At 72.8% G+C, this 57,483-nt stretch carries 48 protein-coding genes and 1 pseudogene (1 of these 49 only partly in view); 28 read left to right on the forward strand and 21 right to left on the reverse strand.

Going from position 1 to position 57,483, the window contains the following annotated elements:
* A partial coding sequence (locus ABVB68_RS18215; RefSeq protein WP_353602102.1) for a cbb3-type cytochrome c oxidase subunit I occupies window positions 1-351 on the reverse strand: 351 nt, incomplete at its 3' end.
* Window positions 348-1,310, reverse strand: coding sequence for an aa3-type cytochrome oxidase subunit II (ctaC, locus tag ABVB68_RS18220; RefSeq protein WP_353602103.1), 963 nt, complete (start codon window positions 1,308-1,310; stop codon window positions 348-350). The genes ABVB68_RS18215 and ctaC, both read right to left, overlap by 4 nt.
* 300 nt (window positions 1,311-1,610) lie before the next feature.
* Here ctaC and ABVB68_RS18225 point away from each other — a divergent pair, with 300 nt between their 5' ends.
* Window positions 1,611-2,987 (forward strand): cysteine desulfurase/sulfurtransferase TusA family protein, encoded by a 1,377-nt coding sequence (locus tag ABVB68_RS18225; RefSeq protein WP_353602104.1) that lies wholly within the window; start codon window positions 1,611-1,613, stop codon window positions 2,985-2,987.
* Between the two features lie 434 nt (window positions 2,988-3,421).
* Here the strand turns inward: ABVB68_RS18225 and ABVB68_RS18230 are convergent, their stop codons facing one another.
* Window positions 3,422-4,396 (reverse strand): carbohydrate kinase family protein, encoded by a 975-nt coding sequence (locus ABVB68_RS18230; protein WP_353602105.1) that lies wholly within the window; start codon window positions 4,394-4,396, stop codon window positions 3,422-3,424.
* A 129-nt stretch (window positions 4,397-4,525) separates the two neighbouring features.
* On the opposite strand from ABVB68_RS18230, the gene ABVB68_RS18235 reads away from it, so the two are divergent.
* Together ABVB68_RS18235 and ABVB68_RS18240 are read left to right on the forward strand one after the other, a co-directional pair.
* Entirely contained in the window at window positions 4,526-4,735 is a 210-nt protein-coding gene (locus tag ABVB68_RS18235; protein ID WP_353602106.1) for a hypothetical protein, read from the forward strand.
* A gap of 100 nt (window positions 4,736-4,835) precedes the next feature.
* Window positions 4,836-6,347 carry a hypothetical protein gene (locus tag ABVB68_RS18240; RefSeq protein ID WP_353602107.1) on the forward strand — a complete coding sequence of 504 codons (1,512 nt, stop codon included), beginning with the start codon at window positions 4,836-4,838 and terminating at the stop codon, window positions 6,345-6,347.
* A gap of 94 nt (window positions 6,348-6,441) precedes the next feature.
* On the opposite strand, the gene ABVB68_RS18245 is transcribed toward ABVB68_RS18240, so the two are convergent.
* Entirely contained in the window at window positions 6,442-6,798 is a 357-nt protein-coding gene (locus ABVB68_RS18245; protein ID WP_030582488.1) for an iron-sulfur cluster assembly accessory protein, read from the reverse strand.
* A 263-nt stretch (window positions 6,799-7,061) separates the two neighbouring features.
* On the opposite strand from ABVB68_RS18245, the gene nadA reads away from it, so the two are divergent.
* Window positions 7,062-8,258: a quinolinate synthase NadA gene (gene nadA / locus ABVB68_RS18250; RefSeq protein ID WP_353602108.1), complete on the forward strand. Its 1,197-nt coding sequence runs from the start codon at window positions 7,062-7,064 to the stop codon at window positions 8,256-8,258.
* 210 nt (window positions 8,259-8,468) lie between these two features.
* On the opposite strand, the gene ABVB68_RS18255 is transcribed toward nadA, so the two are convergent.
* The 5 genes from ABVB68_RS18255 to ABVB68_RS18275 form a co-directional block, all read right to left on the reverse strand.
* Window positions 8,469-11,570 (reverse strand): efflux RND transporter permease subunit, encoded by a 3,102-nt coding sequence (locus ABVB68_RS18255; RefSeq protein ID WP_353602109.1) that lies wholly within the window; start codon window positions 11,568-11,570, stop codon window positions 8,469-8,471.
* Between the two features lie 216 nt (window positions 11,571-11,786).
* On the reverse strand, window positions 11,787-12,464 hold the full coding sequence (locus ABVB68_RS18260) for a response regulator (protein WP_353602110.1): 678 nt from the start codon (window positions 12,462-12,464) through the stop codon (window positions 11,787-11,789).
* Window positions 12,461-13,678 (reverse strand): sensor histidine kinase, encoded by a 1,218-nt coding sequence (locus ABVB68_RS18265; protein ID WP_353602111.1) that lies wholly within the window; start codon window positions 13,676-13,678, stop codon window positions 12,461-12,463. Before ABVB68_RS18265 ends, ABVB68_RS18260 begins: the two co-directional genes overlap by 4 nt.
* Before the next feature lie 157 nt (window positions 13,679-13,835).
* A complete protein-coding gene (gene pspAA, locus ABVB68_RS18270; protein WP_353602112.1) occupies window positions 13,836-14,114 on the reverse strand; it encodes a PspA-associated protein PspAA in 279 nt (92 codons plus the stop codon).
* A gap of 32 nt (window positions 14,115-14,146) precedes the next feature.
* Entirely contained in the window at window positions 14,147-14,944 is a 798-nt protein-coding gene (locus tag ABVB68_RS18275) for a PspA/IM30 family protein (protein ID WP_353602113.1), read from the reverse strand.
* Window positions 14,945-15,308: 364 nt separating this feature from the next.
* Between ABVB68_RS18275 and ABVB68_RS18280 the strand changes: the two genes are divergently transcribed.
* The 3 genes from ABVB68_RS18280 (at window position 15,309) to ABVB68_RS18290 (ending at window position 17,838) form a co-directional block, all read left to right on the forward strand.
* Complete coding sequence (locus ABVB68_RS18280; protein ID WP_353602114.1) at window positions 15,309-15,908, forward strand: DUF3043 domain-containing protein; 600 nt, start codon at window positions 15,309-15,311, stop codon at window positions 15,906-15,908.
* Between the two features lie 74 nt (window positions 15,909-15,982).
* Window positions 15,983-16,684: a class I SAM-dependent methyltransferase gene (locus ABVB68_RS18285; protein ID WP_353602115.1), complete on the forward strand. Its 702-nt coding sequence runs from the start codon at window positions 15,983-15,985 to the stop codon at window positions 16,682-16,684.
* A gap of 56 nt (window positions 16,685-16,740) precedes the next feature.
* Window positions 16,741-17,838, forward strand: coding sequence for a S1C family serine protease (locus tag ABVB68_RS18290; protein ID WP_353602116.1), 1,098 nt, complete (start codon window positions 16,741-16,743; stop codon window positions 17,836-17,838).
* Window positions 17,839-18,107: 269 nt separating this feature from the next.
* On the opposite strand, the gene ABVB68_RS18295 is transcribed toward ABVB68_RS18290, so the two are convergent.
* A complete protein-coding gene (locus ABVB68_RS18295) occupies window positions 18,108-18,317 on the reverse strand; it encodes a hypothetical protein (protein WP_353602117.1) in 210 nt (69 codons plus the stop codon).
* 598 nt (window positions 18,318-18,915) lie between these two features.
* Here ABVB68_RS18295 and ABVB68_RS18300 point away from each other — a divergent pair.
* The gene (locus tag ABVB68_RS18300) at window positions 18,916-20,118 is read left to right on the forward strand and encodes a bifunctional adenosylcobinamide kinase/adenosylcobinamide-phosphate guanylyltransferase (protein ID WP_353602118.1); all 1,203 of its coding nucleotides are present in this window, start codon (window positions 18,916-18,918) and stop codon (window positions 20,116-20,118) included.
* A gap of 20 nt (window positions 20,119-20,138) precedes the next feature.
* Here ABVB68_RS18300 and ABVB68_RS18305 read toward each other — a convergent pair whose 3' ends face one another.
* Window positions 20,139-21,116, reverse strand: coding sequence for a class I SAM-dependent methyltransferase (locus ABVB68_RS18305; protein ID WP_353602223.1), 978 nt, complete (start codon window positions 21,114-21,116; stop codon window positions 20,139-20,141).
* Between the two features lie 142 nt (window positions 21,117-21,258).
* Here ABVB68_RS18305 and cobT point away from each other — a divergent pair, with 142 nt between their 5' ends.
* The 3 genes and pseudogenes from cobT to ABVB68_RS18320 all read left to right on the forward strand — a co-directional run.
* The gene (gene cobT / locus ABVB68_RS18310) at window positions 21,259-22,359 is read left to right on the forward strand and encodes a nicotinate-nucleotide--dimethylbenzimidazole phosphoribosyltransferase (protein ID WP_353602119.1); all 1,101 of its coding nucleotides are present in this window, start codon (window positions 21,259-21,261) and stop codon (window positions 22,357-22,359) included.
* A 540-nt stretch (window positions 22,360-22,899) separates the two neighbouring features.
* Complete coding sequence (locus ABVB68_RS18315) at window positions 22,900-24,693, forward strand: phosphatidylglycerol lysyltransferase domain-containing protein (protein WP_353602120.1); 1,794 nt, start codon at window positions 22,900-22,902, stop codon at window positions 24,691-24,693.
* 36 nt (window positions 24,694-24,729) lie between these two features.
* A pseudogene (locus ABVB68_RS18320) lies at window positions 24,730-25,395 on the forward strand (hypothetical protein); the annotation flags it as partial.
* A gap of 122 nt (window positions 25,396-25,517) precedes the next feature.
* Here the strand turns inward: ABVB68_RS18320 and ABVB68_RS18325 are convergent.
* The gene (locus tag ABVB68_RS18325) at window positions 25,518-26,282 is read right to left on the reverse strand and encodes a hypothetical protein (protein WP_353602121.1); all 765 of its coding nucleotides are present in this window, start codon (window positions 26,280-26,282) and stop codon (window positions 25,518-25,520) included.
* Between the two features lie 60 nt (window positions 26,283-26,342).
* On the opposite strand from ABVB68_RS18325, the gene ABVB68_RS18330 reads away from it, so the two are divergent.
* Entirely contained in the window at window positions 26,343-27,128 is a 786-nt protein-coding gene (locus ABVB68_RS18330) for an adenosylcobinamide-GDP ribazoletransferase (protein ID WP_353602122.1), read from the forward strand.
* Window positions 27,129-27,230: 102 nt separating this feature from the next.
* On the opposite strand, the gene ABVB68_RS18335 is transcribed toward ABVB68_RS18330, so the two are convergent.
* Window positions 27,231-29,267: a hypothetical protein gene (locus ABVB68_RS18335; protein ID WP_353602123.1), complete on the reverse strand. Its 2,037-nt coding sequence runs from the start codon at window positions 29,265-29,267 to the stop codon at window positions 27,231-27,233.
* A 357-nt stretch (window positions 29,268-29,624) separates the two neighbouring features.
* On the opposite strand from ABVB68_RS18335, the gene ABVB68_RS18340 reads away from it, so the two are divergent.
* From ABVB68_RS18340 to ABVB68_RS18370, 7 genes are all read left to right on the forward strand, one after another.
* The gene (locus ABVB68_RS18340) at window positions 29,625-31,181 is read left to right on the forward strand and encodes a leucyl aminopeptidase (protein ID WP_353602124.1); all 1,557 of its coding nucleotides are present in this window, start codon (window positions 29,625-29,627) and stop codon (window positions 31,179-31,181) included.
* 318 nt (window positions 31,182-31,499) lie between these two features.
* A complete protein-coding gene (gene lpdA, locus ABVB68_RS18345; protein WP_353602125.1) occupies window positions 31,500-32,888 on the forward strand; it encodes a dihydrolipoyl dehydrogenase in 1,389 nt (462 codons plus the stop codon).
* Window positions 32,889-32,949: 61 nt separating this feature from the next.
* On the forward strand, window positions 32,950-34,767 hold the full coding sequence (gene sucB, locus ABVB68_RS18350) for a 2-oxoglutarate dehydrogenase, E2 component, dihydrolipoamide succinyltransferase (protein ID WP_353602126.1): 1,818 nt from the start codon (window positions 32,950-32,952) through the stop codon (window positions 34,765-34,767).
* A gap of 405 nt (window positions 34,768-35,172) precedes the next feature.
* The gene (locus tag ABVB68_RS18355; RefSeq protein ID WP_353602127.1) at window positions 35,173-35,796 is read left to right on the forward strand and encodes a GntR family transcriptional regulator; all 624 of its coding nucleotides are present in this window, start codon (window positions 35,173-35,175) and stop codon (window positions 35,794-35,796) included.
* Window positions 35,797-36,312: 516 nt separating this feature from the next.
* Window positions 36,313-39,024, forward strand: a complete 2,712-nt coding sequence (aceE, locus tag ABVB68_RS18360; protein WP_353602128.1) for a pyruvate dehydrogenase (acetyl-transferring), homodimeric type — start codon at window positions 36,313-36,315, stop codon at window positions 39,022-39,024.
* Between the two features lie 133 nt (window positions 39,025-39,157).
* Entirely contained in the window at window positions 39,158-40,144 is a 987-nt protein-coding gene (locus ABVB68_RS18365) for a helix-turn-helix transcriptional regulator (RefSeq protein ID WP_353602129.1), read from the forward strand.
* 128 nt (window positions 40,145-40,272) lie between these two features.
* A complete protein-coding gene (locus tag ABVB68_RS18370; RefSeq protein ID WP_353602224.1) occupies window positions 40,273-40,791 on the forward strand; it encodes a DUF4240 domain-containing protein in 519 nt (172 codons plus the stop codon).
* A 119-nt stretch (window positions 40,792-40,910) separates the two neighbouring features.
* On the opposite strand, the gene ABVB68_RS18375 is transcribed toward ABVB68_RS18370, so the two are convergent.
* Window positions 40,911-41,735, reverse strand: coding sequence for a peptidoglycan recognition protein family protein (locus ABVB68_RS18375; RefSeq protein ID WP_503006172.1), 825 nt, complete (start codon window positions 41,733-41,735; stop codon window positions 40,911-40,913).
* 197 nt (window positions 41,736-41,932) lie between these two features.
* Between ABVB68_RS18375 and ABVB68_RS18380 the strand changes: the two genes are divergently transcribed.
* Window positions 41,933-43,117 carry a MarP family serine protease gene (locus ABVB68_RS18380; protein WP_353602130.1) on the forward strand — a complete coding sequence of 395 codons (1,185 nt, stop codon included), beginning with the start codon at window positions 41,933-41,935 and terminating at the stop codon, window positions 43,115-43,117.
* 49 nt (window positions 43,118-43,166) lie between these two features.
* On the opposite strand, the gene ABVB68_RS18385 is transcribed toward ABVB68_RS18380, so the two are convergent.
* Window positions 43,167-43,655 carry a GNAT family N-acetyltransferase gene (locus ABVB68_RS18385; protein ID WP_353602131.1) on the reverse strand — a complete coding sequence of 163 codons (489 nt, stop codon included), beginning with the start codon at window positions 43,653-43,655 and terminating at the stop codon, window positions 43,167-43,169.
* 352 nt (window positions 43,656-44,007) lie between these two features.
* Between ABVB68_RS18385 and ABVB68_RS18390 the strand changes: the two genes are divergently transcribed.
* Window positions 44,008-44,901, forward strand: a complete 894-nt coding sequence (locus ABVB68_RS18390) for a TIGR01777 family oxidoreductase (RefSeq protein WP_353602132.1) — start codon at window positions 44,008-44,010, stop codon at window positions 44,899-44,901.
* A gap of 182 nt (window positions 44,902-45,083) precedes the next feature.
* Window positions 45,084-46,448 (forward strand): NAD(P)/FAD-dependent oxidoreductase, encoded by a 1,365-nt coding sequence (locus tag ABVB68_RS18395; protein ID WP_353602133.1) that lies wholly within the window; start codon window positions 45,084-45,086, stop codon window positions 46,446-46,448.
* A 273-nt stretch (window positions 46,449-46,721) separates the two neighbouring features.
* On the opposite strand, the gene ABVB68_RS18400 is transcribed toward ABVB68_RS18395, so the two are convergent.
* Window positions 46,722-48,179 (reverse strand): NsdA family TPR-like regulatory protein, encoded by a 1,458-nt coding sequence (locus tag ABVB68_RS18400; RefSeq protein ID WP_353602134.1) that lies wholly within the window; start codon window positions 48,177-48,179, stop codon window positions 46,722-46,724.
* Between the two features lie 240 nt (window positions 48,180-48,419).
* On the opposite strand from ABVB68_RS18400, the gene lipB reads away from it, so the two are divergent.
* The 6 genes from lipB to ABVB68_RS18430 all read left to right on the forward strand — a co-directional run bounded on the left by lipB (window position 48,420) and on the right by ABVB68_RS18430 (window position 53,847).
* Window positions 48,420-49,217 (forward strand): lipoyl(octanoyl) transferase LipB, encoded by a 798-nt coding sequence (lipB, locus tag ABVB68_RS18405; RefSeq protein ID WP_353602135.1) that lies wholly within the window; start codon window positions 48,420-48,422, stop codon window positions 49,215-49,217.
* 117 nt (window positions 49,218-49,334) lie between these two features.
* Window positions 49,335-50,300 carry a lipoyl synthase gene (gene lipA / locus ABVB68_RS18410; RefSeq protein ID WP_353602136.1) on the forward strand — a complete coding sequence of 322 codons (966 nt, stop codon included), beginning with the start codon at window positions 49,335-49,337 and terminating at the stop codon, window positions 50,298-50,300.
* A gap of 228 nt (window positions 50,301-50,528) precedes the next feature.
* Complete coding sequence (locus ABVB68_RS18415) at window positions 50,529-50,726, forward strand: SCO2195 family GlnR-regulated protein (protein ID WP_353602137.1); 198 nt, start codon at window positions 50,529-50,531, stop codon at window positions 50,724-50,726.
* 59 nt (window positions 50,727-50,785) lie between these two features.
* Window positions 50,786-51,475, forward strand: coding sequence for a DUF4191 domain-containing protein (locus ABVB68_RS18420; protein WP_353602138.1), 690 nt, complete (start codon window positions 50,786-50,788; stop codon window positions 51,473-51,475).
* A gap of 154 nt (window positions 51,476-51,629) precedes the next feature.
* Window positions 51,630-52,742: a right-handed parallel beta-helix repeat-containing protein gene (locus ABVB68_RS18425; RefSeq protein WP_353602139.1), complete on the forward strand. Its 1,113-nt coding sequence runs from the start codon at window positions 51,630-51,632 to the stop codon at window positions 52,740-52,742.
* 109 nt (window positions 52,743-52,851) lie between these two features.
* Window positions 52,852-53,847 (forward strand): methyltransferase, encoded by a 996-nt coding sequence (locus tag ABVB68_RS18430; protein WP_353602226.1) that lies wholly within the window; start codon window positions 52,852-52,854, stop codon window positions 53,845-53,847.
* 74 nt (window positions 53,848-53,921) lie between these two features.
* Here the strand turns inward: ABVB68_RS18430 and ABVB68_RS18435 are convergent, their stop codons facing one another.
* The 5 genes in view from ABVB68_RS18435 to ABVB68_RS18455 are tightly spaced (at most 22 nt apart) and all read right to left on the reverse strand, a layout consistent with a single transcriptional unit that may run on beyond the window.
* Window positions 53,922-54,254: a TcmI family type II polyketide cyclase gene (locus ABVB68_RS18435; protein ID WP_353602140.1), complete on the reverse strand. Its 333-nt coding sequence runs from the start codon at window positions 54,252-54,254 to the stop codon at window positions 53,922-53,924.
* Between the two features lie 21 nt (window positions 54,255-54,275).
* Window positions 54,276-54,755: an SRPBCC family protein gene (locus tag ABVB68_RS18440; RefSeq protein ID WP_353602141.1), complete on the reverse strand. Its 480-nt coding sequence runs from the start codon at window positions 54,753-54,755 to the stop codon at window positions 54,276-54,278.
* 1 nt (window position 54,756) lies between these two features.
* Window positions 54,757-55,011: an acyl carrier protein gene (locus ABVB68_RS18445; protein ID WP_353602142.1), complete on the reverse strand. Its 255-nt coding sequence runs from the start codon at window positions 55,009-55,011 to the stop codon at window positions 54,757-54,759.
* A gap of 22 nt (window positions 55,012-55,033) precedes the next feature.
* Window positions 55,034-56,278 carry a ketosynthase chain-length factor gene (locus tag ABVB68_RS18450; protein WP_353602143.1) on the reverse strand — a complete coding sequence of 415 codons (1,245 nt, stop codon included), beginning with the start codon at window positions 56,276-56,278 and terminating at the stop codon, window positions 55,034-55,036.
* 7 nt (window positions 56,279-56,285) lie between these two features.
* Window positions 56,286-57,483, reverse strand: the 3' portion of a protein-coding gene (locus ABVB68_RS18455; RefSeq protein ID WP_353602144.1) for a beta-ketoacyl-[acyl-carrier-protein] synthase family protein. The gene runs 62 nt beyond the window's last position; 1,198 of the gene's 1,260 nt are visible here — the last part of the coding sequence; its start codon lies beyond the right edge, outside the window — the gene reads right to left on this strand; it ends in the stop codon at window positions 56,286-56,288.

The following is a 57,483-nucleotide window of genomic DNA, read 5'->3' on the forward strand; positions in this document are numbered from 1 at the left end:
CGCACCGATCTGCAGCGGCATGATCCAGTTCGTGAAGCCGGCGAACAGCGGCGTCGCGAACATCAGCAGCATGATCGTGCCGTGCATCGTGAACGCCTGGTTGAACTGCTCGTTCGACATGAACTGCAGCCCCGGCCGGGCCAGCTCGGCGCGCATCAGCAGCGCCATCACGCCACCGATCAGGAAGAACGCGAACGACGTGACCAGATAGAGCGTCCCGATCGTCTTGTGGTCGGTGGTCGTCAGCCACTTCACCACGACGTTGCCGGGCTGCTTGCGCCTGACCGGCAGCTCGTTCTCGTACGAGTCCTCAGCTGCCGCGGCACCCTGGGGTTCATTGAGGATGCTCACAGGTTGTTCGTCTCCCGGTTCTTCTCGTGGCTCGTCTGCGCGATGCCGGCGGGAATGTAACCGGTCTGCCCCTTCTTGGCGAGGTCCTTGAGGTGCTGCTGGTAGCGCTCGGGGGAGACGACCTTCACGTTGAACAGCATCCTTGAGTGGTCGACGCCGCAGAGCTCTGCGCACTTGCCGAGGAAGGTGCCCTCCTGGTTGGGGGTCACCTGGAAGGCGTTGGTGTGGCCCGGGATGACGTCCTGCTTCATCAGGAACGGCACCACCCAGAAGGAGTGGATGACGTCACGAGAGGTCAGGACGAAGCGGACCGTCTTGCCCTTGGGGAGCCAGAGCGTCGGACCGGGGTTGCCCGTCTGCGGGTTCCGCGTGCCGGGCGTACCGACGTCGTAGACACCGCCGGCGTTCGCCGGGAAGGCGTCCTTGTACCGGTTCGGGATCGCGTCCAGGTTCTTGTCGGTCTTGGCGTCACCGGTGGAGCCGGGGACGTTCTCGACGTAGTTGAAGCCCCAGCTCCACTGGAAGCCGACCACGTTGACCGTGACCTCGGGCTTCTTGTCGGTGAGGCTGAGCAGCTTGGACTCGTCCCGGGCGGTGAAGTAGAAGAGCACCGAGATGATGATGATCGGGACCACCGTGTACAGGGCCTCGATCGGCATGTTGTACCGAGTCTGCGGAGGTACCTCGACCTTGGTGCGGCTGCGCCGGTGGAACATGGCGCTCCACAGGATCAGGCCCCACACCAGCACGCCGACGGCGAGCGCGGCAGCCCAGGAGCCCTGCCAGAGGGAGAGGATCCGCGGAGCCTCTTCCGTGGTCGGGGTGGGCATACCAAGGCGGGGGAAGTCCTTGTATGTGCAACCGGTAGCGGTCGCCAGGACCAGGCCCGCGGTCAGTGCCTGCAGCAGCTTCCGCCGCATCGGGCGCCGCGGCGAGCGGTCGGAGCCGTTGGGACTCACGTAGCGCCTTCCCGAGAGTCTCGCCCGCGCGGTCGGCGCGGCCTTCTCGCTGGTCGGTCGCCGCCCTGCGTCGGGCAGGGGTTTGGATGTTTATGCGGACCAAACCCTAGCCGACGCTCTCGGAGGGTTCGCGGGGAGGGGGGCATACGCGCCGCCGGTCACTCCGAAGGGGTTGGATTGGGCGCCCAATAGCTGGGGTTGTCATGGTTCGGCGTGCGGATGCGGGGTGCGTCGTGGCTGGTCGCGCCGTTCCCCGCGCCCCGGGCGCGGTCGCGTTCACCGAAGTCTTACGGTTGCCCTGTGTCCTACTTCGATGCCGCCTCGGCCGCTCCCCTCCACCCCGTGGCCCGTCAGGCGCTGTTGGCCTCGCTGGACGAGGGATGGGCCGACCCCGCCCGGCTCTACCGGGAGGGGCGCAAGGCCCGCATGCTGCTGGACGCCGCACGGGAGGCCGCCGCGGAGGCCGTCGGGTGCCGGGCGGACGAGGTGGTGTTCACCCCGTCCGGGAGCCGGGCCGTCCATACGGGGGTCGCCGGGGCGTTGGCCGGGCGGCGGCGGGTGGGACGCCACCTGATCGTGTCCGCCGTCGAACACTCCTCCGTACTCCATTCGGCCGAGGTGTTCGAGGCGGCGGGCGGGACGGTCACCCGGGTGGCGGTGGACCGGACGGGAGCCGTCGCGGCGGCGGACTACGCGGCCGCGCTCCGCGAGGACACGGCGCTGGCCGTTCTGCAGTCCGCCAACCACGAGGTGGGCACCGTCCAGCCGGTGGCCGCGGTGGCCGAGATCTGCCGGGCGGCCGGGGTGCCGTTGCTGGTGGACGCGGCGCAGTCGCTGGGCTGGGGGCCGGTCGGGGGCGACTGGTCGCTGCTCGCGGCGAGTGCGCACAAATGGGGCGGGCCGTCGGGGGTCGGGCTGCTCGTCGTCCGCAAGGGGGTGCGGTTCGCCGCCCAAGGCCCGGTGGACGAGCGGGAGTCGGGGCGGGCCCCGGGGTTCGAGAACATCCCGGCGATCGTGGCGGCCGTGGCCTCCCTGCGCGCGGTGCGGGCCGAGGCGGCCCGGGAGGCGGTACGGCTGCGGGAGCTGACGGAGCGGATCCGCACGCGGGTGCCGCGGGTCGTGGCCGACGTGGAGGTGGTCGGCGATCCCGAGCGCCGGCTGCCCGGGATCGTCACCTTCTCCTGTCTGTACGTCGACGGGGAGGCGTTGCTGCACGAGCTGGACCGGGCGGGTTTCTCCGTCTCCTCCGGGTCCTCCTGCACCAGCAGCACGCTGACGCCCAGCCATGTGCTGCGGGCGATGGGTGTGCTGAGCGAGGGCAACGTGCGCGTCTCGCTGCCGATGGGGGCGGCGGAGGCGGACGTGGAGCGGTTCCTGGAGGTGCTGCCGGGGGCGGTGGCGGCCGTCCGGGAGAAGCTGGGGGCGCCGGCACCGGCCGTCCGGACGCGCCCCGCGGAACTCGTCGTCGACTCCCTGGGCAAGCGCTGCCCCATCCCGGTCATCGAGCTGGCGAAGGTGATCGGGGACGTACCGGTGGGCGGCACGGTCCGCATCCTCTCGGACGACGAGGCCGCCCGCCTGGACATCCCGGCATGGTGCGAGATGCGGAACCAGCAGTACATCGGCGAGGAACCGGCCGACCGGGGCACGGCCTACCTGGTCCGCCGAACAACCTGACACGCCCACGCAGGGGGGCGCAGCCCCGCCAGGGGCCCGGGGCGCAGCCCCGTCAGGGGCGCGGGGAACTGCGCGACCGGCCCCCACACACCCGCACCCGAACAACGCCCCGCCCCCAACCCGAGGCACACCCCCGCCGTGGGCTCGAGGCGCAGCCCCATCAGGGGCGCGGGGAACTGCGCGACCAGCCCCCACACACCCGCACCCGAACAACGACCCGCCCCCAACCCGAGGCACACCCCCGTCAGGGGTCCGGGGCGCAGCCCCATCAGGGGTCCGGGGCGCAGCCCCATCAGGGGTCCGGGGCGCAGCCCCATCAGGGGCGCGGGGAACTGCGCGACCAGCCCCCACTCACCTGCACCCGAACAACGGCGCCCCAAGACACCGCACCCGAACAGCGGCGCCCCGGAGACAGCCGCACGCCCCCGCCGGCCTCAGCGCAGATGCCCCCGCACCTCATCGGCCGCCGACTCCCCGTACGCCTTGGTGAACCGCTCCATGAAGTGCCCCCGGCGCAGCTGGTACTCCTGCGTGCCCACCGTCTCGATGACCAGCGTCGCCAGCATGCAGCCGACCTGCGCGGCCCGCTCCAGGGAGACACCCCACACCAGGCCGGACAGGAACCCGGCACGGAAGGCGTCGCCGACGCCGGTGGGGTCCGCCTTGCGCTCCTCCTCCGCACAGCCGACCTCGATCGGGTCCTCGCCGACGCCCTCGATGCGCACGCCCTGCGAGCCGAGCGTGGTGACGCGGTGGCCGACCCTGGACAGGATCTCGGCGTCGCTCCAGCCGGTCTTGGACTCGATGAGCCCCTTCTCGTACTCGTTCGAGAAGAGGTACGTCGCGCCGTCCAGCAGTATCCGGATCTCCTCGCCCTCCATGCGGGCGATCTGCTGGGAGAAGTCGGCGGCGAACGGGATGTTCCGGGAGCGGCACTCCTCCGTGTGGCGGAGCATCGCCTCCGGGTCGTCCGCGCCGATCAGGACCAGGTCGAGGCCGTCGACGCGGTCGGCGACGGTCTTCAGCTCGATCTGGCGCGCCTCGCTCATGGCACCGGTGTAGAAGGAGCCGATCTGGTTGTGGTCGGCGTCCGTGGTGCACACGAAGCGGGCGGTGTGCAGGGTCTCGGAGATGCGGACGGACTCGGTGTCCACGCCGTGCCGGTCGAGCCAGGCCCGGTACTCGTCGAAGTCGAAGCCGGCGGCACCGACCAGGATCGGCGCCGTGCCGAGCTGGCCCATGCCGAAGGCGATGTTCGCGCCCACACCGCCCCGGCGCACGTCCAGATTGTCGACCAGGAACGAGAGCGAGACCGTGTGCAGCTGGTCCGCGACGAACTGCTCGGCGAATCGGCCGGGGAAGGTCATGAGGTGGTCGGTGGCGATGGAGCCGGTGACTGCGATGCGCACGACGGCATTCTCCTGCGGGAGGCGGGATTGACAGTTCACGCTACCCGTTCGCGCGGCGCCACTGAAGCTGGCAAAACTACCCGATAGTAGCTCTTTCTTCGCGGCCCCGAGCGTGCCTACGGTGCGCTCATGATGAATCCCGAGGCCGACTCCAGCCGACCCGCCGAGTACGACGGCGACCTCGCCGCGCTGCGCGGTGACTGTGCCCGGATGGCTCCGCACTGGGCGGTTCCCGAGCGGGCCGCGGCGCGTCCGGTGCCCCCGTCCCTGATCCACGGGGTGCGGGTGCCGGCCCGCTCCGCCCGGCTGCTGGACGCGATGTCGGACTACGGCGACTGACCCGTACGGCGCAGTCCCGGGAACCGCACGCTCGCCTCCCGCGTCCCATCGCCGTCCCCCGCCGAGGGGACCGGGACACGATCCAGCGAGGAGCGATGCGGTGAACACCGAGCGGCCTGAGAACTCCGGTGACGCGGAGGTGCCGGAGACTTCCGGGGAAGTCGCGGCGCGGGAACCGCGAGTCGGCGACGCGGACCCCGGTGAGCGGTCCGGCCGGCGCCGCTCACCGATGGTCGTCGCCTCGGTGGCGGCCGCGGTGCTGCTGGTCGGCGGCGGCGCGTTCCTGGCCACGGGCGGCGGCGCGGACGCCGGCGCGCCCGCGGGGCCCTCCGGAGGGCGCGGCACTCCCCCGCCGCTGGCGCTGGACGGCGGCTCGGCGGGCACCGAGGGCATCGCGCCCGGGGAACCCGACCCGAACGGCACGCGGTACGTGGCGCCGGGCGAACTGCCCGACGGGCCCGGATCGGCGCCGGTGTACACACCGGGGGGCGAGGTCGGCAAGGACGCCGTGGCCCGGCTGGCGAAGGCGCTCGGCATGGCCGCGACTCCGGTGGCCGAGGGACGGAACTGGCGGGTCGGCGGCAAGGACGGCTCCGGCCCGGTCCTGCGGGTGAACCGGGACGCGCCGGGCGACTGGACCTACAGCAGGTACGCGCCGGGCACCGACGACTGCGGGAAGGGGCCCCTGTGCGCGCACGACCCGATGGGCCCCACCGGCGGCGCGATCGGCGTGCGGGAGGCGGTGCGGGCGGCGGCGCCGGTGCTGAAGGCGGCCGGGCTGGACGACGCGAAGACCGATGCCGGCCAGGTGCTGGGCACCCAGCGCGTGGTCAACGCCGATCCGGTGGTCGGCGGGCTGCCGACGTATGGCTGGACCACCGGGCTGACGATCGGCAGGCAGGGTGAACCGGTCGGCGGCCACGGGCTGCTCGCCGCGCCCGCGAAGGGGGCCACGTACCCCGTGCTGAGCGCGGCGAGGACGCTGCGGCTGATGAACGGGGCGGCGGGGAGCGGCCACCGGATGGGGATCGGGGGCTGCGCCACCGCGGTGCCGGCGAAGGACCGGCTGGAGCAGCCGTGCGGCGCGTCCACGGGGGCGCCCAAGCGGTCGGCGGACCCGGTCACGGTCGAGAAGGCGGTGTTCGGCCTGGCCGCTCACTCGGTCGGCGGGCGGCAGACGCTGGTGCCGTCCTGGCTGTTCCGGGTGCGTGGGCCGGGGGCGGCGGACGCCTTCACCGTGACGCATCCGGCGGTCGACCCGAAGTACCTGGCGGCGCCCGGCCGGTCCGGGCCCTCGACGGAGCCGACCGCCGCCCCGAAGAGCCGGGACGTGAAGGTGAGCGGCTACGCGGCGGACGGCCGGAGGCTGACCGTGAGCTTCTTCGGCGGGGTGTGCGCCGACTACACGGTGTCGGCCGCGGAGAGCGGCGCCCGGGTGACGGTCACCGTCACCGAGAAGCCCTGGCCGGACAAGGTGTGCGTGCTGATGGCCAAGGAGTACGTGAAGACCGTACGGCTGGAGGCGCCGCTGGACGGGCGGGCGGTGGTCGGCGCCGACGGCGCGCGGATCGCCCGGTCCCGTCCGGGGGCGCTGCGGCCGCAGGCCCGCTGAAACCGCCCGGACACACGAAGGCGGCGGCCCCCGTGCCGGGGACCGCCGCCTTCTTGCCGGGCCGTGTGGACCGGTCCGTCATGACCCGTGGGGCTCAGCTGAAGGAGTCGCCGCAGGCGCAGGAGCCGGTCGCGTTCGGGTTGTCGATCGTGAAGCCCTGCTTCTCGATGGTGTCCACGAAGTCGATGGACGCGCCACCCAGGTACGGGGCGCTCATGCGGTCGGTGACGACCTTGACGCCGCCGAAGTCCTTGACGACATCGCCGTCGAGGGAACGCTCGTCGAAGAAGAGCTGGTAGCGCAGGCCGGAGCAGCCGCCGGGCTGAACGGCGACGCGCAGGGCCAGGTCGTCACGGCCTTCCTGGTCGAGCAGGGCCTTGACCTTCGCCGCGGCGGCGTCGGACAGGATGATGCCGTCGGTGACGGTGCTGGTCTCGTCCGATACGGACATCTACATCTCTCCCGGGTTGTACGGAGACTGCTTGCCGACGAGTGCAACCGGCACATGCGCGGATTCATTCCGGCCGGGCATTCGCATGGACGCGTTTTTCGTTCTTTCTTCATGCTCGCACACGCCCGGCGGCATCGGCAGCGGCCGGAAGAGGGCGCCGGGCGGGATTCACGTCACAGGGACGCTATGGCCGTCGTCAAAGTGACGTGAAGCGGATATGATAGATAGCGTCAGTTAGACGAAAAGTAGAAAGGGTGTGTGTCGTGACCACCGCCCAGACCCCGGAGCTCGACGTGCAGCCGTCTCCGCTCGCCCTGTTGCTGCTCGGCCGCGAGGCCGACCCGAAGAGCGAGCGGGGCGTCGAGTGTCCCGGTGACCTGCCGTCACCGTCGGACCCCGACCTGGTGATGCGCGCCCGCGCGGCCAAGGAGAAGCTCGGCGACAAGGTCTTCGTGCTCGGCCACCACTACCAGCGCGACGAGGTCATCCAGTTCGCCGACGTCACGGGCGACTCCTTCAAGCTTGCCCGGGACGCGGCCGCCCGCCCGGAGGCCGAGTACATCGTCTTCTGCGGCGTGCACTTCATGGCCGAGTCGGCGGACATCCTGACGTCCGACGACCAGAAGGTGGTCCTGCCCGACCTCGCCGCCGGCTGCTCCATGGCCGACATGGCGACGGCCGAGCAGGTCGCCGAGTGCTGGGACGTCCTGACCGAGGCCGGGATCGCCGAGCAGGTGGTGCCGGTGTCGTACATGAACTCCTCCGCCGACATCAAGGCCTTCACCGGCAAGCACGGCGGCACGATCTGCACCTCGTCGAACGCCAAGCGCGCCCTCGACTGGGCCTTCGAGCAGGGCGATCCCTCGACCACCAAGGTCCTCTTCCTGCCCGACCAGCACCTGGGGCGCAACACCGCCGTCCGGGACATGGGCATGTCGCTGGACGACTGCGTGGTCTACAACCCGCACAAGCCGAACGGCGGGCTGACGGCCGAGGAGCTGCGCGCCGCGAAGATGATCCTGTGGCGCGGGCACTGCTCGGTCCACGGCCGGTTCAGCCTGGACTCGGTGAACGACGTGCGCGAGCGCATCCCCGGCGTGAACGTGCTCGTCCACCCCGAGTGCCGGCACGAGGTCGTGGCCGCGGCGGACTACGTCGGCTCGACCGAGTACATCATCAAGGCCCTGGAAGCGGCCCCGGCCGGCTCCAAGTGGGCCATCGGCACGGAGCTGAACCTGGTCCGCCGACTGGCGAATCGTTTCGCGCCCGAGGGCAAGGAGATCGTCTTCCTCGACCGGACGGTCTGCTTCTGCTCGACCATGAACCGCATCGACCTGCCCCACCTGGTCTGGGCCCTGGAGTCCCTGGCCGAGGGCAACCTGGTCAACCGGATCGAGGTCGACAAGGAGACCGAGGCGTTCGCGAAGCTGGCGCTGGAGCGGATGCTGGCGCTGCCGTAGCACTCCGGTCAATGGCCGAGGCCCGGCCCCCTGGTGAGGGGGCCGGGCCTCGGTGCGTTCGACACCCCGCCGGGCCTCCGCCGGTCAAGACCCGCCGGGCCTCGGTGCGTTCGGACGCCCGTCGGGTCTTGTGCCGGGCGAGGGTGTCGCGGTGTGTTCGGACACCCCCGGGTCTCGACGCGTTCGGACGCCCGCCGGTTCGCGGTGTGGTCAGACGCCCGCCGGTTCGCGCGTCTCCGGCTGGACGCCCTCCCGCTTGGCCGCCCGCTTCCGGACGCGGCGCTCCTTGCGCAGCTCCAGCATCGCGTAGAGGGTCGGCACCAGCAGCAGCGTCAGCAGGGTGGACGTGATCAGACCGCCGATGACGACCACGGCCAGCGGCTGGGCGATGAAACCGCCCTCGCCGGTGACGCCCAGGGCCATCGGGAGCAGGGCGAAGATCGTCGCCAGGGCCGTCATGAGGATCGGGCGCAGCCGGTGCCGGCCGCCCTCGATCACGGCCTCGACGACGCCGTGCCCCTGCCTGCGGTACTGGTTGATCAGGTCGATCAGCACGATCGCGTTGGTCACCACGATGCCGATCAGCATCAGCATGCCGATCATCGCCGGGACGCCCATCGGGGTGCCGGTGGCGACCAGCAGACCGATCGCGCCCGTGGCCGCGAACGGGATGGAGACCAGCAGGATCAGCGGCTGGGCCAGCGAGCGGAACGTCGCCACCAGGAGCATGAAGACGATCGCGATCGCCGCCAGCATGGCCAGGCCCAGGTTCTTGAACGCGTCGTCCTGGTCGGAGGAGACGCCGCCGATCTCGGCCTCGGCGCCCGCCGGCAGATGGAGGGCCTTGATCCGCGACTGCAGCGCGGCGCTGACCGCGCCGGTGTTGTCCCCGGTCGGCTTGGCCGTGATCGTCGCCGCGCGCTGCCCGTCGATCCGGGTCATCGACACCGGGCCGTCCACCAGCTTCACCGTGGCGATGTCGGCGAGCTTCACCGGGCCGAGGCGCAGCTTCCTCAGCTGGGCCAGCGTGGTCGCGGGCTGGGCCGACTTCACGACGACGTCGCGCTCGGTGTCGTCGAGGACCGCTTTGGAGGCCGTCGTACCGCGTACCGCCTGGGCGACCGCGGCGCCCAGCTTCTGGTCGTCGAACCCGGCCGCGGCCGCCTTGGCGTCGGCCCTGACCGAGATCCGCGGCACGCTCGTCGCGAGGTCGCTGCTGACGTCCGTGACGTGGTCGAGTCCGGCGACCGCGGAGCGGACCTGTTCGGCGGCCGTGCGCAGCGCCCGGGGGTCGGCGGCCTTCACCACGACGCGCAGGTCCTGGCTGCCGAAGCCGTCACCGGCGGACACGGTGGTCGTCCCGGCGCCCTCGATCTTCTTCAGGCCGTCCTCGATGCGCCGCTGGACGTCCTCGTACGACGCCGCGTCCTTCAGCATCACCTGGTACGACGCCTGGTTGGTGTCCGTGCCGCCGCCGAAGGCCGCCATGAAGCCGGAGGAGCCGACGGTGACCTGGTAGTCCTTGACGCCCTCGGTGGAGGCGAGCAGCTTCTCCACCTTCTTCGCCCGGGCGTCCGTCGCCGCGAGGCTGGTGCCCGGCCGCAGCTTCTGCCTGACCGTGAGGACCTCCTGATCGCCCTGGTCGAAGAAGTTGGTCTTCAGCAGTCCGGCCATGCCGAACGTGACCACCAGGACGACGATCGCGATCAGCACGCTGGTGAGGCGGCGGCGCGTCGCGAAGCGCAGGACGGGGACGTAGGCGCGCTGCAGACGGCTGTCCGCCTCCTTCCGCTCGGCCTTGCGGCGGGCCTCCTCGGCGTCCCCCGGGGTGCCCTTCGGGGCCCGCAGGAACCAGTACGACAGGACCGGGACGACCGTCAGCGAGACGAGCAGGGAGGCCAGCAGGGCCGCCGTCACGGTGATGCTGAACGAGCCGAACAGGGCGCCCACCATGCCGCCGACGAGGCCGATCGGCAGGAACACGGCGACCGTGGTCAGGGTGGAGGAGGTGACGGCGCCGGCCACCTCGCGCACGGCGGTCAGGATCGCCTCCCTGCGCTCCTCGCCGTAGCCGAGGTGCCGCTTGATGTTCTCCAGGACCACGATCGAGTCGTCGACGACCCGGCCGATGGCGATCGTCAGCGCGCCGAGCGTGAGCATGTTGAGCGACAGGCCGCGCGTCCACAGCACGATCAGCGCGAGCACGATGGACAGCGGGATGGACACCGCGGTGACCAGCGTGGAGCGGATCGAGGCCAGGAAGACCAGGATGATCAGGACCGCGAAGAGCAGGCCGAGGGCGCCCTCGGTGGTCAGGCCCTTGATGGACTTGGACACGGCCGGGCCCTGGTCGCTGACGACCGTCAGCTCCGAGCCCGCGCCGAGGTCCTTGCGCAGCCCGGGCAGCTTGTCCTCGACGGCGTTCGAGATGGAGACCGCGCTGCCGTCGTGGTCCATGGTGACGTTGACGGCGAGGCTGGGCCGGCCGTCGGTGCGGGTGATGGAGTCGGCCGGGGCGGGCCGCTCCTCGACGGTGGCCACGGCCCCGAGGCGCACGGGCTTGCCGCCGGCCCCGCCGGTGACCATCAGGTCCCGGATCTGCCCCAGGGAGGTGAAGCCGCCGCCGACCTGGACGGTGCGGTTGGCGCCGTTCTCGTCGAAGGAACCGGCCGGGACGATCGCGCCGCCCGCCTGCAGGGCCTGGCCGAGGGCGGCGGGGGTCAGACCCGCCCGCGCCAGCTTCGCGTCGTCCGGGGTGACGGTGACCTGGAGGTCGCGTACGCCCATGACCTGGACCCGGCCGACGCCGTCGATGTCCTTCAGGGTCGGGACGACCGTCCTGTCCAGCTGGTCGGCGAGGGCCTGCTGGTCCTTGCCGGAGGTGACGGCGAGGACCACGGTCGGCATGTCGTCGGTGGAACCGGAGACGATCTGCGGGTCGACGCCGTCGGGGAGCCGGTTGCGGGCCCGGTTGACGGCCTGCTGGACGTCGGAGACGAGCCGCTTGGTGTCGTTGCCGTAGTCGAAGGACGCCATGATGACGGCGTTGCCCTCACTGGCGGTGGAGGTGACCCCGGTGACGCCGTCGACGGCCTGCAGGTTGTCCTCGATGGGCTCGACGACCTGCTTCTCGACCACGTCGGGCGAGGCGCCCTGGTACGGCGCGATCACCGACACCATGGGAAGTTCGATGGTGGGCAGCAGCTGCTGCTTGATCTGGGGTATCGCGATCAGCCCGAAGACGAGCGCGATGAGCGACACGAGCCCGACGAGGGCGCGTTGCGCGAGGCTGAATCTCGACAGCCAGGACATGGATCGGGGTCTCTCTTCTGTGAGCGGCACAAGCGCTGCCCGGTGGGGAGCGAACGGGCGCGGGGAACGGGCTCCGTACCCGGGAAAGGCGACGACGGGACGCACAGGTCAGCGCCCACGGCACCACCCTGAGCCATGCCGGAGGGCCGATCTGTAGGCCCCAGGTCCAGTTCCTCGTACCGCCCCTACTCCGCGCGCAGTACGCGCGGGTGGAGATCAGTCCGTCCTCGGACGTACCAGCCCCGACTCGTACGCGATCACCACGAGCTGCGCCCGGTCCCGGGCGCCGAGCTTCGACATGGCCCGGTTGACGTGCGTCTTCACGGTCAGCGGGCTGACCTCCAGGCGCTCGGCGATCTCGTCGTTGGAGTGGCCGCCGGCGACCTGCACCAGCACCTCCCGCTCCCGGCCGGTGAGCGCGTTCAGGCGCTCGGAGCGGGCCGGGTCGAGGCCGTCGTCGTCGCCCTGTGCGAGGAAGCGGGCGATCAGCCCCTTGGTGGCCGCCGGGGAGAGCAGGGCCTCCCCGCCCGCGGCGATCCGGATGGCGTTCAGCAGTTCCTCCGGCTCGCTGCCCTTGCCGAGGAATCCGGAGGCGCCCGCGCGCAGCGACCGTACGACGTAGTCGTCGACCTCGAAGGTGGTCAGGATGACCACGCGGACGTGCGCGAGGGAGGGGTCGGCGCTGATCATGCGGGTGGCGGCGAGGCCGTCGGTGCCGGGCATGCGGATGTCCATGAGGACGACGTGGGGGGCCGTCTCCTTGGCCAGCCGGACCGCCTGGGCGCCGTCGGAGGCCTCCCCCACCACTTCCATGTCGGGCTCGGAGTCGACCAGCACGCGGAACGCGCTGCGCAGCAGTGCCTGGTCGTCGGCGAGCAGGACACGGATGGTCATGCGGGCTCCCCCTGGGCCGTCGTACGGGTCTCGACGGGCAGGATCGCATGCACGCGGAAGCCGCCGCCGTAGCGGGGTCCGGTGGTCAGGGTGCCGCCGATGGCGGTGACCCGCTCGCGCATGCCGAGCAGGCCGTGGCCGCCCCCGGTGCCGGGTGCCGCGGTCTCGCCCGCGCCGTCGTCGAGGACGGTGACCTCGAGGTTCGGTCCGACGCGTACGACGCTGACCTCGGCCTCGGTCTCGCCTGCGTGCTTCTGCACGTTCGTCAGGGCCTCCTGGACGATCCGGTAGGCGGCCAGGTCGACGGCGGCCGGCAGGGAGGTGCCCTGGTCGCCGCGGGCCACCCGCACCGGCAGTCCCGCGCTGCGGAAGGTGCCGGCCAGCTCCTCCAGCCGGCTGAGCCCGGGGGCGGGTTCGGTGGGGGCCTCGGGGTCGCCGGACTGGCGGAGCAGGCCGACGGTGGCCCGCAGTTCGTTCAGGGCGCTGCGGCTGGCCTCGCGGACGTGGCCGAGGGCCTCCTTGGCCTGGTCGGGCCGTTTGTCCATGACGTGCGCGGCGACGCCCGCCTGCACGTTGACCAGCGCGATGTGATGGGCCACGACGTCGTGCAGGTCGCGGGCGATGCGCAGCCGCTCCTCGGCGACCCGGCGGCGGGCCTCCTCCTCCCGGGTGCGTTCGGCGCGCTCGGCGCGTTCCCGGATGGCCTGCACGACCGCCCGGCGGCTGCGGACGGCGTCCCCGGCGGTGGCGCCGATGCCGGTCCAGGCGAGCACGCCGAGGTTCTCCTGCGCGTACCAGGGCAGGGGGCCGCCGAGCATGGCGGCCGCCGTCAGCACGGTCATGGTGAGCAGGCCGACCCGCCAGGTCGTGGTGCGGTCGGTGGCCGAGGCGACGGTGTAGAGCGCGATGACGGCGGACATCGCGACGGGCGCGCGGGGGTCGCGGGTGACGGACTCGATCACGGAGAGCGCGCCGGTGACGGCGAGGACCGTCTTGGGTACGCGGCGCCGGAAGACGAGCGCCACCGCGGCGAGCGTCATCAGCAGCAGGCTGACGGGGTCGGGGCTGCGGACGCCCCAGGAGACACCGTGCCCGTCCTTCGGCACGACGAAGGAGCCGACGACCATGCACACCAGCACCCCGGCGGCGATGGCCGCGTCCAGCGCGAGCGGGTGCGCCTTCAGACCACACCGGGCACGTTCGAGAGTGCTCACGGTAGTGAACAGTACGGGTGTTTTGTCAGCGCCCGTACCACCGGTGCCGGGCGGCCGACGACAACGGCGATCCGTACGCCCCGTACTCCCGGGACGGCGACGCCGGGTACCGGCCCGTCGAGGTGCTGTTCACCCTGGACCGACCCGCGGGACCGGGTCAGCCGGGGATCAGGCCCTCGTCGCTGAGCAGGGCGCGGACCTCCGCCAGCGAGGCGTCGGCCGCCGGAAGGATCAGCTCGGAGGGCTCCAGCGCGTCGTCGGGCAGGGGGGTGCCGAGCCGGCGGACGGCGTCCAGGAGAGCGCTGAGCGTGCGCCGGAAGCCGGGCTCGTCGCCGTTCTCCACCTCCGCCAGCAGGTCGTCGTCCAGCTTGTTCAGCTCGGCGAAGTGGGAGTCGTCCAGTTTCACCTGGCCCTCCCCCATGATCCGTACGATCACGTCGGCCTCCTCGGCTCGGGCCCGGCGCCGGGCTACTGCTTGTCGAAGCGCGGGGTGTCCTGCGGCTGCTGCTGGGACTGCGCCTGGCCGGTGCCGGTGCCGCCCTCGATCGCCTGCTGCGGCGAGCCTCCGGCCAGCTCGGCCTTCATGCGCTGCAGTTCCAGCTCTACATCCGTACCACCGGAGAGGCGGTCCAGCTCGGCCGCGATGTCGTCCTTGGCCATGCCGGAGGGGTCGTCGAGGGCACCGGAGGCGAGCAGTTCGTCGATGGCGCCGGCGCGGGCCTGGAGCTGCTGCGTCTTGTCCTCGGCGCGCTGGATGGCCAGGCCGACGTCGCCCATCTCCTCGGAGATGCCGGAGAAGGCCTCGCCGATGCGGGTCTGGGCCTGGGCGGCGGTGTACGTCGCCTTGATGGTCTCCTTCTTCGTGCGGAAGGCGTCCACCTTGGCCTGGAGGCGCTGGGCCGCCAGGGTGAGCTTCTCCTCCTCGCCCTGGAGGGTCGTGTGCTGCGTCTCCAGGTCCGTCACCTGCTGCTGCAGGGCGGCGCGCCGGGACAGGGCCTCGCGGGCCAGGTCCTCACGGCCGAGCGCGAGCGCCTTGCGGCCCTGGTCCTCCAGCTTGGTGGACTGCTGCTGCAACTGGTTGAGCTGGAGTTCCAGGCGCTTGCGGCTGGTCGCCACGTCGGCGACGCCGCGGCGCACCTTCTGCAGCAGCTCGAGCTGCTTCTGGTACGAGTAATCGAGGGTCTCGCGCGGGTCCTCGGCCCGGTCAAGGGCCTTGTTCGCCTTCGCGCGGAAGATCATCCCCATACGCTTCATGACACCGCTCATGGGCTTCGCGCGCCCCCTTCTGACGGACTCCAGCTCACAGATCCTGCGACAGAACCCACAGTACGGGCCCTGCAACCATTACCGCACTGTTCGGGGAGTGATGCGCTCATCCCCAAGGACGACTGCGGTCGGTTCCGCTCCGGCCCAGGGAGTAGGCGGCCCCTCACGGGAACCCGGCCGGACCCCTCGCGGACCCCGCCCGGCACTCGGGCGGACCTCGCCCGGACCCCGGCGCACCTCCCTCGGACCTTCTCCGGAACCTCCCCGGAACATCCCCTCTGTCCCCCTACAGACGTCCGGCGTTGCGGGATCGTTCCCGTCCGGGCTGGGGTGCACGCCGGTGCAGCGCTTACCCTTGGGTTTTGTGTTCCGTAGCCGTGCCAAGGAAGAGAAGGCCCAGACCGCCGACAAGGCGCAGGTGACCCTCTCCAAGCAGACCCGCCACCCGCAGGCCCCGAAGGGCAGGCCCACGCCCAAGCGCAGTGAGGCCCAGTCCCAGCGCCGCAGCGTGGCCCACACCCCGACGAACCGCAAGGAGGCCTCGAAGCGCCAGCGCGAGGACCGGCGCGAGGCGCTGGCCCGCCAGCGCGCGGCGCTGGCCAGCGGCGACGAGCGCTACCTCCCGGCCCGGGACAAGGGCCCGGTCCGCAAGTTCGCCCGTGCCTGGGTGGACTCGCGGTTCAACGTGGCGGAGTTCTTCCTGCCGCTCGCCGTGGTGATCCTCGTGCTGAGCGTGGTGCGGGTGCCGTCGATCCAGAGCATCGCGCTGCTGCTGTGGCTGATCGTGATCGTGCTGATCGTCCTGGACTCGGCGGTCAGCGGCTTCCGTCTGCGCAAGCGGCTCAAGGAGCGCTTCCCGGACCAGAACACGCGCGGCGCGGTCGCCTACGCCCTGATGCGTTCCCTGCAGATGCGCCGGCTCCGGCTGCCGAAGCCGCAGGTCAAGCGCGGAGAGCGGCCCTGAGCGCAGACGCCTTCACCGAGGGCGCGGCCGGTGCCTGGCTGGGCGGGCTGCGTGACGTCGTACGCCAGGAGCTGGTGGCCCGGCAGCTCGACGAGCAGATAGCCGGGTGGTTCCCGGTCGGGCAGCGGCTGCGGGTGCTCGACGTCGGCATGGGCCAGGGCACGCAGGCGCTGCGGCTGGCCCGGCTCGGCCATCAGGTGACCGGGGTCGAGAAGGACGCGACCATGATCGCCGCCGCGCGCGATGCCCTGGCCGGGCAGCCGGAGGGCATCCGTGCCCGGGTCCGGCTGGTGCAGGGCGACGGGCGCGACACCGGGGTGCACTTCCTGCCCGGCAGCTTCGACGTGGTGCTCTGCCACGGCGTGCTGATGTACGTCGAGGAGCCCGACCCGCTGGTGGCGGGCCTGGCCCGGATGCTCGCCCCCGGCGGGCTGCTGTCGCTCCTCGTGCGCAACGGCGACGCCCTCGCGATGCGGCCGGGCCTGTCCGGGGACTGGTCCGGCGCGCTCGCGGCGTTCGACACCACCGCCTATCGCAACCGCCTCGGTCTGGACGTGCGCGCCGACCGGCTGGCCTCGCTCACCGCCACGCTCGCCGGCATCGCGGCACCCCTGCGCGCCTGGTACGGCGTACGGGTCTTCACGGACACGGCGGCGGACGACGCGGAGATCCCCGAGGACCTGGAAGCGCTGCTCGCGGCCGAGGAACGGGCCGGGCGGACCGACCCCTACCGCGGGGTGGCGGCACTGCTGCACCTGTGCGGCGTACGGGGCTGACCCCGTTCGGGGCAACAGCGCGGGCCGCACGATCACCGTGCGGTGAGACTCGGGACATGCACACTTCCCCCATCCACGCCCTCGGCCGGCGCGTGGCGGGCCGTGCCCCCGGGACGGCCGGCCGCGCCGTGGCGCTGGTGTGCTGCGCGGGCCTCGCCGCCGGCTGCACCGGGTCCACCGCGCCGACCGGGCAGGACACCGCGGCGGCCACCCGGGCGGCCGCGCCGATGGCCGCGGACGACCTGGAGAACCGGTACAAGAAGGTCATCAAGGAGGTCCTGCCGTCGGTCGTGCAGATCCAGGCGAGCGGCGACCTGGGATCCGGGGTGGTGTTCGACGGCAACGGGCACATCGTCACCAACGCGCACGTGGTCGGCAGCGAGAAGACCTTCCAGGTGACCACGGCCAACAAGGAGGAGCCGCTCCGCGCGAGCCTGGTCTACTCCTACCCCGAGCAGGATCTCGCGGTGATCCGTCTGGACAAGGTGCCGGCCGGGCTGAAGCCGGCGGTGCTCGGGAACTCCGAGAAGGTCGAGGTCGGCCAGATCGTGCTGGCCATGGGGTCGCCGCTCGGGCTGTCGTCCAGCGTGACCCAGGGCATCGTCTCGGCGACCGGACGGACCGTCAGCGAGGGGGAGAGCGACGGCGGCACGGGCGCCACCATCGCGAACATGGTGCAGACGTCGGCGGCCATCAATCCGGGCAACAGCGGCGGCGCCCTGGTCGACCTCGACGGGCGGGTCATCGGCATCCCGACGCTCGCGGCGGCCGACCCCCACCTGGGCAGCGCGGCGGCCGGTATCGGCTTCGCCATCCCGGCGTCGATGGTGCGGACGGTCGCCGAGCAGATCGTGAGGCAGGGCAAGGTCGTCGACTCCGGGCGGGCCGCGCTGGGCATCACCGCGCGGACGGTCGTGGACACGTCCTACCAGCCGGCCGGGGCGGCGGTGGTCACCGTCCGCAAGGGCGATGCCGCCGACCGGGCGGGGCTGCGGCCCGGCGACATCATCACCAAGGTCGGCGACCGGCCCGTCACCTCCCTCACCTCCCTGGCGGAGGCACTGGCGGCGGAAAGGCCGGGCGAGCGCACGTCGGTGACGTACCAGCGCAACGGCGTCTCGAAGACGGTCGAGGTGACGCTGGGCGAGCAGTGAGGAAAGCGGGCAGCGAGGAGAGCGGGGAAGGGGCACGTGCCCCTTTCCTGGGTACGGCCCCTCCCCGCATCCGCGAGCCGCTGGGTGCGGCCTCCTTCCCGCATCCGCGAGCCGAGTACGGCCCTTGGGCCCTTCCCCGGCATGGGCGAGCCGGACCAGCCCTTCCCCGACATGGGCGAGCCGGGTCCAGCCCTTCCCCGGCATGCGTGAGACGGGTCCAGCCCTTCCCCGGCATGCGTGAGCCGCTGTACACGGCCCCCCGGGGGCCGCTAGGCGTCGGCGTGCAGGCTCATCGGCCCGTAGATCTGGGAGCCCTCCTCGAACAGCAGCACCTGGTCGGCCCCGCCGTCCTGCAACGCCTTCCAGTGCTCGCCGATCCAGGACTCGGCATCCCCCTGCGTCGTGAACTCCTCGGGCTGCACCGCGGGCTGGACCTCCGTCCCGTCGGCCTTCTCGAACCGCCACGTCCATGCCGTCATGTGGGCCTCCTTGTGATCCAACTCCTCCCCGCAGGGTATGCGCTCCACCGGGCCGGAGGTGAGAGGGCGTGGATCGGCCGCGGGCTCGGGGGGACCGGGCCCCGCCACCGCGGCACAGCCGCCGACGGCCGCCGTCCCGGAACCCCCGGGCCCGCCGTCCCCGGCACCCCGACCCGCCCACGTACCACGGCGCAACCCCCCACGGCCCCCGTCCCGGAACCCCCGACCCACCGCCCTCGGCACCCCGACCACCCCGCGCACCACGGCGCAACCCCCCACGGTCGCCGTGCCGGAACCCCCAGCCCACCGTCCCCGGCACCCCGACCCGCCCACGTACCACGGCGCAACCCCCCACGGCCCCCGTCCCGGAACCCCCGACCCACCGTCCGCGACCCCCCGGCCCGCCCGCGCACCACGGCGCAACCCCCCACGGTCGCCGTGCCGGAACCCCCGACCTGACGTCCGGACCCGGACGCTGCGCCCCCGGGGCACCTGACACGCCGTACGGATCCCGCCTCCTCCGTCGCGCAACCCCGACCCGGCGTCCCTCCGGGGCCGCCGGTGCGCACAACCCGGTGTGCCGGGTGAAAATCGGTGCGTGGAAATCACTCTGCTCGGTACCGGTGCCCCGTCCGGACTGCCCCGGCCCGGCTGCCCCTGCGCCGCCTGTGCGCGCGCTCTCGGACCGGACGCGCGGGCGGCGACGGCGGCGCTCGTGGACGGGGCGCTGCTGCTCGACCTGACGCCGGGGGCGGCGTTCGCGGCGGCGCGTGCGGGCCGTTCGCTGGGCGGGGTGGCGCAGGTGCTGATGTCGCACCCGCACGACGGCCCCGCGGTGGAGGTGCCGGCCGGGCTGCCGCAGCCGGGGCGGGTGCCGGACGGGCGGGAGTTGGCGCTGCTGACGGGGCATCGGGTGCGGGCGCTGGCGATGGACGCGGGCGGCACCGGGTACGCGGTGACCGGGCCGGACGGGCAGCGGCTGCTGTATCTGCCGCCGGGCGGAGCCCCGGCGGGCCTCGAGGAGGCGACGGCGGAGTCGTACGACATGGTCCTGGCCGACGTGGTGGGCCGCCCGGACGCGCTCGCCCGGCTGCGGGCGGTCGGTTCCGTGGGCCCGGCCACGGACGTGATCGCCGTCCACCTCGACCATGACGTGCCGCCCGGCCCGGAGTTGCGGCGGCGGCTCGCGGCGGCCGGGGCGCGCGCGGTGCCGGACGGTACGACGCTGACGGTCGGGGCGTACGAGGAGGTGCCGGACGTGCCGCGCCGGACACTGGTGCTGGGAGGAGCGCGCTCGGGGAAGTCGGTGGAGGCCGAACGCCGCCTGGAGGCCTTCCCGGACGTGCTGTACGTGGCGACCGGCGGGACGCGCGGCGGGGACACCGAGTGGGCGGCGCGGGTGGCCGTGCACCGGGAGCGGCGGCCGGGGTCGTGGCGTACGACCGAGACGACGGACCTGGTGCCGCTGCTGGCGCAGGACGGGCCGCCGCTGCTGATCGACTGTCTTTCGCTGTGGCTGACGGACGCCATGGACGCGGTGGGGGCGTGGGACGACGCGGAGTGGGCCGGCGGGGGCGAGAAGGCGCTGCGGGAGCGGGTGCGGGAACTGGCGCAGGCACTGCGGTGCACGACGCGGACCGTGGTGGCGGTCTCGAACGAGGTGGGCTCGGGCATCGTGCCGGCGACCGCCTCGGGCCGCCGGTACCGGGACGAACTCGGGCGGCTGAACGCGGTGTTCGCGGACGAGTGCGAGCAGGTGCTGCTGATCGTCGCCGGACAGGCGCTGGTGCTGCGCGGCTGAGCGGCGCCACGCGCGCCCCGTCAGCCGGTGTCCTTGCGTGCCACGATCCGGTAGGCGTTGGAGAAGGGGGTGCGGCGGAGCAGGGGGGCCAGGGTGTGGTCCACGATCGCGGCCAGGTCGAGCAGTGGCGCCGCGATCGCCCTCATCAGCGGATGGACGTGGGCCAGGGCCAGGGTGAGCGCCCCGGCCAGGTCGTAGGGGATGTGCGGGGCGCTGCGGTCCGTCACCAGCACCGTGCAGCCCAGGTTCTCCAGTTCCGCGCGCAGGTTGGCCGGCGGCAGCAGGTGCAGATGGCGGGGCTGGCCGTACGGGAACCACCACCTGCCGAGCAGGACGGCGAACGCGCAGCGCGGGTCCGGGACCTCGACGACCAGGTGGCCGCCGGGGCGCAGCGCCGTGAGGGCCGCGCGGAGTTCGGCGCGCGGATCGGGGGCGTGCGCCAGGTGGTGGAACATGGTGATCACGTCGTAGCGGGCGCGCAGCCTGGCCGCCGTGCCCGGGGTCATGAGGTAGCCGCGGTGGGCCTCCTCGATGCGCTCCTCCAGTTGCGCCTGTTCCACCCGGGCGGTGGGGTCCAGGCCGTCGAAACTGGTGTAGGGGAAGAACTCCTTCGCCGCCTCGGGGAAGTGGCCGTGTCCGGTGCCCACGTCCAGCCAGCTCTCCGGCTCGGGCAGGGCCGACAGCTTGTACGCGGTGGCACGGTGCCGGCGGCGGACCGCGCCGTCGGACAGGATCCGGGCGGTGAACTCCTCCAGGTGCCGTTCGTAGAAGTCCCGGTGGAAGAAGGCGAGTCCCTCGGCCGAGAGCCGGGGGTTCTGGAAGGTGTGGGCGCAGTCACGGCACCGGTCGAGGACGTGCCTGCCCGGCCGGTGCCGCAGCGGGTCGCTCGCCCGCACCCGGGTCCGCAGCCGTGTGGAACCGCACCAGGGGCAGTTCTCGCGGCGCGGCTCCTGGAACGTGTCGGTGGTGTCCGGGGTGACGTACGGCCGGGAGGACATGGTCGGCATGGGCGGCTCCCTCTGCGACATTCCGCTGCAAACCGGAACGTATGGGATACCGATCTTCGGTGCAACGACGACGTGGCGGCGTGGTGGCCATCTGGCACCGATACGTTCGTTCGCCGGCTGTACTGTTCGGCGAATGAGCAGGATTGATCTGGACGACTTCACCGATCTGATCGAGCGCCCGGACGGGGGCGTGCGCCGTGACGCCGAGGCCCGGCGAGAGCGCCAGATCGTGCCGCCCGGGGCTCTGGGACGCCTCGACGAACTGGGCGAGTGGCTGGCGGCCGCGCAGGGCGCCGTGCCGGTCCGGCCGGTGGAACGGCCGCGCGTGGTGCTCTTCGCCGGCGACCACGGCGTCGCCGCTCTCGACGTCTCGGCGCGGCCCGCGGGCAGCGCGGAGCAGCTGGTGCGGGCGGTGCTGGAGGGGGCGAGCCCGGTCGCGGTGCTCGCGCGGCGGCTGGACGTTCCCGTGCGCGTCGTGGACCTGGCCCTGGACTGCGATCCGGACGCCTTCCCCGAGGACGTCGTACGGCATCGGGTGCGGCGGGGCAGCGGCCGTATCGACATCGAGGACGCGCTCACCCTGGACGAGGCCGAGGCGGCCCTGCTGGCGGGCGTGGCGCTCGCCGACGAGGAGGCCGACTCGGGGACCGACCTGGTGGTGCTCGGCGACATCAGCGTGGGCGGGACCACGGCGGCCGCGGTGCTCGTCGCGGCGCTGTGCGGGACCGACGCGTCCGTGGTGACCGGGCGGGGCGGGCTCGCCATCGACGACCTGGCGTGGATGCGCAAGTGCGCGGCGATCCGGGACGCGCTGCGGCGGGCCCGGCCGGTGCTCGGGGACCAGTTGCAGCTGCTGGCGACCGTGGGCGGCGCCGATCTCGCGGCGATGACCGGGTTCCTGCTGCAGTGCGCGGTGCGGAAGCTGCCGGTGGTGCTGGACGGAGTGGTGGCCGCGGCGTGCGCGCTGGTCGGGCAGCGGGTCGCCTTCCGGGCGCCGGACTGGTGGCTGGCCGGGCACGACAGCGGGGAGCCGGCACAGGTGAAGGCGCTGGACCGGATGGCGCTGGAACCGCTGCTGGAGCAGGGCGTGAAGGTCGGCGAGGGCGTCGGGGCACTGCTCGCGCTTCCCCTGGTCCGCTCCGCCGCGGCACTGGCGGCGGAACTGCCGGAGAAGCCGGAGCCCGGGACGGCCCCGGAAGCGGAGACGTCCCCGGAGAAGCCGGAAGAGGGCTGACCGCCGCCCCCGTCCGGCACCGCCCGGCCGCCACCGTTTCGGTTTCGGCTGAGCGCCGTCGCGGTGGGAAGGGGTTCGGCGGCGAGCGCGTACGGGACGGCCGCACGGTGGGGGGAAGCGGGGTGCCGGGCGCCTTCGCGGTGAGGCGCGGAGGGCCGGGTGCGGGTGCCGGGTGCCGGGTGCCGGGTGCCGACTGACCGGACCCGGGCCAGGGCCGGACTGGCGCCGCCGACGGACCGGGCCAGGGCCGGACGGCCGCCACCGACGGACCGGCCAGGACCGGACGCCCGCCGTCGCCACCACCGGACCGTGCGCGGACCGGACGGCCGCCGGCGGACCGGGCCAGGGCCAGACCGGCGCCACCAGCGGACCAGGCCACGGCCGGTTCGGCGCCACCAGCGGACCAGGCCACGGCCGGTTCGGCGTCGCCGGTTCGGTGGGTGGCCTGGTCGTGGGGGGCGGGTGGTCGGGGGATGCACTCGGGGTCTGCGGCCGGGATGGGTGAGGTTCGCCGGAGCGGCACCCATATGATCCTCACTTATGGGAGATGCCCGAATTGCCGTACAGTCGTCAACCGAACCGCGCCCGAACGAGGTGGGCCGGCGGTCCACCCGGGCCTCCCGGAGAGCCGCCGCCTTCGCCGTCTGGTACCTGCGGACCATCGCCTTCATCAACTTCCTCAGCGCGGTCTGGGTCTCGCTCGGGCAGGACGTGCGCCGGCACAACCAGGACGACTTCTTCACGCCGTACCTGCTGACCGCCGGCTTCGCCTCCGGTGTGTTCACCGCGTTCCTGGCCGTCACCATGCGGCGCCGCAAGCGGGCGGCGTGGATCCTGAACCTCGCGCTCAGCGGGGCCTTCCTCGCCCTCTTCGCGTTCGCCATGGCGTTCCCGGAGATCCGGCGGTACCCGCAGAACTGGATCTCCCTGGCGCTGACGGCCGCGTTCGTCGGCGCGCTGCTCGTCGGCCGCCGGGAGTTCTACGCCAAGGGCGACCGGTCCAACCCGCGGCTCGCCGCCACGGTCGCCGTCGGCGGCGGCCTGCTCGCCTCGCTGCTGGCCGCGCTGGTGGTGACGGTCACCAACCAGGCTCCCGACGCGGCCCGTTCCACCTTCCCGGAGCGCTGGCACTACGGCACCCTGCGGCTGGTGTCGGTGGCCGCCGAGGAGGCCCGCTTCCCCGGCATCGACCCGCCCAACTGGGCCAACGTGGCGATCAACGTGCTCAGCACCGGCCTCGTCCTCGCCGTGTTCTACGCCGCGTTCCGCTCCCGCCGGGCCGTCGACCCGCTCACCGAGGACGACGCGAAGCGGCTGCGGGCCCTGCTGGACCGGCACGGTGACCGGGACTCGCTGGGCTATTTCGCGCTGCGCCGGGAGAAGAGCGTGGTGTGGTCGCCGACCGGGAAGGCGGCCGTCGCCTACCGCGTGCTCGGCGGGGTGAGCCTCGCCTCGGGGGATCCGATCGGGGACCCGGAGGCCTGGCCGGGGGCGATCGTGCCGTGGCTCGCCGAGGCCCGCGCCCACGGCTGGATCCCGGCGGTGATGGGGGCGAGCGAGGAGGCCGGCACCGTCTACGCCCGGCACGGCCTGGACGCGCTGGAGCTGGGTGACGAGGCGATCGTGGAGGTCGCGGAGTTCACGCTGGAGGGACGGGCGATGCGCACCGTCCGGCAGGCGTACAACCGGGTGAAGCGGGCCGGGTACCAGGTGCGCATCCGCCGCCACGAGGACATCGGCGCGGACGCCATGGCGTATCTCGTCGAGCGTGCGGACGACTGGCGGGACGGGGCGACCGAGCGCGGCTTCAGCATGGCCCTCGGCCGGCTCGCGGACCCCGATGACGGCCGCTGCGTGATGCTGGAGTGCACGGACGCCGACGGAAGGCTGCGGGCCCTGCTTTCCTTCGTGCCCTGGGGCCCGAACGGGCTGTCGCTCGACCTCATGCGGCGCGACCGCGACTCCGACAACGGGCTGATGGAGTTCATGGTCATCGAGCTGCTGCGGCGGTCCGGCGAGATCGGGATCACTCAGGTCTCTCTCAACTTCGCCGTCTTCAGGTCGGTCTTCGAACGTGGTGCGCGCCTCGGTGCCGGTCCGGTGCTGAGGCTGTGGCGGTCGCTGCTGAGCTTCTTCTCCCGCTGGTGGCAGATCGAGTCGCTGTACCGCGCCAACGCCAAGTACCGGCCCATCTGGGAGCCGCGGTTCCTGCTCTTCGAGAAGAGCGCGGACCTGCTGCGCATCGGCCTCGCCGCGGCCCGCGCGGAGGGGTTCCTGGAGGCGCCGGGACTGCCCAAGTGGCTGCACCGCAGGCACCTGGACACACACCGATAGAGCCGCCCGGACGAGGAACACGGACGAGGAACGCCGATGGGAACGCTCGCCCGCTGGGCCCGCGCCGAGTGGGGGCCGCTGTACGTCTCCGTACGCGAGCCCCTGCTGACACGACGCCTGAGGGCGCTCCCGATGACGCTCGCGGCGGTGTGCCTGACGGCGCTGCTGCAGTACGTGCAGAACCGGTCCTGGGGCTTCCAGGCCGTGCAGGACCTGGGCGCCGTACGGGCCGAGGACCCGCTGTGGGCGTCCCTGCTGCGCACTCCGCTGTCGCTGTTCGTGCCCGCGCTGGACCTGCCGGTGTGGGGTGCGCTCGCGCAGATCCTGTTCGTGTTCGGGATCGCCGAGGTGTCTCTGGGCTGGTGGCGCACGCTCGTCATCGCGTACGTCGCCACGCTCGCCGGCACGCTCTACGCGCGCGTGGGCATCGGGCTCGGCCCGCACACCCCCTTCGGGCTGCCGTGGACCGACGCGCAGGTCGTGGACACCGGTCCGTCGGCCGCGGTCGTCGGCCTCGCGGTGTTCGGGAGCTGGTGGTACGGCGCCTACCTCACGACGGGTGCGGTGACCGTGGCGATGGTCGCGGAGGTGCTGGTCAAGGAGAACCTGGCCGGCAAGGAGCATCTGGCCGCGCTGTCGGCGGTGGGGACGCTGTGCCTGGTGGTGGCGGTGCGGGACCGGTACGGTCGCGGCCCGCGCGCGTCCCTGCGGCCGCCGTCCCGACTGCGGCGGTCGTGGCGGCTGCGGCGCCCGTGGCGACTGCGACTGCTGGGGCTGCCGCGACTGCCGCGGCGACTGCGCGTGCCGCCGCGGGTACCGCACTGTCAGTCGCGGCCGGGCAGCCGGACCGGCCGCGGATCGGGCCTGCCGCCGATCCAGTCCTGAACGGCGCGCCGCGGCCGGACCCAGCGGCGGTCGTGGCGGTAGGCCCGCAGGGCGGCCTTGGCACGGGCGTGGGGGCGGCGGCCGTAGAAGCGGCGGGCCCACAGCGAGCCGGGGCGGGCCAGCCGGAGCGCGCCGACGAGCGCCACCAGCGGCACGACGGCCCCGAAGATCGCGACCCGGGCCTTGCCCTTGCTCAGGGCGATGAGCGCGAAGAGGAAGTTGGCCGCGATGGCGCCGAGGGCACCGCCGCGGTCCGCCAGTTCGTCCTGGGTCAGGTCGTTGACCCCGAACGGGGAGAAGCCGGCCAGCAGCAGCCCGACCAGGGCGGCGGTGAGCACGACGACCTCGACGCTCTTGCGACCCTCCTCGCTCCAGTAGACGTCGTCCAGGTGCAGGATCAGGGCGAACTCGTCCAGGACGAGACCCGCGCCCATGCCGAAGACGACGGCGGCGATCACCCCGCCGGCGCCGTGCCGGTCGCTGGCGACCGCGCCGAAGCCGCCGATGACGGTGAGGATGACGCCGGGGACGACGTGGTGGATGTGCAGCCCGCCCGCCTTGACGTTGCCGAAGGGGCCCTTGCCGGCCCGGATCAGCCGGGTGACCACCCGGGTGACGACGAAGGTCAGCACGAAGGCGGTGAGGGCGACCAGCAGCGGGAGCTTGCCCGGCTCGACGATGTTCCGCACCCACCAGTGCCCCATATGCGCACCTTAACCCCGGGTGCGGGAGGCGGCCTCGCGAGCGCCGGGTAACCTGCGCCGGTGCTCAAGTCCTCCCCCCTCGACGGCCTCCGCTTCGCCTTCGGCACGCTCACCGTGCTGCCCGTCCGGGTGCGCCGGTGGGACCGGGAGGCGGCGCGCGGCGGCATGCTCACCGCCCCGGTGGCCGGTCTCGCCGTCGGCGGCTGCGCGGCCGGGCTGGGTGTGCTGCTGCTGTTCCTGGGCGCCGGAGCGCCGCTCGCCGCCGTCGCCTCCGTGGCCGTGCCCGCCGCGCTGACCCGCGGACTGCACCTGGACGGCCTCGCCGACACCGCCGACGGGCTGGGCAGCGGCAAGCCGGCCGAGGACGCGCTCAGGATCATGAAACAGTCGGACATCGGCCCGTTCGGGGTGCTCACCCTCGTCCTGGTGCTGCTGGCCCAGGCCGCCGTGCTGGCCCACCTCTACGACGCCTCGTGGGCGCGGGGCGCGCTGGCCGCCGTCGTCTCCGCGGCCGCCGCCCGTCTCGTGCTGACCCTCGCCGCGCGCGCCGGGATACCGGCCGCCCGTCCGGAGGGGCTGGGCGCGGCGGTGGCCGGCGTGGTGCCGACGGGCGCGGCGGCGGCCGTGGCGGTCGTCGTGCCGGCGGCGGCCGGGGCGTCGGGCGCCGGCCTCGGCGCGTACGACGGCGCGCGCACCGCCCTCGCGGTGGTGGCCGCCGTCGCCGTCGCCGAACTGCTCCTGCGCCGCTGCGTCCGGCGCTTCGGCGGAGTCACCGGTGACGTGTTCGGCGCGCTGGCGGAGACGGCGGCGACGACCGCACTCGTGGTGCTCTCCCTGGGCCACTAGCCCCCTCACGCCGGGCGGCCGCCCGGCGAGGCCCGGGGTCGGGCCGGTCGCCGGGGCCGCTCGCGGGGTGGTGTTCCCCCCTGGGGTTCGAGGTGCGTTCCGCTACGGCAGCTTCAGCGTGAGTGCGGACTGGAGCAGGCCCGGTGTCCCCCAGGCCGCGCGCGCACCGGCGTAGGCCGTGCCGAACGTGGTCGTGCCCAGCGGCTGCTGCTGCCGCGTCCCCTCCGGTGCCGTCACCGGGATCTGGGTGCCGGACGGGGCCGTGACGGTCACGGTGTTGCCGATCCGGTAGGCGGTGACCCGGCCGGCGTCGAGCGCGGTCTGCCACTTGGCCCGGTTCTGCAGCTCGGCGCCGATGGCGCTCTGCCGCAGGTTGACGATCGGGGTGTTGTCGGCGAACAGGGCGTGGTAGTCGGCGAGTACGCGCTCCAGGACCGGGTAGAGGTTGCGGTCCTCGGCCAGGTTGGACTGGTGGGCGAAGTGCGGACGCGGGTCGTTGCTCAGCACGTGCCCGAGATCGGCGTGCGCCTCGGTGGGCACGATGTGGTCGGTGAACCCGGTGGCCGTGTCCAGCGGCTGCGGCAGACAGGTCGAGGTCGGGTTGTCCTCGCAGATCCCGCTGCCGCCGTCCGCCCTGGACGTGTAGATCCAGTTGTACTCGTCGGCCATCTCGGCCCTGGTGCCGGTGTTGTAGTACACGTTCATCGGGTAGCGCGGCACGGTGAGCGTGCTGCTGCCCACGGTCCGCTGCGCGGACTCGCGGGAGTTGTCCGAGGCCGTCCACTTCACGCCGTTCGCGGCCAGGGCGGGTCCGAGTCCGGGGTTGTCCTGCGGCTGCTGCGGCAGGGTCTTCAGACCGGAGTGCTCACCGGTGACCAGTTCGCTGCGGTCGACCGGCAGGCCGTGCGCCAGCGCCCAGTCGTAGTTGTCCGCGATCTCCCTGGAGATGTCGGAGCGGCTCACCCACTTCGTCGAGCCGTCGGCGTTCTTCGCGCAGCTCCAGGGCACCGTCGTGGTGTCCTGGACGCATCCGAGGAAGAGATGGGTGTAGGTGTGGTTCACCCAGCGGTACTCGGCCTTGTCCTTCAGGAGCTGGTCGGCCGTCGGGTCCTGGCCGCCGTTCTCGCTCTTCCACTCCTCCCCGGCGCCCGCGTTGAACACCATGTCCAGCGTGAAGCCGTGGCTCCGCTCCCACTGGGCGGCGTACTGCGCGTCGGCCGGCGTCATGCGGATCGGCGTCGCGGTGTCGTCGCCGCCCCCCGCGCAGTCGATGTCGCCGGGGGTGCAGTTGCGTTCGCCGTCCCAGCGGGCGTCCGCCGCGAAGACGTCGTCGACGTGCACGGCGAAGTAGTTGCGGGCCTGTCCCAGGTGCACGCCCTGGGTCAGCCACTCGACCATGCCGCGGGCCAGCACCCGGAACTGCTGCTGGTGCTCGTTGTAGGCGAAGGTCACCACCAGCTCGCGGCGGCCGTCGTGCGCGTACTCGCCGAGCAGGCTGCCGGTGCCGGTGCCGCCGGGCACGGGGGTGTCGACAAAGCTGGTGAAGCCGGCGCGCGGCTGGGCGACGAAGCCGTAACTCTCGTCCACGGACGGCGAGTTGTCCTCAAAGGAGAAGGCACCCCGCAGATATCCGAACGCACCCGCCCGCCCGGCCCCGCTGACGGTGGCCGTGCGCCCGTCGAGGGTGCCGGCGTAGCCGTTGCTGTCGGTGTAGTCCAGGCCCACCTCGGGGTGGGCCCAGGTGTAGGCGTCCACCTGCGGGATGCCATAGGTCTTCTCGTACGCCTCCAGCGCCGTCTGCTCGGCCGACTCCGCCCCGAAGGGGGCCTCGTTCGGCAGGACCACGCCCTGGAACTTCGCGCGCGGCCGGCCGCCGGCCGTGTCGCTCAGGAAGGCCGCGGTGATCGCGGGACGCCCGGGGTCGTCCAGCTGCACGGTGGTGTACGGGACGCCCTCGCTCCTGAGCTGGGCGGTGATCGCACCGACCGGTCCGGCACCGTCGTCGACGACCAGGACCCTCAGGTCGATACGCGGATCGGCGGCGGCCGACGCGCCCGGTGCGGCCAGTCCCAAGGTGATCGTTCCCGCCGCCGTCGCGGTGACCGCGGCCGCTCTCCAGCGGTGTGCCCGATGGGCCATGACAGGTCCCTCCCCCCAAGAGATCCCCCGATGTCCGGATCCGTGACGGATCCGTGGAGGATCAGTGGCAATCATGCGAATCGGTGGACACACGGCCCACCGGAACTTGACGAGTGTGGCTCAGGTCACCCGCGCCCGAGGGGCGGAAATGGCCATGACGCCACGTACGGGTGAACACCCGCAGGAATGAGCGAACGGCCGCACGCGCGTAGTCTCGTGCCGGGTGTTCGCCGACAGGGTGAAGGCCCCGGTTGCCGCCTGCTCCCAGGACTGGGCCTAGGGTCGGCTCTCGGGCCCGGTCGACCCCACCCCGCATCGGCCACAGGAACTTCACATCGGAAGCGAGATCTCACCACCGTGACTGCTCTGACTCTCAGCACCGCCGCGGCGCCCGGCCTGCGGGCCGACGCGATCGTGATCGGTGTCGCCAAGGGCACCAAGGGCCCCGTCGTCGCGCCGGGTGCCGAAGCCGTGGACAAGGCGTACGACGGCAAGCTGGCCGGCGTCCTGGAGACCCTGGGCGCCTCGGGCGCCGAGGGCGAGCTGACGAAGCTGCCCGCCCCGGCCGGATTCAAGGCCCCGCTCGTGCTGGCGGTGGGGCTGGGCGCGGAGCCCGGCACCTCTGACGGCCCGGACGCCGACGCCGGTTACGACGCCGAGGCGCTGCGCCGGGCCGCCGGCGTGGCGGCCCGCGCGCTCGCCGGGACCGCGAAGGCCGCGTTCGCGCTGCCCGTCGACGGCCCCGGAGCCCTGGAGGCGATCGGCGAGGGCGCCCTGCTCGGCGCCTACTCCTTCGACTCCTACAAGGAGAACGGCCGTCAGGCCCTGAACGGTGCCAAGGCCAAGAACGGCAAGGCGCCGCTGGCCGAGGCCGTGCTGCTCGGCGGCAAGCCGCGCGACGCCGCGCACAAGGGTGCCGTCGCGCGCGCCGTCGCCGTCTGCGAGGAGCTGAACCGCTCCCGCGACCTGGTCAACACCCCGCCGAACGACCTCACCCCCGCGATCTTCGCCGGCATCGTGCAGGCGGCCGCCAAGGAGCACGGCCTCAAGGTGCAGGTGCTCGACGAGAAGGCCCTGACCAAGGGCGGCTACGGCGGCATCCTCGGCGTCGGCTCCGGCTCGGCCGCGACCCCGCGCCTGGTGAAGCTCTCGTACACGCATCCCAAGGCGGACAAGCACCTGGCCTACGTGGGCAAGGGCATCACCTACGACTCGGGCGGCATCTCGCTGAAGCCGGCCGGGCACAACGAGACGATGAAGTGCGACATGAGCGGTGCCGCCGCCGTGTTCGCCGCCGTCGTGGCCGCCGCCCGCCTCGGCCTCCAGGTCAACGTCACCGGCTGGCTGGCGCTGGCCGAGAACATGCCCTCCGGTTCCGCCGTGCGCCCGGGTGACGTGCTGCGCATGTACAGCGGCAAGACCGTCGAGGTGCTGAACACCGACGCCGAGGGCCGGCTGGTCCTCGCCGACGCGCTGTGGGCTGCGTCGCAGGAGAAGCCGGACGCGATCGTGGACGTCGCCACGCTGACCGGCGCGATGATGCTGGCGCTGGGCAGCCGGACGTTCGGCGTCATGGCCAACGACGACGCGTTCCGCACCGCACTGCACGAGGCGGCGGACGAGGTCGGCGAGCCGGCGTGGCCGATGCCGCTGCCCGAGCACCTGCGCAAGGGCATGGAGTCCTCCGTCGCCGACATCGCGAACATGGGCGAGCGGATGGGCGGCGGTCTGGTCGCCGGTCTGTTCCTGCGCGAGTTCGTGGGCGAGGGGATCACCTGGGCCCACCTCGACATCGCCGGACCGGCGTTCAACGAGGGCGGCCCGTTCGGGTACACGCCGAAGGGCGGCACCGGGTCCGCGGTGCGCACGCTGGTCCGCCTCGCCGAACTGACCGCCGCGGGCGACCTGGGCTGAGCCGCCGGCGGCCCGTTCGCCTCCGGCGCCTCGCGGGCCGGCGGCGGTACGCGGACCGCGGGGGCACGGGGACCCGTTCGCACGGTTCCCCGCGCCCCTGGTCCGTGCGCACCGTCGTTTCCGGGTGTACGTGGGGTGTCTCACACCGAGGCCCCGCGTCTCGTACGCCTCGAACAAGTGCAAAGATGGAGCCCGGCAGGACAGGGCCCCCACCGAAGGGCCGAAGCATCAAGCGGCCGGACACCAGCCGACCGACCGGTCACCTCCCGAAGGGGCAAGGGTGCCCGGCGCACGGCGCACATGCATGGAGGACGTGACGTGGCGAACGACGCCAGCACCGTTTTCGACCTAGTGATCCTCGGCGGTGGTAGCGGTGGTTACGCCGCGGCCCTGCGCGGGGCGCAGCTGGGCCTGGACGTCGCCCTGATCGAGAAGGACAAGGTCGGCGGCACCTGCCTGCACCGGGGCTGCATCCCCACCAAGGCCCTGCTGCACGCGGGCGAGATCGCCGACCAGGCCCGCGAGAGCGAGCAGTTCGGTGTGAAGGCCACGTTCGAGGGCATCGACGTCCCGGCCGTCCACAAGTACAAGGACGGCGTCATCGCCGGCCTGTACAAGGGCCTGCAGGGCCTGATCGCCTCCCGCAAGGTGACCTACATCGAGGGTACGGGCCGACTGTCCTCCCCCACCTCCGTCGACGTGAACGGCCAGCGCGTCCAGGGCCGCCACGTCCTGCTGGCGACCGGCTCCGTGCCGAAGTCGCTGCCGGGCCTGGAGATCGACGGCAACCGGATCATCTCCTCCGACCACGCCCTCGTCCTGGACCGCGTGCCGAAGTCCGCGATCATCCTGGGCGGCGGTGTCATCGGCGTCGAGTTCGCCTCGGCGTGGAAGTCCTTCGGCTCGGACGTGACCGTCGTCGAGGGCCTGAAGCACCTCGTGCCGGTCGAGGACGAGAACAGCTCGAAGCTTCTCGAGCGCGCGTTCCGCAAGCGCGGCATCAAGTTCAGCCTCGGCACCTTCTTCCAGAAGGCCGAGTACACCCAGGACGGCGTCAAGGTCACCCTCGCCGACGGCAAGGAGTTCGAGGCCGAGGTCCTCCTCGTCGCCGTCGGCCGCGGCCCGGTCTCGCAGGGCCTGGGCTACGAGGAGCAGGGTGTCGCCATGGACCGTGGCTACGTCCTGGTCGACGAGTACATGCGGACCAACGTCCCGACCATCTCCGCCGTCGGTGACCTCGTCCCGACGCTCCAGCTCGCGCACGTCGGCTTCGCCGAGGGCATCCTGGTGGCGGAGCGCCTGGCCGGTCTGAAGACCGTTCCGATCGACTACGACGGTGTCCCGCGGGTGACGTACTGCCACCCGGAGGTCGCCTCCGTCGGTATCACCGAGGCCAAGGCCAAGGAGATCTACGGCGCGGACAAGGTCGTCGCTCTGAAGTACAACCTGGCGGGCAACGGAAAGAGCAAGATCCTGAACACCGCGGGCGAGATCAAGCTCGTCCAGGTGAAGGACGGTGCCGTCGTCGGCGTCCACATGGTCGGCGACCGCATGGGCGAGCAGGTCGGCGAAGCCCAGCTGATCTACAACTGGGAAGCGCTGCCGGCCGAGGTCGCCCAGCTCATCCACGCCCACCCGACGCAGAACGAGGCGATGGGCGAGGCGCACCTGGCGCTCGCCGGCAAGCCCCTGCACTCCCACGACTGAGCCTTCGGTCAACGGGCGCGACGACACAGACTTCCGCAATTCGTTAGGAGCAACCGAAACCATGGCGGTTTCCGTAACCCTTCCGGCGCTCGGTGAGAGCGTCACCGAGGGCACTGTCACCCGCTGGCTGAAGGCCGAGGGCGAGCGCGTCGAGGCCGACGAGCCGCTGCTCGAGGTGTCGACCGACAAGGTCGACACCGAGATCCCCTCGCCCGCCGCCGGTGTGCTGGCCTCCATCAAGGTCGCCGAGGACGAGACCGTCGAGGTCGGCGCCGAGCTGGCCGTGATCGACGACGGCACGGGTGCGCCCGCTGCCGCCCCGGCCCCCGCTGCCGAGTCCGCTCCGGCCCCGGCCGAGACGGCCGTCCCGGCCGCCGAGGCCCCGGCCGCGCCCTCCACCGAGCAGGCCGCCCCCGCCCCGGCCCCGACCGCCGAGGCCGCTTCCGGCGGCTCCTCCGCCGAGGGCACGGACGTGGTCCTGCCCGCCCTCGGCGAGTCCGTCACCGAGGGCACCGTCACCCGCTGGCTGAAGTCGGTCGGCGACGCCGTCGAGGCCGACGAGCCGCTGCTCGAGGTCTCCACGGACAAGGTCGACACCGAGATCCCGGCGCCCGCCTCCGGCGTGCTGCTCGAGATCGTGGTGAACGAGGACGAGACCGCCGAGGTCGGCGCCAAGCTCGCCGTCATCGGCGCCCCGGGTGCCGCCCCCGCCGCCGCCCCCGCGCAGGCCGCTCCGGCGCCCGCCGCCGCCCCGGCCCCCGCCGCGGCTCCGGCCGCCCCGGCGGCTCCGGCTCCGGCTCCGGCGGCCCCGCAGGCGCCGACGGCCCCGGCTCCGCAGCAGCAGACGACCCCGGCTCCCGAGCCGGTCCCGTCGGCCCCGGCCCCGGCGCCCGCCCCGGCCGCGGTCACCCCGGCCACCGCTCCCACCTCGCCGACCGCCACCCAGGCGACCGACGAGGGCGCCTACGTGACCCCGCTGGTGCGCAAGCTCGCCGCCGAGAACGGCGTCGACCTGGCCACCGTCAAGGGCACCGGCGTCGGCGGCCGCATCCGCAAGCAGGACGTCATCGCCGCCGCCGAGGCCGCGAAGGCCGCCGCCCCGGCTCCGGCCGCTGCCGCGCCCGCCGCGAAGAAGGCCCCCACCCTGGAGGCCTCCCCGCTGCGCGGCCAGACCGTCAAGATGCCCCGCATCCGCAAGGTCATCGGCGACAACATGGTCAAGGCGCTGCACGAGCAGGCCCAGCTGTCGTCGGTCGTCGAGGTCGACGTCACCCGCCTGATGAGGCTGCGCGCCAAGGCGAAGGACTCCTTCGCGGCCCGCGAGGGCGTCAAGCTCTCCCCGATGCCGTTCTTCGTGAAGGCCGCCGCGCAGGCCCTGAAGGCCCACCCGGTCGTCAACGCCAAGATCAACGAGGCCGAGGGCACGATCACCTACTTCGACACCGAGAACGTCGGTATCGCGGTGGACTCCGAGAAGGGCCTGATGACCCCGGTCATCAAGCGCGCCGGCGACCTCAACATCGCGGGCATCGCCAAGGCCACGGCGGAGCTGGCCGGCAAGGTACGCGCCAACAAGATCACCCCGGACGAGCTGTCCGGCGCGACCTTCACCATCTCCAACACCGGTTCGCGCGGCGCGCTGTTCGACACGATCATCGTGCCGCCGGGCCAGGTCGCGATCCTCGGCATCGGTGCCACGGTCAAGCGTCCGGCCGTCATCGAGACCGAGGAGGGTACGGTCATCGGCGTCCGCGACATGACCTACCTGACCCTCTCCTACGACCACCGCCTGGTCGACGGCGCCGACGCGGCCCGTTACCTGACGGCGGTCAAGGCGATCCTGGAGGCCGGCGAGTTCGAGGTCGAGCTCGGCCTGTAAGGCCGGAACACGCCCCACGGCAGCACGACGGAGCCCCCGCCCGGAGTCCATCTCCGGGCGGGGGCTCCGTCGTGCGGCCGCGGGCCTCCCCCTGGGGACGGGGGTGTCGTCCGGTGCGGCCGAGCGCCGCAGCGCATCGGGGTGTGCCCGTCGAGCGGCCCGTTCGAGAGGTCCGGGATCCACCGTGCGGACATGCGGTTCAACGGCCCCGGCGGTCACGGAGGTTGAGGTTGCGGGCAGGAGTGCCGCACCGGTGGGGCGGAATGCTTTCGCGGCCCGGCGGGCAGTGCTCTGTAACCGGCGTCACCTGTGGCGAGAGCAACCGTGCCCCTTCTGCCCGGGGCCGCGGCCGTATTGTCTAAGGGTCCCGCCGACCCGCCGGGTCCGCACTGCCAAGGAGCCCCCATGACCGCGCCCGTCGTCCACTCGCTGCGCGAACAGATCCGCGAGCACATCGTGGAGGGGATCGTCAGCGGGCGCTGGCAGCCGGGTGAGCGGATCGTGGAGCGCCGGATCGCCACCGAGCTGGAGGTCAGTCAGACGCCGGTCCGCGAGGCGCTGCGCGAGCTGGAGTCACTGCGGCTGATCGAGTCCGCGCCGAACAAGGGCGTGCGCGTGCGGAACCTCACCGCGGCCGACCTCGAGGAGAGCTACCCCGTCCGGGCCGGCCTGGAGGCCATCGCGGCGGAGCTGGCGGCGGAGCGCCTCGCGGCGGACTGCTCGGCGCTGGAACCGCATGTGCTGGCCCTGTACGAGGCCGACCGCGACGCCGACGGCACGGGGCAGGTCCGCCACACGGTCGGCTTCCACCGCGAGCTGGTCCGCGCGGCGGACAACTCGGTGCTGCTGCACACCTGGGAGGGCCTGGGCATCGAGGTCTTCACGGCCCTGTCCATCCGGTGGCTCGGGACGGTCCAGCAGTCGTACGCCGAGGAGCACGAGGAGCTGGTGCAGGCGTTCAAGCGGCGGGACCCGCGGATCGCGGAGCTGGTGAAGGCACACGTCCTCGGCTGCGCGCCGCGCCCCTGACACACGAGGCACACGTGGCCGGACCGTCCACCACGCGCCTGACGGACGAGGCACACGTCCCGGACCGTCCACCACGCCCCTGACGGACGAGGCACGCGTGGCCGGACCGTCCACCACGCGCCTGACGGACGAGGCACACGTCCCGGACCGTCCACCACGCGCCCGGCGCACGAAGCCCATGTCCCCGGGGGCTGCACGCCGCTCCGGGTGCACGCCACTCCGGATGCACGCGGTTCGGCTGCGATCCGCTCCTCGGCCGCACGCGAGCCCACCCCCGCTCACCTGCGAAAACCCGGGTCGATCACGGCACCGCGTGCCCATTTCAAAGGCACCCGGTGCCTACTTTTTCGGAATCGAGAGGTTTTGGCCCTCAAACCTTTGATCGATCATCGATCAGGGAGTTAAAGTCACCGACGGACTTCCACCGAAGTCCTCTGCCCTGTCCTGCCAAAGACCTAGGGCACCCCCGAACCCTTACCGATGAGGGAACCCCCTTCGACTGAGGAAGGCGGCGACATGACCGACCCCAACGCCATCCAGCCGAGCGCGCTCGACCAGCTCCCGGACCGCGACCCGGAGGAGACCGCCGAATGGCAGGCCTCCCTCGACGCCGTCGCACGGGAGGCCGGGCCGCACCGCGCCGCGTACCTGATGCGGCGCACGCTGGAGCGCGCCGAGCGGGGCGGCGTCGCGCTGCCGAAGCTCCTCGAGACGGACTACGTCAACACCATCCCCACCTCCGCCGAGCCGGACCTGCCCGGTGACCCGGAGATGGAGGCCCGGATCACCGCCTGGAACCGCTGGAACGCGGCCGCCATGGTGACCCGCGGCGCGAAGCACGGCGTCGGCGGCCACATCGCCACCTTCGCCTCGGCGGCCTGGCTGTACGAGACCGGCTTCAACCACTTCTTCAAGGGCAAGGAATCCCAGGACGCCGCCGGTTCCGGCGACCAGCTGTACATCCAGGGCCACGCCTCCCCCGGTATCTACGCCCGCGCCTTCCTCGACGGCCGGCTGACCGAGGCGCACCTGGACAACTTCCGCCAGGAGGCGGGCGGCAACGGCCTGCCGTCGTACCCGCACCCGCGGCGGCTGCCCTGGCTGTGGGAGTTCCCGACGGTGTCCATGGGCCTCGGCCCGCTGTCGGCGATCTACCAGGCGCGGTTCAACCGCTACCTGACCAACCGCGACATCAAGGACGTCTCCGCCTCCCACGTCTGGGCCTTCCTGGGCGACGGCGAGATGGACGAGCCGGAGTCGACGGCGGCCCTCGCGCTCGCCGCCCGTGAGGAGCTGGACAACCTCACCTTCGTCATCAACTGCAACCTGCAGCGCCTGGACGGCCCGGTCCGCGCCAACTTCAAGATCGTGCAGGAGCTGGAGGCCCAGTTCCGCGGCGCCGGCTGGAACGTCGTCAAGACGCTGTGGGGCACCGCCTGGGACGAGCTCTTCGCCCTCGACACCACCGGCGCGCTGGTACGCCGCCTGCGCCAGGTACCGGACGCGCAGATCCAGACGTACCAGACCCGTGACGCCGCCTACATCCGCCAGGACTTCTTCGGTGCCGACCCGGCACTGGCGGAGATGGCGAAGCTGCTGAGCGACGACAAGATCTTCGAGTGCTTCCACCTCTCGCGCGGTGGTCACGAGGCCCGCAAGGTCTACGCCGCGTACAAGGCCGCCGTCGAGCACAAGGGCGCGCCGACCGTGATCCTGGCCCAGACGGTCAAGGGCCACACCCTCGGCGAGGGCTTCGCGTCGAAGAACGCCAACCACCAGATGAAGAAGCTCTCGGTGGACGAGTTCAAGGCGATGCGCGACCTGCTGGAACTGCCGATCAAGGACAGCGACTTCACCGACGGTGTGGTCCCCTACGGCCACCCCGGCGCCGACTCCCCCGAGGTGCGCTACCTCCAGGAGCGCCGCGCGGCCCTCGGCGGACCGGCCCCGGCCCGCCGCACGCACGCGCTGGCCCCGCTGCCGGCCCCCGCCGAGAAGGCCTTCACCTCCTTCGACAAGGGCTCCGGCTCGCAGAACGTGGCCACCACCATGGCGTTCGTCCGTCTCGTCAAGGACCTGGTCCGCGACAAGGAGACGGGCAAGCGCTGGGTGCCGATCGTCCCCGACGAGGCGCGCACCTTCGGCATGGAGAGCCTGTTCCCGTCCCTCGGGATCTACTCCCCCAAGGGCCAGACGTACGAGCCGGTCGACCGCGACCAGCTGATGTACTACAAGGAGGCCCGAAACGGCCAGATCCTCAACGAGGGGATCACCGAGGCCGGTTCGATGGCCGACTTCATCGCCGCATCGACCGCGTACGCGACGCACGGCGAGGCGATGATCCCGTTCTACATCTTCTACTCGATGTTCGGCTGGCAGCGCACGGCCGACCAGATGTGGCAGCTCGGCGACCAGCTCGGCCGCGGCTTCCTCGTCGGCGCGACGGCGGGCCGTACGACGCTGACCGGCGAGGGCCTGCAGCACGCCGACGGCCACTCGCCGGTGATCGCCGCGACCAACCCGGCCGCGCTCACCTACGACCCGGCCTTCGCCTACGAGGTCGCCGTCGTCGTCCGGGAGGGTCTGCGCCGGATGTACGGCGAGGCCAGGCCGGGCGAGGACCAGAACGTCTTCTACTACCTGACGGTCTACAACGAGCCGCTGCCGCAGCCGGCCAAGCCGCAGGGCCTCGGCATCGACGAGGGCATCGTCAAGGGCCTGTACCGCTTCAACACGGCGGAGTCCGCGGGCCTGACCGCACCGGCCAACGCCCCGCGCATCCAGCTGCTGGGCTCCGGTACGGCGATCCACTGGGCCCTCGAGGCGCAGCGGCTGCTCGCCGAGGAGTGGGGCGTGGCCGCCGACGTGTGGTCGGCTACCTCCTGGTCCGAGCTGCGCCGGGACGCGCTGGAGGCCGACGCGGCGCTGCTGCGCGGCGAGGAGCGGGGGCCGTACGTCCGCCAGGCGCTGCAGGGCGCCGAGGGCCCGGTGCTGGCCGTCTCCGACTACATGCGCCAGGTCCCGGACCAGATCGCGCAGTGGGTCGAGCAGGACTGGTCCTCGCTGGGCGCCGACGGCTTCGGCCTGTCGGACACCCGGGCGGCCGCCCGCCGCCACTTCGGCGTCGACGCCCCGTCGATCGTCGTCGCGGCCCTGGCCCAGCTGGCCAGGCGCGGCGAGGTCCAGGCGACGGCGGTGAAGGAGGCCCGGGAGAAGTACGGGCTGTAGGCACCGGGGTGCCGGTGACGAGGCACTGAGAACGAGGTGTGAGGAAGGGGTACGGCGGCCGCCGTACCCCTTCCTCGTCAGTGCCCCCGGCGTCCCCGGTGGGTTGTCGGTGGCCCCCGGCATCATGAGGGGCATGCGCGCCGCTCGTCTCATCAAGATGGTCCTGCTCCTGCAGTCCAGGGCCGCCATGACCGCCGCCGAGCTGGCGCGGGAGCTGGAGGTGTCCGAGCGGACCGTCACCCGCGACGCGCAGGCGCTGTCGGAGGCGGGGGTGCCGGTGTACGCCGATCGCGGCCGGGCCGGGGGATACCGGCTGATCGGCGGCTACCGCACGCGGCTGACCGGGCTGGCCCGCGGCGAGGCCGAGGCGCTGTTCCTGAGCGGGGTGCCCGCGGCGCTGCGGCAGATGGGTCTCGAGGACGCCGCCTCGGCGGCCCGGCTGAAGGTGTCCGCGGCGCTGCTGCCCTCGCTGCGGGACGCCCCGGACAGCGCCGCCCGGCGGTTCCACCTGGACGCGCCCGCCTGGTTCCGGGAGCCGGAGACGCCCGCGCTGCTGCCGGTGCTGGCCGGGGCGGTGTGGGCGGACAGCCCGGTCCTCGCCCGTTACCGGCGCGGGGACGGCGAGGTGGAGCGGCGGCTGGAGCCGTACGGGCTGGTGCTGAAGGCGGGGGTCTGGTACCTGTGCGCCCGGGTGCCCGCGGGCGGCTCCTTCCGGACGTACCGGATCGACCGGTTCACCACCGCGGACCCGCTGGACGAGCGGTTCGACCGCGATCCGGCCTTCGACCTGCCCGGCTTCTGGGCGGCCCAGGCCGAGCGGTTCGCGCGGTCGATCCTGCGTGCCCAGGTCGTCGTACGGCTCTCTCCGCAGGGCGTGCGCAGGCTGCCGTACGCCGTCGATCCGCTGTCCGCGCGCGAGGCGCTCGGTGCCGTGGGCGAGCCGGACGCCGAGGGCTGGGTGACGGTGACCCTGCCGGTGGAGTCGGAGGAGGTCGCGCACGGCCAGCTGACCGGGCTCGGCCCGGAGGCCGAGGTGCTCGCGCCGGCGGCCCTGCGGGAGCGGTTCGCCGCGGACGCCGCCCGCGCCGCCGCCCTGTACGGGCAGCCGCCCGGCGGGTGACGGTCCGTACCGCTCGGCGCGCGGCCCACCGGGCAACGATCCGTGGTACTCGGCGCGCGGCCCACCGGGTAACGATCCGTGGTACTCCGCGTGCGGCCCACCGGCCGAGGCCCGATGCTGGTGGCGTGATGGACGAGACGGAGTTCTGGGAGCTGATCGACGCCACCCGCGAGGTGGCCGAGGGCGACCCCGAAGACCAGGCGGACGCGCTGGTGGAACGGCTGCTGCGGCTGGACCCGGAGCTGGTCCTGGACTTCGCCCGTCACTTCGAGGCCCGCTACAACCGCGCCTACCGCTGGGATCTGTGGGGTGCCGCCTGGGTGCTGCTGGACGGGTGCAGCGACGACGCGTTCGACTTCTTCCGGTGCTGGCTGATCGGCCAGGGCCGGGAGGTCTTCGAGGGCGCCCTGCACGATCCGGACGCGCTGGCCGTGCTGCTGGAGGACTTCGACGAGGAGATCGACGGCGACGGCGAGGAGCTGGGCTACGCGGCCGACGAGGCGTACGAGCAGCTGACCGGCTCCGTCGCGCCCGATCTCGGCATCCCTCCGGCCCCCGCGGAACCGGTGGGCCGGCCGGTGGACTTCGAGAACGAGCAGGCGCTCGTGCAGCTGTATCCCCGGCTCTGGGAGCGCTTCAAGGAGTGACACCCGGCTCCGTACGCCCCGCCGGCACGTGCCCCGGTGCGGGGTGGCCGGCAGGGCGCGGCACGTGCCCCGTGCGGGGTGGCCGGCAGGGCGCGGCGCGCGGTGGGCCGGGTGCCGGCTCACGGGGTGGCTGTGGGTGTCCGGCCCTGCAGCCGGGCCGCCGTCGCCCTGATCTCCGGGAGGCGGGCGGTGAGGGCGGCGCCGGGGCAGCTGGTCCTGAAGCCGTCGTTGTGGCCGGCCACGGCGGGCATGGTGGTGGGGGTGCCCGTCTTGTAGCGGCTGCGGCCGTTGCTGGAGGTGAGGAGGACACGGCTCTGCGGGTCGACGCCGGCGAGCCCGAGTTTCCAGGCGGCCACGGCGGCGATGGCGTCGGTCATGACCCGCGGCACGGGTACGCCGGCGGTGAAGGTGCCGAGGGCGGCGATGCCGGCGGTGCGGTGGTTGAAGCCCTGGCTGTGGGCGCCGGTGACCGGCCGGTCGACGCCTCCGGCGCGGCCCTCGTAGATGGTGCCGCAGCGGTCGACGACGAAGTTGTAGCCGATGTCGTCCCAGCTGCGGTCCCCCGTCTGGCCCGCGTACAGGTGCCGGATGACCTCGGGCGCGTCGGCGCAGTCGTAGTCGTTGGGCGAGTCGGTGTGGTGGAGGAAGACCGCTACCACCCGGTCGTCGTAGCGCGGGGGCGGCTGGGAACGCGCGGTGGCGCGGTCCAGCCAGACCGTGCGCGGCACGATGGGCGGCCGGGCGGCCCGGTGGGCGGCCGGCGGCGGGACCGGGGCGGGGCGCTCGCGGTGTTCGGCGGAGAAGCGCTCGATGCCGTGGGCGCACAGGGCCAGCGCGAGGACGGCCAGCATGCCCGGCAGCCAGCCGAGCGGCACCCGGCGCAGGGGGCCGGATGTCCGGGGGCCACGTCGCCGGGCCTCCCGCAGTCTTGGGACGACACGCATGGTGCCACTCTCGGTGCGTTCGGCCGTGCCCGCGATGTGCGCTGTGCCACCTGGTGGAACCATCGTCCTGGTCCGGGACGTTTCCGGGTGTACACGCGTACGCGGCCGGTCCGCCGCCCGGTGGCCGCGCGTGTGCGGGTGACTGATCAGCGGACGCGCCCCGTCCGTACTGAGGGGTCCGAGAGAAAGGCGGCTCCGTGGACCTGCTCGACCTGGTGCTTGTGCTGGTGATCCTCCTCTACGCGGTCTCGGGTTACCGGCGCGGGCTGGTCGCCGGTTGCGTCTCCCTGGCCGGGTTCGTCGGCGGGGCCGTCGTCGGCGTGTGGCTGCTGCCGTGGGTGACGGGTCTGGTGGAGCGCGCCACGGCGCAGGCGACGGTGCTGGCCGTGCTGACGGTGCTGGCACCGGCGGTGGCGGGGCACGAGCTGGCGGGCCGGCTGGCGCTGCGGCTGCGCGGCGAGCTGGACCGGGGCCCGCTGCGGGTGGCGGACGGGGTGGGGGGCGCGGCGGCGAACGCGGCCGCGGTGCTGATCGTGGCCTGGGTCGCGGCGAGCGTGCTGGGCGCGGCCCCGTCCCAGGCCCTGACGACGGCGATACGGAACTCGACGCTGCTGGGCGCGGTGCAGGAGGCGATGCCGCAGACCACGCCGGCATGGTTCTCGCGGGCCACGTCGGCGCTGACGGAGGCGGGGTTCCCGCAGGTCTTCAACCCCTTCGAGAACGAGTCGACGGCCCGGGTGCCCCGGCCCACCGGCGACAGCGTCACCCCGGCCGCCGCGAGCGCGGCCAAGCTGAGCACGGTGAAGATCGAGGGCGCCGCGGGGGCCGAGGGCCGGGAGGGCAGCGGCTTCGTCTTCTCCGCGCGGCACGTGATGACCAACGCGCACGTGGTGGCGGGCATCGACCGGCCGAGCGTGCGGGTGGGCGGGGTCGGTCCGGCGTACGAGGCACGGGTGGTGCTCTTCGACCCCGCCCGGGACGTGGCCGTGCTGTATGTGCCGGGCCTGGCCGCCCCGCGCCTGCGCTTCGACACCGCCGCCGTGCGCGGGGACTCGGCGGTGGTGGCCGGCTATCCGCAGGACGGCGGCCTGAACCTGCAGGCGGCCACGGTGGCGAACCGGGTGGAGGCGACCGGCCGGGACATCTACAACGACCGCGTGGTCACCCGGGAGATCTACTCGATCCGGTCCACGGTCCGGCCGGGCAACTCCGGCGGTCCGCTGCTGACCACGGACGGCAAGGTGTTCGGGGTGGTCTTCGCCCGTTCCACCGCGGACGCCGAGACGGGGTACGTGCTGACGGCGTCCGAGGTGGCGGCCGACGCCCGGCTGGCGGCCACGGCGACGGCACCCGTGGACACGGGCCGGCTGATCGACTCCTAGGGCCGGAGACGGCCGGCCCGCGGCGGGGAGTGGCCGTCTCCGCCGGGTGTCACAGCCGGCGGCCCATGAGGACGTCGTCGACGTACTCGCCGTCCAGCCGGAACTCCCCGGGCAGCACTCCCTCGACGGCGAAGCCCTCGGACTCGTAGAGGGTGCGGGCCGGGGTGTTGTGCCCGAGTACGCGCAGGGTGAGGCGCCGCGCACCGCGCCCACGGGCCTCCTCGACGGCGGCCCGGACCAGGGCCCGCCCCACCCCCCGCCCGCGTGCCTTCTCGGCGACGGCGAAGCCCTGGACCGCGAGGACGTGCGCGTTCGCGGCGAGCGGCGTCGGGCGGGCGAGCCGGATGTAGCCGACGACGCGCCCGTCGAGTTCCGCGACGAGGTGGTCGTCCGGCCTGTGGCGCTCGTCGAAGAAGGGGGCGTACGGCGGCTCGGGGGCGGGCGTGACCTCGTGCAGGGTGGACCAGGCGGCCCGGGCGAGGGCGGACAGTTCCCCGTCGTCGCCGGGGCGGGCGAGGCGTATGTTCGGATCCGGCATGGCGATCACCCTACGGCGGACGTCCGGGACGTCCCGGACGTCCCACCGGGGCCGGACAGGCCTGGGCGGTCATGCCGGACGGGCCGGGAGTGCCGGACGGGCCGGGAGTGCCGGACGGACCAGGGATGCCGAACGGACCGGGGTGCCGGACGGACCGGGGTGCCGGACGGACCGGGGTGCCGGACGGACCGGGGTGCCGGACGGGCCAGGCGGACGAGGCACGCCGGGCGGGGCACGCCGGGCGGGGCACGCCGGGCGGGGCACGCCGGACGTGCCCGACGCGTCGGGCACATGCCGGCCGGCCCGGTCGTGCCGGTCGTCCCGAGGCCCGGCACCCTTCATGCTGGGGGCCATGGAACGTTCGCGAATCGCGGTGACCGGCGCGTCCGGTCTGATCGGCAGCGCTCTGGTGCGGTCCCTGACCGCGGACGGGCACGAGGTGGTGCGCCTGGTGCGCGGGACGCCCCGTGGGCCTGACGAGGTCCGCTGGGACCCGGCCCGGCAGTACGTGGACGCGGCCGGGCTCATCGGCTGCGACGTGGTGGTCAACCTGGCCGGGGCGGGGGTGGGCGACCGGCGCTGGACCGAGGAGTACAAGCGGCTGATCCGGGACAGCAGGGTGCTGGGCACCGCCACGCTGGCGGAGGCCGCGGCCGCACTGCCCCGGCCGCCGCGGGTGTTCCTGAACGGCAGCGCGATCGGCTTCTACGGCGAGACCGGCGACCGGGTGGTGGACGAGAGCGCCCCGCCCGGCGACGGCTTCCTGCCCGGGCTGTGCGTGGAGTGGGAGGAGGCGGCGGCGCCCGCCGAGGAGGCGGGCGTACGGACGGTGTTCCTGCGCACGGGGCTGGTCGTGGCGCGCGGCGGCGGGGCCTGGGGGCGGCTGTTCCCGCTGTTCCGGGCGGGTCTCGGCGGCCGCCTGGGCGACGGGCGGCAGTACTGGTCGTACATCGCGCTGCACGACGAGGTGGCCGCGATCCGGCACCTCATCGACGGCGAGGGGCTGTCGGGTCCGTTCAATCTGACGGCGCCCCAGCCGCTGACCAACCGTGAGATCACCGAGGCGATGGCGCGGGTGCTGCACCGGCCTGCGCTGTTCCCGGTGCCCGCGCCGGTGCTGCGGACGGCGCTCGGCGAGATGGCCGGGGATGTGCTGGGCAGCCAGCGGGTGGTGCCGAAGCGGCTGACGGAGTCCGGGTTCCGGTTCGCCTTCCCCGGGATCGACGAGGCGATCCGCGCGGCCTGACCTACGGCAGGGATGTCCTGCGACCCGTTGTGACCGAATGCGACCTCCATGCGACCGTGCTCTGTCGATGCGCGACTGCTGTTGACCGATCGGCGCCCTATCCTCGACGCGAACTCGGGTATTGCTCAAGCCAGTTGGGGGCATGACGTCTCCACCGGCAGCGCAACCACAGGAGGGGCCTCGTGCTTGAGCCCGCGTACCAGGTGGACGTCGTCATCGTGGGAGCCGGAATCGCCGGACTCTCGGCGGCTCATCGGCTGACCAGCGCAGGAGTCACCACCGCGGTCCTGGAGGCCGCCCCTTACGTCGGCGGCCGCATGTCGACCGAGAAGGTCGACGGCTTCCGGCTCGACCGCATCGGCCAACTGCTGTCCACGTCCTACCCCGAACTCCGGCTGACGCCGGGGCTGGACTCCCTCGTCCTGCGCCGGTTCGCGCCGGGCGTCCTGCTGCACCGCGACGGACGCACCCAGCGCGCGGGCGTACCGGCGGTCGGAGGGAGCACAAGGGGCGCACTCCATGCTGTGCGCGCCCTGGCGAGCGCTCCCAGGGGTCCGGCCGCCGCGCCGGGCCGGGCGGGCGCCCCGGTCGGCGGTGCGGTCGACCAGGCCCGGCTGGGCGCCGCGCTGGCCCGGATCGCCACGGTTCCGGTCGAACGTCTGCTGGGCCGCCCCGAACTGCCCGCCGCCCAGGCTCTGGCCCGGCGCGGGGTGCCGGCCCGCACCATCGACGGCTTCCTGCGCCCGCTGCTCGCCGCGCTGCTGTGCGACCCGGACCTGACCACGTCCAGCCGGTGTGCCGACCTGGCGCTGCGCGCCTACGCGAGCGGGCGGCTGGGCGTGCCGGAGGGGGGCGCGGAGATGCTGCCGGAACTGCTCGCGGGGACGCTGCCGGCGGGCACCGTGCACACCGGGGTGCGGGTCACCTCCGTCTCCACGACGTCGGTGACGACTGCCGAGCACGGGGAGGTCCGCTGCCGGGCCGTGCTGCTGGCGACCGACGCGCGGGCCGCGGCGGCGCTGCTGCCGGGGCTGAGGGTGCCCGCCTTCCATCCGGTGACCGTGGTGCACCACACCACCGACGACCCCGCGGCGGCGTTCTCGACCGGCACGTCGCTGCTGCTGGACGCGGACCGCGGCGGACCGGTGGCGCACACCGCGGTGCTCAGCAACGTGGATCCGAGCCGGGCGCCGGGCGGCCGGGTGCTGATCTCCTCGACGGTGCTGGGCACTCCGCCCGAGGGCGTCGACACCGCCGTCCGCATCCATCTCTCCCGGCTCTACGGCACCTCGACGCGCCGGTGGGAGACGCTGGCCGTGCACCATACGCCGGAGGCGGTGCCGGCGATGCGGCCGCCGCACGATCTGCGCCGGCCGGTACGGCTGCTGGCGGGCCTGTACGTCTGCGGCGACCACCGGGACACCAGCACGGTCCAGGGCGCCCTGCACTCGGCGCACCGGGCGGCGGCGGCGGTCCTGGCCGACCTGGGCGTGAGCGGCTCGATCCACACCGCCGACCCGGCACCGACCCTCCCGCGAGCGGCCTAGCCGCCGTCGCCCACGACACGTCCGGCACCGCCGGTCACCACCGTCCCGGCCACTCGCCGTCACGGCGGAGACGAGCCCCTCGGCGACCGGCCTCCGGCGCGCCGGAGCTCAGCCACGGCGGACGCGGCCGGCGGTGCCGGGCCGTGCTCGGCCGCCGGTCACCGCCGTCGGGGCACACTCGCCGTGATGGCGGAGACGAGGTTCCCGGCGTCGGCCTCCGGCGCGGTGGGCGGAGATCGCCGGCGACCTCCGCCGCGACGGCGCTCGGGGTGGTCAGATCAGGGACGCGACCCTTTCGCGGTAGCCCCGGGCCGGTGCCGCGTCGCGGTAGGGCTCCAGGCGGCGTTCGAAGTCCTTCACGTACTCGATCGCGCGTGCGCTGCGCATCTCCGCCGCCTGGCCTGCGGCCTCCGCGGCGAGTGCGCAGGCCTGGTCGAGTTCGCCGAGGCCGAGGCGGGCGGTGGCGAGGACGACGCGGCAGAACAGCCGGCTGCGGGCGTAGGAGGCGGCGCGCAGCTGCAGCGAGCGCTCGGCGTGCTGCGCGGCGGCCCGGAACTGCTGCAGGTCCCGGTGGCAGTGGCCCAGCTCGTCGGCGAGCTGGGCCTCGTCGAAGAACCTGGCCCAGTACGGCACCTCGTCCCCGGGCCGGGCCGCCTCCAGGCCGCGCTCGGCCCGGACCAGCGCCGCGGTGCACGCCCGCACTTCGCCGAGGACGCCGTGCGCCCTCGCCTCGGACGCGTGCAGCAGCGCCTGGACGACCGGCGGCGCACCGGTGCCGACCCCCTGCTGGGCGACCCGGGCCAGCTGCACGGCCTCCCGGCCGTGGCCCAGGTAGACGGCCTGGCGGCTCATGGTGACCAGGACGTAGGAGCCGTAGGCGCGGTCACCGGCCGCCTGGGCCAGCCGCAGGGCCTGGACGAAGTAGCGCTGGGCGAGTCCGTGCGCGGCGATGTCGTACGACGTCCAGCCCGCGAGGCGGGTCAGGTCGGCGGCGGCGCCGAACAGCCGGCGGCCGGTCTGCTCGTCGTAGCTGCCGCGCAGCATCGGCTCGCACTCGTGCTCCAGATAACGCACCAGCGCCTGGCGGGCGTGACCGCCGCCGAACCGGTCGTCGAGCGTGCGGAACAGCTCGCCGACCGAGCGCAGCGCCGCGATGTCGCCGCCGGTGACCTTGTGCCCGGGGGCGCGCTCGGCGTGCCCGCGGATCCGCGGCGGTCCGGCCGGCTGGGCCCGGGCCGGACCCGGCCGGGCCTGCGCGGGCACCCGGGGGGCCGGTTCCCGGGCCACCTTGTCGTCCGCCTTGCCGATCAGCCAGTCCCGGCTGGGCACGACCAGCCCTGCCGGGGTGAACGCGATCTTGCGCAGCTCGGCGTGGCTGCCGGAGTCCTTGCGCCACAGCCCGCTGACGATGTCGACGGCCTCCTCCGGGGTGCCGGCGAACTCCAGGCCGGCGTACACCGGCGCACAGGCGTCCAGACCGAGGTCCTGGGCGGTGAGCCGGCGCCCGAGGCGGCGGGTGAACACCTCGGCGATCAGGGCCGGGGTCGTCCCGCGCGGCTGCTGTCCGCGCAGCCAGCGGGTGACCGAGGTCTTGTCGTATCTGAGGTCCAGCCCGTGTTCCAGGCCGAGCTGGTCGACGCGTCGGGCCAGACCCGCGTTGGAGAACCCTGCTTCTGCGATGAGCGCGGCGAGCTGGCGGTTGGGGGTGCGCTGCGCGGGTCGGTCCGTCATCTGCGGTGCGGTCTCCTGCCTTCCGGGCCTCTGAAGTGCCCGGATTGCCTTTGAGCAGCCCTTATGGCCTCACGAACGGCGCGAATGTAGCGGAGAGTGAGCAGGTCATCACACACTTCTGCGGGTATTCATCCGATCGTGTGAGGAACGCCCGCACGGCTGACGTAGCCCGGACGGACGTACAGTGACGTGGGCGCGTTACGCGCCTGACACACCGGTTCGCTGAGGGAGGCGCTTGCCGTGAGTGAGTTGCGGTTCGTCCGTATGGGGTTCGGCGCGGATGCCGTCGACTACCAGGAGGCCTGGGACGAGCAGCGCCGGGTGCACGCGGCCCGGTTCGCCGACGAGGTCCCGGACACCGTCATCCTCCTGGAGCACCCCCCGGTGTACACGGCCGGCCGGCGCACCGCGGACAGCGAGCGCCCGCTCGACGGCACCCCCGTCGTCGACGTGGACCGCGGCGGCAAGATCACCTGGCACGGCCCCGGCCAGCTGGTGGGCTACCCGATCCAGAAGCTGCCGCGCCCGGTGGACGTGGTCGCGCACGTACGGCGCCTGGAGGAGGCGATCATCCGCACCTGCGCCGAGTTCGGCCTGGAGACCACCCGCGTCGAGGGCCGCAGCGGGGTGTGGGTGCTCGGCGACCCGGTCGAGCGGCGGCCCGCGCTCGGGGGACTCTCGCTCGACTTCGACCCCCGGCTGACCGACGAGGAGTTCGACCCCCGGCTCAACGGCCCGGAGTACGCCCCCTCCAACGCCGGCCAGCGGCGCGAGGACCGCAAGATCGCGGCGATCGGCATCCGGGTCGCCAAGGGCGTCACGATGCACGGCTTCGCGCTGAACGTGAACCCGGACAACAAGTGGTTCGACCGGATCATCCCGTGCGGGATCCGGGACGCGGGGGTCGCCTCCCTGGCGGGCGAGCTGGGCCGGGACGTCACGATCGACGAGGTGCTGCCGGTGGTCGAGAGGCACCTGGCGGACGTCCTCGGGAACGCGGACCTCAGGCCCCGCGTGGTCGAGAAGGCCACCGCCTGATCCCGCCGCCGCCGGGAATGCGCCCTGCATCCCTGCGGTTGGCCTGACCGGCAGGGCGCAATGAGCACGGGCGTACCCTGGTGTACGCCGAAGAATCGAAGTCACAGGGAGCCGGTCGTGTCCGCAGTCGCACCCGACGGACGCAAGATGCTGCGCCTGGAGGTCCGCAACAGCCAGACCCCCATCGAGCGCAAGCCCGAGTGGATCAAGACCCGGGCGAAAATGGGCCCCGAGTACACGAAGATGCAGAACCTCGTGAAGAGCGAGGGCCTGCACACGGTCTGCCAGGAAGCCGGCTGCCCGAACATCTACGAGTGCTGGGAGGACCGCGAGGCGACCTTCCTCATCGGCGGCGACCAGTGCACCCGGCGCTGCGACTTCTGCCAGATCGACACCGGCAAGCCGGAGGCGCTCGACCGCGACGAGCCGCGCCGCGTGGGCGAGTCCGTGGTCACGATGGACCTGAACTACGCCACCATCACCGGCGTCGCCCGCGACGACCTGGAGGACGGCGGCGCCTGGCTGTACGCCGAGACCGTGCGCCAGATCCACGCGCAGACGGCCGGGCGCGAGGGCGGCCGGACCAAGGTGGAGCTGCTGGCACCCGACTTCAACGCGGTCCCCGAGCAGCTCGCCGAGGTCTTCTCCGCCCGCCCCGAGGTCTTCGCGCACAACGTCGAGACGGTCCCGCGGATCTTCAAGCGGATCCGCCCCGGCTTCCGCTACGAGCGCTCCCTGAAGGTCATCACGGAGGCCCGCGACTTCGGCCTGGTCACCAAGTCCAACCTGATCCTCGGCATGGGCGAGACCCGCGACGAGGTCAGCGAGGCGCTGCGGCAGCTGCACGACGCGGGCTGCGAGCTGGTCACCATCACCCAGTACCTGCGCCCCTCCGTCCGGCACCACCCGGTGGAGCGCTGGGTGAAGCCGCACGAGTTCGTGGAGCTGAAGGAGGAGGCCGAGCAGATCGGCTTCTCCGGCGTGATGTCCGGACCGCTGGTGCGGTCCTCCTACCGTGCCGGGCGGCTCTACCGGATGGCCGTCGAGAAGCGTGGCACCTACATCGCCGTCCAGGCGGTGTGAGCCAACCGTGTGAATTCGCGCACAAGTAATTACTGGCCAGTAATGGCCGAGACCACGCGGTCCCGACCGTCCTCGCTGCTGAGGGCATCCGTCGGGGCCGCGTCGGCGTTCCCGGGGCCGCATGAAGGTTTCATCGGCGTTTGACCGGTGGGACACGCCCTGGTAACACCAATCAGTGACTCTGGTATCACGCCATGTACACCACCCGCCCCGAGGGGGACCTCGATCATGCAGGCCGCGCCCGTTCGCGCCACCGCCATCCCGTCCTTCACCGACGCGCTCCGCGCCGTCGAGTCGCTGCTCATGAGCAGCGGTCAGCGCACCGCCCGCCGCAACGCCTGGACGTCCGTCCTGGAGGACCGCCGCCGGGCCAAGGACCGGGTCGAGGCGCAGCAGGTCCTGGAGCGGGCCGCCACCCGCTCCTGACGCCCTTCCCGCCGGGCACCGCCGTCGTCGGCGCTCCCGGAGCCACGTAGACTCGTGGCATGGCGAGGAAGGAACCCGCGGCGGACGCCGCGAACGCAGGGCGGCTGAAGCAGATCGCCCTCACGTACAAGATGACCCGCAAGGCCGACAAGAAGATCGGTCTTGCACTCGCGGCCGTCGGCATCGGCACCTTCGGTGTACTCCTCGCGATCGGCTTCTTGATCGGCCACCCGGTCTATCTGGGCATCTTCGGCCTGCTGATCGCCCTGCTGGCGACGGCGATCGTGTTCGGCCGGCGGGCCGAGCGCGCCGCCTTCGGCCAGATGGAGGGCCAGCCGGGTGCCGCGGCCGCCGTGCTGGACAACGTCGGCCGGGGCTGGACGACCACTCCGGCGGTGGCGATGAACCGCAACCAGGACGTGGTGCACCGGGCGGTCGGGAAGGCCGGCATCGTGCTGGTCGCCGAGGGCAACCCGAACCGGGTGAAGACCCTGCTGGCGGCCGAGAAGAAGAAGATGAACCGCATCGTCGCGGACGTACCGGTGCACGACCTGATCGTCGGCGAGGGCGAGGGCCAGGTCGGGCTGAAGAAGCTGCGCACGACCATGCTGAAGCTCCCGCGCGTGCTGACCGGCCCCCAGGTGACGGCCACCAACGACCGGCTGCGCGCTCTGGGCGACCTGATGAGCAACATGCCGCTGCCCAAGGGCCCCATGCCCAGGGGCATGCGGATGCCCAAGGGCCGCTGACGCGAGGGCGTCGCCCGGCAGGATCTCCCGGCCCCCGCGCGGTGTGGACGACCACACCGCACGGGGGCCGTCGTGCTGCCCCCCTGTCCCGATGACACGCCGCCGCACGGAGTATCCGGCGGGTTATCGGCTCATGCGCTTCTAGCCTCGGCTTGTGACAAAACGGCATATTACGTATCTCGCCTGTACGACGGTGCTGCTCGGCGGGCTCGTCGGGACCAGCCCGGCCTCGGCCGCCCACCAGCTCCATGTGGTGCGGGCGGGTGAGTCGATCCAGAAGGCGGTGAACGCCGCCCGGTCCGGTGACACGGTCCTCGTCATGGCCGGCACCTACCACGAGAGCGTCACGGTGCGGACGCCGGGACTGACCCTGCGTGGGATGGGCAGTCGCACGGTGATCCAGCCGGCCGGGAAGAAGGCCGGCCTGGGCGCCGTCAGGGCCGCGAAGGCCGGCACGGGCACCGCGAGGGCTTCCGTCAGCTGCCGCGCCGCCGGCAACGGCATCTGCGTGGTCGGCCGGAAGAACAAGGCCCTCACCGGCGTCACCGTCTCCGACCTGAAGGTCACCGGCTTCGCCAAGAGCGGCCTGTGGTCCATGGGCACCGACCGGCTGACCGTCGAGCGGGTGATCGCGGACGCCAACGGGCAGTGGGGCATCGCCCAGGAGCACTCCACCCGCGGCCTGTTCCGGGAGAACACCGCCCGGCGCAACGGCGACGCGGGCCTGTTCCTCGCCAACAACGTGACGGCCGAACAGGGCGCCGCGGACACCAGGGGCACGGTGATCACCCGCAACCGCGTCGAGAGCAACCGGATCGGCATCACCGTCCGCCGGCTGCGCAACCTCACCGTCGCCCGCAACCAGATCACCGGCAACTGCGCCGGCCTGCTCGTCGTCGGCGACGAGAACCGGCCGAGGGCGGGCGCGCTGACCGTCAGCGCCAACCGGGTCGAGCGGAACAACAAGTACTGCGCGAAGACCGCCCGGCTGCCCCACCTGCAGGGCTCCGGCATCGTCCTGACCGGCACCGAGAAGACCCTGGTCACGCGCAACGTGGTCACCGGCAACTCGGGCAGGTCCCCGCTGTCGGGCGGCATCGTCCTGTTCAAGAGCTTCGTGGGCGCCAGGAGCGAGCGGAACCGGATCACCGACAACCGCCTGGAGAACAACTCCCCGGCGGACCTCGTCAACCAGGAAGCCGCCAAGAGCGGCAACGCCTTCGACCACAACGCCTGCCGGGCCTCCAGGCCCGCGGGGCTGTGCTGACCGGACGGCCGTACCCCACCCACGCAAGGAAGGAAGGCGGCACATGACCGCACCATCCCCCGAGCTCTCGGCTCCGAGCGAGCAGGGGGCACCCCCTCCCCCGCCGTCGATGCGGCTGCGCGAGCTCGTGTTCGGGGCGGCATGCGCCGCCGCCGTCCGCGCGGCCGCCCGGCTGGCCGTCGCCGACGCACTCGGGGACGCCCCCATGACCGTGGAGAGCCTCGCGGCCGCGGTGAGGACCGAGCCGAAGCCGCTGCGCCGGCTGTTGCGCGCCCTGTCCTGCTACGGCGTCTTCGCCGAGCGGTCCGACGGGACGTTCGCCCACACCGAGATGTCCCGGCTGCTGCGCGAGGACGACCCGCACAGCCTGCGGTACATCTCCCTGTGGTGCACCGAGCCGTGGACCTGGGACGCCTGGCCCAGGCTGGACGAGGCGGTGCGCACCGGCCGGAACGTCGTCGAGGACCTCTACGGCAAGGAGTTCTTCGCCTACCTGAACGAGGACGCCCCGGAGTCGGCCGACGTCTTCAACCGCGCCATGACGACCTCCAGCGAACAGTCGGCACGCGAGGTCGCGGCCCTGCTGGACCTGTCCGGCGCCTCCTCCGTCGCGGATCTCGGCGGCGGCCAGGGCCACGTGGTGGCGAGCCTGCTGGACAAGTACCCGGCGATGCGGGGCTTCCTGCTGGACCTGCCGCGGGTCGTGGAGAAGGCCGTGCCGCGGCTGCGCCCGGGCGGCGACCTCGCCGACCGCGCGCGGATCGTGCCCGGTGACGTCCGGGCGTCCGTCCCCGTCAAGGCCGACGTCTACGTCATCAAGAACATCCTGGAGTGGGACGACGAGTCCACCGCCAGGCTGCTGCGCAACGTCGTCGAGGCGGGCGGCCCCGGCACCCGGGTCGTGGTCATCGAGAACCTCGTCGACGACACCCCGTCGATGCGCTTCAGCACCGCCATGGACCTGCTGCTGCTCCTGAACGTCGGCGGCGCCAAGCACACCACCGCCAGCATGGTCGGCCGGCTGGAGGCCGGGGGCCTGGCCGTCGGCGACATCCGGCCGGTCAACCCCTACCTGCACGCGTTCGAGTGCACGGTCCCCGCGTGAGCGGTCTCCCGCCGCGAAGACACCGGTGCCGGGCCCGCGTCGGACGCGGGCCCGGCACCGGTGGCCGGACGGGATCAACCGCGGGCGTCGCGCTCCCACACGTAGAAGCGCTGGGCCATCGCGTCCTTCGGTGACCGCCAGGTCTCCGGGTCGTACGCACTGACGTACGCCGTGAGCCGCTCGCTGACCTCCTTGAACTCGGGGTGCGAGGTGACCTTGGCGATGGCCGGTCCCGGCTCCCGCTCGGACTCGATGAGGTGCATGTACACATCGCCGAACTGGAAGAGGCTGCGCCGGACGACGCCGACGAGGTGCGGCAGCTCTCCCCGGTCGGACTCCGCGAACACCTTGGCGATGTCGGGTGCGGAGCCCGGGGCCATGCGGGCGACGATCAGGGCCTGGTGCACGGTCTTCTCCTGTCGTCCGGCTCAGTCGGCCAGGGCCGGGGCGGACCGCTGACCGGCGGCCGCCTTCTCGATCTTGTCCCGGATCAGGGCCATCTGGATCTTGGAGTTCTTGTTGATGTTGTCGGTCATCCAGTCGTCGTCGACGGGAGCGTCCGGCTTCATCGCGAAGTCCTGCGTCCAGACCATCCTGGTGCCGGCGGGCACCTCCTCGTACTGCCAGTGGATGTTCATGTGGGCGAACGGCCCGGTCTCGACCCGGCGGGCCCGGACGGTGAGGCTGTCGCGGTCCGGCTCGCGCTCGGAGACCCAGCTCCAGACCGTGCCGTTGTCGTCCGGGTGCATGGTCAGCCGGAACGTCGTCCGGTTGCCCTCCTGCTCCAGGACCTCGACCGACGCGTACTCGCTGAACAGCTGCGGCCACCGCTCCAGGTCGTTGGTCATGTCCCAGACCAGGTCCAGCGGGGCGGCGATGGTGATCTCGTTCTGGGTGTGTCCTGCCATGTCAGGCTCCTGCCATCAAGGTGGTGTTGACCAGGTTCAGGAACTGCTGGGGCGTCTTGCAGCGCTCCGCGTCCACGGGCATCGGCGTGCCGTGGGCGTTCTCCAGCTCGCCGACGATGCCGAGCAGTCCGAGCGAGTCGACACCGAGGACGTCGAAACCCGTCTCCGGCTTTTCCTGGAGCTGCTGGGGGCTGACGGTCACCCCGGCGGCCTTCTTCATCAGCGCGGCGAGTTCTTCCACGGTGATCTGGGACATGTCTTCTCCTCCTTTGCTGTGCTCACTGCGCGGCGCCGTGCCGCAGCACCAGCGCCGAGTTCGACCCCATGAGTCCGCGGCTGAGGATCAGCGCCGTCCGCAGTTCGGCGACACGGGCGCGGCCGGTCACGAGGTCGAGGTCATGGCAGACGTCGAAGACGTTCGGCGTCGGCGGGATCAGGCCGTGCTCCATGGCGAGCACGGCCGCCGCGGTGTCCAGCACGGGGGCCGCGCAGTAGCCGCGGCCGATTCCTGTCTTCGGTGCCGTGACCGGCACCCGGGTGCCGTGCCCGCCGAGGGCGTCGGCGAGCGCCAGTGCCTCGGCGCGGTCCGCCTCGGGGACCCCGAGGGCATCGGCGAAGACCACGTCGATCTCCTCGGGCGCGCAGTCGGCCTCCCGCAGTGCCTGCCGGATCGCGTGGGCGAGGCCCTCGCGGGACTCCGTCCAGCGGGAGGCACCGGTGAAGGTGGCCGCATGCCCCGCGACGACGGCCCGGAGCGCGACGCCGCGCTCCCGGGCGGCGTCCGCCGACTCCACCACGAGCATGGCGCCGCCCTCGCCCGGCACGAACCCGCACGCACCGTCGGTGAACGGCCGGTACGCCCGGGACGGGTCCGTCTCCCGGCTCAGCTCCTCGTAACCGAGCTGGCAGACCATCGAGTACGGCGCGAGCGGCGCCTCGGTGGAGCCGGCCACGATCACGTCGGTTCCGCGCCGCACGGCCCGTGCCGCGTGGGCGAGGGCGTCCAGGCCGCCGGCCTCGTCGGAGGCGACGACCGAGCACGGCCCCTTGAAGCCGCGGCGGATGGAGACCTGGCCGGTGCTCGCGGCGTAGAACCAGGCGATGGACTGGTAGGGGCCCACGAACCGGCTGCCCTTGCCCCACAGTCGCTGCAGTTCGCGCTGGCCGAACTCGCCGCCGCCGGATCCGGCGGCGGTGACCACGCCGATGGAGTACGGCGCGTCGGAGGCGTCGGCCCGCCCGAGACCGGCGTCTTCCAGCGCGAAGTCGGCCGCGGCCATGGCGTAGTGCGTGAACCGGTCGGTCTGGACGAGGAAGCGCTCCTCGATCGTCGCCGCCGGGTCGAAGGCGCGCACCTCACCGGCCACCTTGAGGGGAAGGTGCTCACAGCCCTCGCGGGTGACCCGGTCGAGGACGCTGAGGCCCTCCTGGGTGGCCTTCCAGAAGGTGTCGGTGCTGGTGCCGTTGGGCGCGACCACCCCGATGCCGGTGACGGCCGCACGCCGGTTCTGTGGTTCGCTCATCGTGTCCTCACTCCCTCGGCCGGGTCAGGATCACCGCGGACTGGAAGCCGCCGAACCCGCTGCCCACGGACAGCACGCTGCTCAGCTCTCGTTCGCGGGCGACACGTGGGACGTAGTCCAGGTCGCACTCGGGGTCGGGGATCTCGTAGTTGGCGGTCGGTGGTACGACCTGCTTGGCGAGGGCCAGCACGCAGGCGACCAGCTCGATGGCGCCGATCGCCCCGAGGGAGTGCCCCACCATGGACTTGATGGAGCTCATCGGGGTGTCGTAGGCGTGGTGGCCGAGCGCCCGCTTCACGGCCGCCGTCTCGTGGCGGTCGTTCTGCCGGGTGCCGGAGCCGTGCGCGTTGACGTAGTCGATCGCCGTCGGGTCGAGCCGGGCCTGGTCGAGGGCGCTCGATATGGCGCGGGCCATCTCCAGGCCCTCCTTGGTCAGGCCGGTCATGTGGTAGGCGTTGCCGAAGGTGGAGTAACCGCCGAACTCGCAGTACACGTGGGCGCCGCGGGCCCGGGCGTGCTCCAGTTCCTCCAGCACGAGGACCGCGCCGCCCTCGCCCATGACGAACCCGTCACGGTTGTTGTCGAAGGGCCGGGAGGCGTGCGCGGGGTCGTCGTTGTTCGGGGACGTGGCCTTGATCGCGTCGAAGCAGGCCATGGTGATCGGGGAGATCGGGGAGTCCGACGCCCCCGCGATGCATATGTCCGCCCGGCCTTCCTGGACGGTGTGGAAGGCGTATCCGACGGCGTCCAGACCGGAGGTGCAGCCGGTGGAGACGGTCTGCACCGGCCCCTGGGCGCCGAAGCGTTCCGCCACCGCGGAGGCCACGGTGCTGGGCGAGAACGCCCGGTGCAGCTGCGGCTCCGCTTCGGTGTGGTCGACGTCCCAGCGCTGCCCGCGATGGCTGACCAGGACGTAGTCGTGCTCCAGCCGGGTGGTGCCGCCGACGGCGGTGCCCAGGGAGACCCCGACCCGCCAGGGGTCCTCCCGGCCGAGCTCGAGCCCGGAGTCCCGCACCGCCTCCGCGCCCGCGACCAGGGCGAACTGTATGTACCGGTCCGCCCGTTCGACCTGTTCGGCGTCCAGGCCGTGCGCGGCGGGGTCGAAGTCGCACTCGGCGGCGATCCGGGACCTGAGTCCGGCCGGGTCGAAGAACGTGATGCCCCGCGTCGCGGTACGGCCTTCGGCGAGCAGATTCCAGAACGCC

It is taken from the genome of Streptomyces sp. NPDC096012 (assembly GCF_040426375.1).
Lineage (GTDB): Bacteria > Actinomycetota > Actinomycetes > Streptomycetales > Streptomycetaceae > Streptomyces.

Coding starts and splice junctions, on each gene's coding strand:
- ABVB68_RS18390 (WP_353602132.1), top strand. CDS start 44,008: ATGGAACGTTCGCGAATCGCGGTGACCGGCGCGTCCGGTCTGATCGGC.
- ABVB68_RS18370 (WP_353602224.1), top strand. CDS start 40,273: ATGGACGAGACGGAGTTCTGGGAGCTGATCGACGCCACCCGCGAGGTG.
- ABVB68_RS18255 (WP_353602109.1), bottom strand. CDS start 11,570: ATGTCCTGGCTGTCGAGATTCAGCCTCGCGCAACGCGCCCTCGTCGGG.
- ABVB68_RS18375 (WP_503006172.1), bottom strand. CDS start 41,735: ATGCGTGTCGTCCCAAGACTGCGGGAGGCCCGGCGACGTGGCCCCCGG.
- ABVB68_RS18335 (WP_353602123.1), bottom strand. CDS start 29,267: ATGGCCCATCGGGCACACCGCTGGAGAGCGGCCGCGGTCACCGCGACG.
- ABVB68_RS18450 (WP_353602143.1), bottom strand. CDS start 56,278: ATGAGCGAACCACAGAACCGGCGTGCGGCCGTCACCGGCATCGGGGTG.
- ABVB68_RS18440 (WP_353602141.1), bottom strand. CDS start 54,755: ATGGCAGGACACACCCAGAACGAGATCACCATCGCCGCCCCGCTGGAC.
- ABVB68_RS18315 (WP_353602120.1), top strand. CDS start 22,900: ATGGGAGATGCCCGAATTGCCGTACAGTCGTCAACCGAACCGCGCCCG.
- ABVB68_RS18305 (WP_353602223.1), bottom strand. CDS start 21,116: ATGTCCTCCCGGCCGTACGTCACCCCGGACACCACCGACACGTTCCAG.
- aceE (WP_353602128.1), top strand. CDS start 36,313: ATGACCGACCCCAACGCCATCCAGCCGAGCGCGCTCGACCAGCTCCCG.
- sucB (WP_353602126.1), top strand. CDS start 32,950: ATGGCGGTTTCCGTAACCCTTCCGGCGCTCGGTGAGAGCGTCACCGAG.
- ABVB68_RS18260 (WP_353602110.1), bottom strand. CDS start 12,464: ATGACCATCCGTGTCCTGCTCGCCGACGACCAGGCACTGCTGCGCAGC.
- ABVB68_RS18365 (WP_353602129.1), top strand. CDS start 39,158: ATGCGCGCCGCTCGTCTCATCAAGATGGTCCTGCTCCTGCAGTCCAGG.
- ABVB68_RS18415 (WP_353602137.1), top strand. CDS start 50,529: ATGCAGGCCGCGCCCGTTCGCGCCACCGCCATCCCGTCCTTCACCGAC.
- ABVB68_RS18445 (WP_353602142.1), bottom strand. CDS start 55,011: ATGTCCCAGATCACCGTGGAAGAACTCGCCGCGCTGATGAAGAAGGCC.
- ABVB68_RS18420 (WP_353602138.1), top strand. CDS start 50,786: ATGGCGAGGAAGGAACCCGCGGCGGACGCCGCGAACGCAGGGCGGCTG.
- ABVB68_RS18235 (WP_353602106.1), top strand. CDS start 4,526: ATGATGAATCCCGAGGCCGACTCCAGCCGACCCGCCGAGTACGACGGC.
- ABVB68_RS18400 (WP_353602134.1), bottom strand. CDS start 48,179: ATGACGGACCGACCCGCGCAGCGCACCCCCAACCGCCAGCTCGCCGCG.
- ABVB68_RS18295 (WP_353602117.1), bottom strand. CDS start 18,317: ATGACGGCATGGACGTGGCGGTTCGAGAAGGCCGACGGGACGGAGGTC.
- ABVB68_RS18355 (WP_353602127.1), top strand. CDS start 35,173: ATGACCGCGCCCGTCGTCCACTCGCTGCGCGAACAGATCCGCGAGCAC.
- cobT (WP_353602119.1), top strand. CDS start 21,259: ATGAGCAGGATTGATCTGGACGACTTCACCGATCTGATCGAGCGCCCG.
- ABVB68_RS18245 (WP_030582488.1), bottom strand. CDS start 6,798: ATGTCCGTATCGGACGAGACCAGCACCGTCACCGACGGCATCATCCTG.
- ABVB68_RS18430 (WP_353602226.1), top strand. CDS start 52,852: ATGCGGCTGCGCGAGCTCGTGTTCGGGGCGGCATGCGCCGCCGCCGTC.
- ABVB68_RS18290 (WP_353602116.1), top strand. CDS start 16,741: ATGCACACTTCCCCCATCCACGCCCTCGGCCGGCGCGTGGCGGGCCGT.
- ABVB68_RS18325 (WP_353602121.1), bottom strand. CDS start 26,282: ATGGGGCACTGGTGGGTGCGGAACATCGTCGAGCCGGGCAAGCTCCCG.
- ABVB68_RS18385 (WP_353602131.1), bottom strand. CDS start 43,655: ATGCCGGATCCGAACATACGCCTCGCCCGCCCCGGCGACGACGGGGAA.
- ABVB68_RS18275 (WP_353602113.1), bottom strand. CDS start 14,944: ATGAGCGGTGTCATGAAGCGTATGGGGATGATCTTCCGCGCGAAGGCG.